Raw genomic sequence first — 56,881 nt, 5'->3', positions numbered from 1 at the left:
CTCGTCCATCCGCAGTCGATCATCCACGGCATGGTGGAATTTTCCGACCGTTCCGTCGTGGCCCAGCTCGGCGCGCCCGACATGCGCACGCCGATCGCGCATTGCCTCGGATGGCCCGACCGGATCGTCGGTCCCGCCGCCAAGCTCGATCTCGCCAAGATCGGGCAGCTGACCTTCGAGGCGCCGGATTTCGACCGGTTCCCGGCGCTTCGGCTGGCTTACGATGCGCTGCGGACGGGGCGGGGCGCGACCACGGTCTACAATGCCGCCAACGAGGTCGCGGTGGCGGCCTTCATCGCCGGCAAGATCAAGTTCGGCGCGATCGCCCGGCTGGTCGAAGCCACCATGAACGACTGGATCCGGTCCGGGAACCTGGCGCCTTTGAGCTCGGCGGACGATGCGATTTCCGTTGACCATAATGCGCGAAATAAAGCTGCCTCCCTCTTGCCTCAAATTGCCTTAAAGGCATCCTAGACGGTTGGGGACAGGGCCTGCGGCCTTGGTTAAGGGGAATTGAATGTCCGAGTTTTTTCTACATAGTTTCAATACGTTGAGCCATGGGCTCATCGGATACATCATTCCCTTCCTGTTCGTGCTGACGATCGTCGTTTTCTTCCATGAGCTTGGCCACTTCCTGGTGGCCCGCTGGGCAGGCGTAAAAGTACTGACGTTCTCGCTCGGTTTCGGGCCGGAACTCGCCGGCTTCAATGATCGCCACGGCACCCGCTGGAAGATCTCGGCGATCCCGCTCGGCGGCTACGTCAAATTCTTCGGCGACGAGAGCGAAGCCTCCACGCCGTCGTCCGAAACGCTCTCCGCCATGACCGCGGAAGAGCGCGCCGGCAGTTTCCACCACAAGAAGGTCGGACCGCGCGCTGCGATCGTGGCGGCCGGGCCGATTGCCAACTTCCTGCTGGCGATCGTGATCTTCACCTGCCTGTTCACGTTCTTCGGCAAGCCGAGCACGACGGCGCGGGTCGACAAGGTGGAAGCGGGCAGTGCCGCCGACAAGGCCGGTTTTCAAGCCGGCGACGTCGTAACCTCGATCGATGGCAAGGCAATCGGAAGCTTCTCCGAGATGCAGCGCATTGTCGGCACCCGTGCCGGCGAGCAGCTGTCGTTCACCATCAAGCGCGGCGATTCCAGCCTGCAGTTGCAGGGCACGCCGCAGCAGCGGGAAGTGAAGGATTCGTTCGGCAACGTTCACCGCCTCGGCGTGCTCGGCATCACGCGGGCAACCAATCCCGGCGACACGGTGACCGAGCGGGTGGATCCCGCCACCGCGCTCGTGCTCGGCGTCAAGGAGACCTGGTTCGTCGTCGAACGCACGATGGCCTATATCGGCGGCATCTTCACCGGGCGCGAGGCGGCCGATCAGGTCGGCGGGCCGATCCGGATCGCGCAGATTTCGGGTCAGGTCGCCACCATCGGGGTTGCCGCCCTGATCCACCTTGCTGCGGTGCTTTCGATCTCGATCGGACTGCTTAACCTGTTCCCGGTACCGTTGCTCGATGGCGGTCACCTTTTGTTCTATGCGGTGGAAGCCGTGCGCGGGCGGCCGTTGTCGGACCGGGCGCAGGAGTTTGGCTTCCGAATCGGACTTGGCCTCGTGCTGATGCTGATGGTGTTTGCGACCTACAACGACATTCTGCATCTGGCGGCATCGTGAGAAGGCTTTTTTGTGACGTGGCCAATAGGCAACGTCTTGGAATGAAAATGAAATTGCACTGCGATAGGACGTTTGCCGCCCCGGAAAATTTGGCTACAAGCAGGGCAACAAATGGGAATCTGTTGGTTCGTAGGGGTGCGGGCCAACCGTGGAATCACAAGGGCGCTTGGCGCATGAATGTTGGAATGCGAGTGCGGGGAGGCTTGTTGGCCACCCTGATCATGTTCGCGATGCCGGTCGCCGTTGCGCTGGCCGCTATGCTTGTGCCGTCTGCGGCCGTTGCCCAGACTTCGTCGATCGTGGTGGAGGGTAACCGGCGCGTCGATGTCGAGACCGTTCGCTCCTATTTCAGGCCGGGGCCCGGCGGGCGCCTTGGTCAGGGCCAAATCGATGACGGCCTGAAAGCGCTGATCGAGACCGGCCTGTTCCAGGACGTGCGAATCAATCAGGCCGGCGGGCGCCTCGTGGTGACCGTGGTGGAAAACCCCGTCATCGGCCGCATTGCCTTCGAAGGTAACAAGAAGATCAAGGACGAGCAGATTTCGACTGAAATCCAGTCGAAGCCGCGCGGTACGCTGTCGCGCCCGATGGTACAGTCCGACGCCCTGCGCATCGCCGAAATCTATCGCCGCTCCGGCCGCTATGACGTGCGGGTGGTTCCTGAAATCATCGAGCAGCCGAACAACCGCGTCGATCTGATCTTCACGGTGACCGAGGGTTCGAAAACCGGCGTCAAGTCGATCGAGTTCGTCGGCAACGTCGCCTACTCGTCGTATCGCCTCAAGGACGTCATCAAGACCCGCGAATCGAACCTGCTGAGCTTTCTCGGCGGCGCCGACGTCTACGATCCGGACCGCGTCGAGGCCGACCGCGACCTGATCCGCCGCTACTATCTGAAGAACGGCTATGCCGACGTTCAGGTGGTCGCCGCGCTCACCGAATACGATCCGGAGAAGAAGGGCTTCCTGGTGACCTTCAAGATCGAAGAGGGCCAGCAGTACCGGATTGCCCAGGTCAATTTCGCCTCCAGCATCGGCACGCTCGACGGCAATGTGCTGCGCAGCTTCTCGCGCGTGCGTGTCGGCTCGCTGTACAATGCCGAGGCGCTGGAGAAGTCCGTCGAGGAGATGCAGATCGAGGCCTCGCGGCGCGGTTATGCCTTTGCGATCGTGCGTCCGCGCGGCGAGCGCAATTTCGAGGCGCATACCGTCTCGATCACCTTTGCCATCGACGAAGGTCCGCGAACCTATATCGAGCGCATCAACGTGCGCGGCAATACCCGCACCCGCGACTACGTCATCCGCCGCGAATTCGACCTGTCGGAAGGCGACGCCTACAACCGCGCGCTGGTCGATCGCGCCGAGCGCCGCCTGAAGAATCTCGATTTCTTCAAGTCGGTGAAGATCACGAGCGAACCCGGATCCTCCAGCGACCGCGTGATTCTCGTGGTCGATCTCGAGGAGAAATCGACCGGCGACTTCTCGGTGTCGGGCGGCTATTCGACGACCGACGGCGCGCTGGCCGAGGTCAGCATCTCCGAGCGCAACTTCCTCGGCCGCGGTCTCTACGCGAAGGCGTCGGTGACCTATGGCCAGTATGCGCGCGGCTACTCGCTGTCGTTCGTGGAGCCCTACCTGCTGGACTATCGCGTCGCGCTCGGGCTCGACCTGTTCCAGCGCGAACAGCTCGCCAATTCCTATATTTCGTACGGCACCAGCACGATCGGCTTCAGCCCGAGGCTCGGATTCAGCCTGCGCGAAGATCTCTCCCTGCAGGTCCGTTATTCGATCTATGAGCAGAAGATTTCGCTGCCGGATTACCTGAGGAACTGTAACAACAACCAGTTCCTGGCCGACGGCGTGACGCCGAATCCGTCGTATAATCCCAGCCCGGCCTTCATGGCCAACGGAAACCCCGCCAGTGGCTCCAACACCTCGGCGCTCGGCTGCTACTTCGACGGTGAAGCTTCGCTGCCGGTCCGCAAGGAACTGCAGAACGGCAAGACGCTGACCTCGTCGATCGGCTATTCGCTGAACTACAACACGCTCGACAACAACAAGAACCCCACCGACGGCCTGCTGGTCGATTTCAAGCAGGACTTCGCCGGCGTTGGTGGCGACGTCAGCTATCTGAAGACCGCGATCGACCTGAAATACTACACGCCGCTGGTCGCCGACATCGTCGGATTGATCCATGGCCAGGCTGGCATTCTCAACAAGATCGGCAACAGCGACCTGCGGATGCTCGATCACTTCCAGATGGGCTCCAACCTGGTTCGCGGCTTTGCGCCCAACGGTATCGGTCCGCGCGACATCAACCCCTATGGCACCAGCGACTCGCTCGGCGGCAGCAAATATTGGGGCATTTCGGCGGAGTTGCAGATGCCGTTCTGGTTCCTGCCGAAGGAAGTCGGTCTCAAGGGGTCGGTCTATGCCGATGCCGGCGGGCTCTACGACTACCAGGGACCGACGTCGTGGGCCTTTACCAACGAAGTCAATGCGCCGGGCTGTGTCAAAGGGACGACCATTCCACTTCCGGCCGGATCCTGTACGGGACTGGTGTATGACAACGGCAACGTCGTCCGCAGCTCGGTGGGTGTCGGTCTGATCTGGGCGTCGCCGTTCGGACCGCTGCGCATCGATTACGCGGTGCCGTTGACCAAGGGTGCGTATGACCGCGTCCAGCAATTCAAGTTTGGCGGCGGGACATCGTTCTAAGGCGTTTTCGAGCGAAGCGGATTTCCGGTTCGCGTGAAGAAGACGCGGCAACACAGAGACAGACCCCGGTTGTGATTGATCAGAACCGGGGCTCTCCTTCGATCACCGGCCGGACCGCGACGGGTGGAATGGCGCAGCCGACATTTTCCAAACAACCGCCGTCGTCGACGCTGGCCGAACTCGCCGCGTTGACGAAAGCTGCTCTGGTCGATCCGTCCCGCGGCGGCCTCGAGATCAGAGGCCTGGCTTCGCTCGAGGAAGCCGGCCCGATGCATCTGGCGTTCTTCGACAACCTGAAATATGCCGACCAGCTCGCTTCCACCAGGGCCGGCGCCTGCCTGGTCAGCGCGCGTTTCGAGGCCAGCGTGCCCGCCCATGTCGCGGTCCTGCGCGCGGCGCAGCCGTTCCGCGAATTCGTGACGATCGCCCGCGAGCTGTATAGCGACGCCCTTCGCCCGCAATCCTGGTTCGGCAATGCCGGCATCGCTCCCTCCGCCGTGATCGATCCGACGGCGCATCTGGAAGACGGCGTGATCGTCGATCCCCTGGCGGTGATCGGCCCGGGCGTCGAAATCGGCGCCGGAACGGTGGTCGGTTCGGCGGCGGTGATCGGCGCCAATGTCCGGATCGGCCGGGACTGCAACGTCGGCGCGCATACGGCGATCCAGTCCGCGCTGATCGGCAACAACGTCCTGATCCATCCCGGCTGCAGCATCGGGCAGGACGGCTACGGGTTCGTTTTCTTTGGCCCGGGGGGCCATGTGAAAGTGCCGCAGACCGGCCGCGTCGTGATCCAGAACGACGTCGAGGTCGGCGCCGGGACCACCATCGACCGCGGCAGCCTGCGCGATACCGTGATCGGCGAGGGCACCAAAATCGACAATCAGGTCCAGATCGGCCACAATGTGACGATCGGCAGGCATTGTCTGCTGGCCGCCCAGATCGGGCTGGCGGGCAGTCTGACGATTGGCGACAATGTGGCGTTGGGCGCCAAGGTGGGGATCAACAACCATCTCAAGATCGGCGACGGCGCCCAGGTTACGGCGATGAGTGCGGTCAAGGATGACATTCCGGCCAACGGGCGCTGGGGCGGCCATTTTGCCAAACCGACGAAGCAGTGGTTCCGGGAAATCGTGGCAGTGGAGCGTCTGGCGCGCGATGGCGCGGCCGATAAGAAGGGCGAGGGGCGGGAATGACGGAGGCGGCAGCAGTCAGGTTTGCGCTGGTCGATATCAATGAGATCCTGAAGACGCTGCCGCATCGTTTTCCGATGTTGCTGATCGACAAGGTGATCAATATCCGCACCGATTATTCGGGCACCGGCATCAAGAACGTCACCTTCAACGAACCGCCGTTCCAGGGGCATTTTCCCGACCGCCCGGTCTATCCGGGGGTGATGATGATCGAAGCCATGGCGCAGACCGCCGGCGTGATCGGCATCAAGTCGGTCGAAGGCACCGAGAAGCCGCGCGCGGTTTATTTTCTCACCATCGACAAGTGCAAATTCCGCAAGCCGGTGATGCCCGGCGATACCATCGAATACCACATGCGCAGCATTGGCCGCCGCAAGGCGATGTGGTGGTTTCACGGCGACGCCATCGTCAACGGCGTCACCGTCGCCGAGGCCGACGTCGGCGCGATGCTGACCGACTGACCGGGCGCGAGGCGTCCCCGGCGCCCGCATGGGTTGATACCGGCGTGCCGAAACACGGCGTAACCATACGTCACTGGACAGGTCGGGGATGTCGCGCTAACGACCGGAAAACCTTGGACATTAACCTCCACCCTTTGGCTTTACCGGACCCCTTGATGAGTACGATCGATCCCACCGCGCGGGTTGAGGATGGCGCTGTGATCGGCGAGGGCACCTCGATCGGACCCTATTGCGTGATCGGGCCCGACGTCGTGATCGGCGCCAACTGCAAGCTGCTCGCGCATGTCTACGTCACCGCGCGGACCACGATCGGTGACGGCTGCACGATCTATCCGTTCGTCTCGCTCGGCACCCCGCCGCAATCGCTGGCCTGGCGCGGCGAATTGACGAAACTCCAGATCGGCCAGGGCTGCACCATCCGGGAGCAGTCGACCATGAGCGCCGGCACCGTGGCCGGCGGCGGCATCACCCGCGTCGGCGATCGCGGTTACTTCATGAATTGCAGCCATGTCGGGCACGACTGCGTGGTCGGCAACGACGTGATCTTCGCGACCTCGGCGACGCTGGGCGGCCATTGCGAGATCGGCGATTTCGTTTTCATGGGCGGCCTGTCGGCGGTGCATCAGTTCGGCCGCGTCGGCTCGCAGGTGATGGTCAGCGCACTCACCGCGGTGCGCGGCGACGTCATCCCGTACGGTCTTGCCAACGGCCAGTTCGCCCACCTTTCAGGTCTCAACATCGTCGGCATGAAACGCCGCAAGTTCAGCCGCGAGCGACTGGCCAGGGTTCGATCGTTTTATCAAGGGCTGTTTCACGGTCCCGGCGTCTTTGCCGAACGCCTGAACGAGGCACGGCAACACGCGGGCGCGGATCCCGCGATTACGGAAATTCTCGATTTCATCGATGCCGGAAAGCATCGCGAGTTGTGCCAGCCGCTGAAGGCCGGCAAGGCGCCCTGATCCTTGACTTTGATCCTTGGGGCGCCGGGGGCATGCCATGACGGATGAGGCTTTGCAGATTTCCTCGCCGGTCGCCGTGATCGCCGGCGGCGGCGTCATGCCGTTCGCGGTGGCGGACTCGCTGGTCGCGCGCGGCCTCAAGCCCGTGCTGTTCGCACTGAAGGGCGCCTGCGATCCGGTTGCCGTGCAGCGTTTTCGCCATCACTGGATTTCGGTCGGCCAGATCGGCCGGGCCATGAAGCTGTTTCGCAGCGAGAACTGCCGCGACCTGGTGTTCATCGGCACGCTGGTGCGGCCGGCGCTGTCGGAGATCCGGCTGGACTGGACCACCATTCGCGTGCTCGGCCGGGTGTGGGCGGCGTTCCGCGGCGGCGACGATCATCTGCTGTCGGGGATCGGCCGCATCCTCGAACAGGACGGATTCCGCATGGTCGGGATCAAGGATGTCGCCCCCGACCTGCTGATGCCCGAGGGCTGCGTCACCCGGACCGCGCCGGACGACAAGGCCGAAGCCGATATCGGGCGCGGGCGTGACGTGCTGGCCGCGCTGAGCCCGTTCGACATCGGCCAGGCCGCCATCGTGATCGACGGCCATGTGGTCGCGGTCGAGGACATCGAGGGCACCGACGGCCTGCTGGCGCGGGTGGCGCGGCTGCGCGGCGAGGGCCGGATCCGCGCCAGGGCGCCGCGCGGCGTGCTGGTGAAGGCGCCGAAGAGCGGTCAGGACCTGCGCTTCGATCTGCCGACCATCGGGCCGCGCACCGTCGAGCGCGCGGTCGAGGCCGGGCTATCGGGCATTGCCATCGTTGCCGGCCATACCATCGTAGTCGAGCCGCAGGCCATGATCGCGGCCGCCGACGCGGCCGGCCTGTTCGTGACGGGTTTGCCCGCGTGATCCCGCCACGAACAACCAGCGGCGTCGCGCGCAAAATATTCCTGATCGCGACGGAGGAATCCGGCGACCGGCTCGGCGCCAGCCTGATGAAGGTGCTGCGCCAGCGGCTCGGCGGCGCGGTGCGTTTCGAGGGCGTCGGCGGTCAGGCGATGGCGCGCGAGGGACTGGTGTCGCTGTTTCCGATCGAGCAATTGTCGATCATGGGCCTCGCGGCCGTGGTGAAACAGCTGCCGATGCTGCTGCGGCGGATCAGCGAGACCGCAACGGCGGTGACGCAGGCATCGCCTGATGTGCTCGTCATCATCGACAGCCCCGATTTCACCCATCGCGTGGCGCGCCGCGTCCGCGCCAGCGATCCCGCGATCCCGATCGTCAACTACGTTTCGCCCTCGGTCTGGGCCTGGCGCCCCGGCCGCGCGCGGGCGATGACCGCCTATGTCGATCACGTGCTGGCGCTGCTGCCGTTCGAGCCAGAGGAATATCGCAAGCTGCGTGGTCCGCCTTGCAGTTATGTCGGTCATCCCCTGATCGAACAGATCGGCACGCTTCGGCCCGGACCTGACGAGCAGAAGCGCCGCGCGGAATCTCCGCCGGTGCTGCTGGTGCTGCCGGGAAGCCGCCGCAGCGAAGTCCGGCATCACACGGCAGTGTTCGGCGCCGCGCTCGGCCGACTGCGCGACGAGGGCGTGGCGTTCGAACTGATCCTGCCGACCATGCCGCATCTGGTGGAAGCGGTGCGCGAAGGCGTGGCGAGCTGGCCGGTGCAGCCCCGGATCGTGATCGGCGAGGCCGAGAAGCGCGCCGCGTTCCGGATCGCGCATGCGGCGCTGGCGAAGTCCGGCACCGTGACGCTGGAGCTGGCGCTGGCGGGCGTGCCGATGGTGACGGCCTATCGCACCGGCGCGATCGAGGCCTGGATCATGCTGCGGATGATCAAGGTCCCCTCGGTGATCCTCGCCAACCTCGTGGTCGGCGACAACGTCGTTCCGGAATTTTTGCAGACCGAATGCACGCCGGAGAAATTGTCGCGCGCGCTGCGCGATGTACTCGAAGAGTCGCCGCTGCGGCGGCGACAGGTCGAGGCCTTCGCGAAGATCGACGCGATCATGTCGACCGGCAACGCGACGCCGAGCACCCGCGCGGCGGATATCGTGCTGGCGACGATGCGCAAGGCGCGGGCCTGAATGGAATCATCGATTTGATTTGAATTTTCACTATTTCAGCTGTGACAAATGCACGCTGTCGTGGAATCGATTGGTTGTACGGAGTGTCTTTAACCGCAGAAGCGCGGGCGGGTGGCTAGCATGTTCGAAACGGAGCGTGCGACATGAAGTGGCTCATGGGTTTGCCTGTCATTCTCTTGCTCGTGCTGGCGCCGGATGGCGCGGCAGCTGCCGAATCATTCTCGGTACGCTGTGAAGGCGGCATCCCAATCCGCCCCTACTTCGCGACCTTCGACATCGATGCAAAGGCAATCGTCCTTGAGTCGCCACCGAGCAGTGTCGAAACAAATTTCGGGATCAATGCATACTCAGGAGAGATTATTTCCACGGAAGACGAAAAGATCAAATTCATCCTGCCCGTCCCATCCGGAAGGATCGACCTGATTTTCGACCGCGCTCGAAAGACAATGACTTGGCCGGGGATGGACAACGATATCTTTCGGCCGACATTAAACCACAAATGCTCCGTCATGCCCCCGCGAAGCATTCTGAGCTTCCGGATTCGCGAGCCAATTCAGCATCCGATCTCCGTTCGCTGTGAACACGCTGGAGGCAATGCGTACTTCACGATGGATGCCGCTTCGAAACAAGCGCTCTATGAGCGTGGCAAGGAGGGAAGAGCGTATCGAGGCGAGGTGACGGATGCCAACCAGGACGAGATAAAACTTCTCATGAATTTCGATGTCCCGCGCCATGTCGTCTGGAACAAGGTTCGTCAGTCCATCACGATCGAAGGCGTTGAAGGCAATGCGTCGTCACCTCGGTCGGTTACGCAATGCGAGGAGATCACGCCGCGAACGATGATCGAACTTCACAGGAAACCGCGGCAGTGAGGACCAACTTTTCTCCCTGGGACAATCGGTTCGAGGCAGCGCGATCCGCTTCTGTCAATCAAGGTAATGGAACAGCGCGTAGGATGGGTTGAGCTCTTGCGAAACCCATCACCCACCCATCCTATGGGCTATGAAATCGTAGGGTGGGTTAGCAAAGCGTAGCCCACCAACTTGTTGGTGTGGCGGTGGGTTACGCTTCGCTAACCCACCCTACGAAGCACGAAAGCCGGATGCGGTGACCGCATCCGGCTTTCAAATCGTCGTAAAGCTCGCGCGCTTATTTGCGCTGGTCGATCGCCACGTAATCCCTGCGGGCGACGCCGGTGTAGAGCTGGCGCGGGCGGCCGATCTTCTGCTGCGGGTCCTCGATCATCTCGCTCCACTGGCTGATCCAGCCGACGGTGCGGGCGACCGCGAACAACACGGTGAACATCGAGGTCGGGAAGCCCATCGCCTTCAGCGTGATGCCCGAATAGAAATCGACGTTCGGATAGAGCTTGCGGTCGATGAAGTAGGGGTCGCTCAGCGCGATCTTTTCCAGTTCCAGCGCGACCTTCAGCATCGGATCGTCGCCATGGCCGGTTTCCGCCAGCACGGCATGACACATCTTCTGCATGATCTTGGCGCGCGGATCGTAGTTCTTGTAGACGCGATGGCCAAAACCCATCAGGCGGACTTCGCTGTTCTTGTCCTTCACCTTGGCGATGAATTCGGGGATCTTGTCGACGGTGCCGATCTCGGCGAGCATCGCCAATGCTGCTTCATTGGCGCCGCCATGCGCCGGGCCCCACAGGCAGGCGATGCCGGCGGCGATGCAGGCGAACGGATTGGCGCCGGAGGAGCCGGCGATACGCACGGTCGAGGTCGAGGCGTTCTGCTCGTGGTCGGCATGCAGGATGAAGATCTTGTCGAGGGCGTCGGCCAGCACCGGGTTGATCTTGTAGTCCTCGCAGGGCACCGCGAAGCACATATGCAGGAAGTTCTCGGCGAAGGAGAGCGAGTTCTTCGGATACATGAAGGGCTGGCCGATGGTGTATTTGAAGGCCATCGCGGCCAGCGTCGGGACTTTCGCGATCATCCGCATCGACGCGATCATGCGCTGCCTGGGATCGTTGATGTCGGTGCTATCGTGATAGAACGCGGCCAGCGCGCCGACCGCCGCCACCATTATCGCCATCGGATGCGCGTCGCGGCGGAAGCCCTGGAAGAAGCGGGCCATCTGCTCGTGGACCATGGTGTGATGGATCACGCGGCTGTCGAAATCGGCCTTTTGCGCCGGGGTCGGCAGTTCGCCGTACAGCAGCAGGTAGCAGGTTTCGAGGAAGTCGCCCTTTTCCGCCAGCTGTTCGATCGGATAGCCGCGGTATTCCAGGATGCCGGCGTCGCCGTCGATATAGGTGATCTTGGACTGGCAGCTGCCGGTCGAGGTGAAGCCGGGGTCATAGGTGAACATGCCGGCCTGGGCGTAGAGCTTGGCGATGTCAATGACATCGGGCCCGACGGTGCCGCTCAAAATCGGGAAATCATAGCTCTTGTTGCCGACGGTCAGCGTTGCGGTTTTTTTGGTGGATGCGTCCATCGTGTAGTCCCCGATGAGATCGTTGCGAAAACCGGCGGCCGGGGGCGCCAAAACGTGATGGCTGGCGCGGAAACCGGGTGTTCTGGAAGTGCCTCGGAAATGGGTATCTTATTGCTGTTTGCACTGCAAGACGGCCGCCGCAGGCCGGCAATACCACCTTATGCGGGGGTCTGGTCGCCGAGCCGGGCCAGGCATTCCTCGCGCCCCAATACCGCCAGGACGTCGAAAATTCCCGGCGACGTGGTGCGGCCGGTCAATGCCACCCGGAGCGGCTGCGCCACCGCGCCGAGCTTGAGGCCGCCGGCATCGGCGAAGGCCCGCATCGCCGCTTCCGTGGTTGCCGCGGTCCACGGCGAAACCGGCTCCAGGGCTGCCTTGAGCTGGCCGATCAGCGCGCGGTTTTCCGGCGTCATCAACGCCGCCGCCTTGGGTTCGAGCTCAAGCGGGCGGTCGGCGAAGATGAAATAGGCGCTGTCGATCAGCTCGATCAGCGTCTTGGCGCGCTCCTTGAGGCTCGGCATCGCCTGCAGCAATTGCGCCCGCGTGGCGTCGTTGAGCTTGGCCTTGAGGCTGGAACGATCCGGCAGATGGTCCAGCACGTCCTCGAACATGGTCACCAGCGCGGAATCCTCGGCGTGGCGGATATAGTGGCCGTTGAGGTTTTCCAGCTTGGCGAAGTCGAACCGCGCCGCCGAGCGGCCGATGCCCGGGAGGTCGAAGGCGTCGATCATTTCCTGGGTGGAGAATATCTCCTGGTCGCCATGGCTCCAGCCGAGCCTGACCAGATAATTGCGCAGCGCCTCGGGCAGATAGCCCATGGCGCGGTAGGCATCGACCCCCAGCGCGCCATGACGCTTGGAAAGCTTCGAGCCGTCGGGGCCATGGATCAAGGGAATATGGGACATGCTCGGTATGTCCCATCCCAGCGCATCGTAGATCTGCTTCTGGCGCGCGGCGTTGATCAGGTGATCGTCGCCCCGGATCACATGGGTGACGCCCATGTCGTGGTCGTCGACCACCACCGCGAGCATGTAGGTCGGATTGCCGTCGCCGCGCAGCAGCACGAGGTCGTCGAGGTTCTCGTTCTGCCAGACCACGCGGCCCTGGACCTGGTCCTCGATCACGGTCTCGCCTGATAGCGGCGCCTTCAACCGGATCGTCGGCTTGATGCCGGCGGGCGCCTGCTTCGGATCGCGGTCGCGCCACAGGCCGTCATAGAGGCGGGTGCGGCCCTCGGCGCGGGCCTTCTCGCGCATCGCGGTCAGTTCCTCCGAGGTCGCGTAGCAGTAATAGGCCTTGCCGCTGGCGAGCAGCTGCTCCGCCACCTCGCGGTGGCGCGCGGCCCTCGTGAACTGGTAGACGACGTCGCCGTCCCAATCGAGCCCGAGCCATTTCAGCCCGTCCAGGATGGCGGCGATCGCGGGCTCGGTCGAGCGCTCCCGGTCGGTGTCCTCGATCCGCAGCAGCATCTTGCCGCCGAGCTTTTTGGCGTACAGCCAGTTGAACAGCGCGGTGCGGGCGCCTCCGATATGGAGAAAGCCGGTCGGCGAGGGGGCAAAGCGGGTGACGACGGAATCGGTCATTACGGCTGCATTTCGGGGACAATAAGGGGTTGCGCAGAGCGCGCTGGTGTATAGCAGGAACCGTGCATAACTAAAGCCTTCCTTGAGAGGGGCGGATTTGGCAGAAGGTCGGCCAGATCCGAACGGGAACCAGCATGACAGCAGAGACAATGGCGGCAGAGACAGGCCGCGATTTCATTCGCGATATCGTCCAGGCCGACCTCGACGCCGGGAAATACCGTCAGATCGTGACGCGCTTCCCGCCGGAGCCGAACGGCTATCTGCACATCGGCCATGCCAAGTCGATTGCCCTCAATTTCGGCATCGCCCAGGAATTTGCCGGCCGCTGCCACCTGCGCTTCGACGACACCAATCCGACCAAGGAAGAGCAGGAATATATCGATTCGATTCAGGCCGACGTGCGCTGGCTCGGCTACGACTGGGGAACCGACCTCTATTACGCCTCGGATTATTTCGAGCGGCTGTATGAATGGGCCGAGGGCCTGATTCGATCAGGCCATGCCTATGTCGACGACCAGTCGCAGGAAGAGATCCGGCTCACACGCGGCACGCTGACCGAGCCCGGCAAGAACAGCCCGTTCCGCGACCGCTCGGTGGATGAAAACCTCGATCTGTTCCGCCGCATGAAATCAGGCGAGTTTCCCAACGGCGCGCGGGTGCTGCGCGCGAAGATCGATATGTCCGCCGGCAATATCAACCTGCGCGATCCCGTGCTGTACCGTATCCTGCACGCCACTCATCCGCGCACCGGCGACAGCTGGTCGATCTACCCGAGCTACGATTACGCCCACGGTCAGTCCGACGCCATCGAGGGCATCACGCACTCGATCTGCACGCTGGAATTCGAGGACCACCGGCCGCTCTATGAGTGGCTGCTGGAGCGGCTGCCGGTGCCGTCGAAACCGCGCCAGTATGAAATGGCGCGGCTCAACCTGACCTACACGCTGTTGTCGAAGCGGGTGCTGACCGAACTGGTGCGTGGCGGTCATGTCGCCGGATGGGACGATCCGCGGATGCCGACCATCGCCGGGCTGAAGCGGCGCGGGGTGCCGCCGGCGGCGATCCGCGAATTCATCAAGCGCATCGGCGTCGCCAAGGCCAACAGCGTGGTCGACGTCGGCATGCTGGAATTCTGCATCCGCGAGGATCTCAACAGGTCGTCGCTGCGCCGCATGGCGGTGCTGCGGCCCCTGAAGGTCGTGATCGAAAATTACCCGGAAGGGCAGAGCGAAGAGCTCGAAGCCGTCAACCATCCGGACGATCCCGCCGCAGGCACCCGAAAGATCGCATTCGGCCGCGAACTCTACATCGAGCGCGACGATTTCATGGAAAATCCGCCGAAGAAGTTCTTCCGGCTCTCGCCCGGCACCGAAGTGCGGCTGCGCTACGCCTATTTCATCAAATGCACCGGGGTGATCAAGGATGCGGCCGGCGAGGTCGTCGAACTGCGCTGTACCTACGATCCCGAGACCCGCGGCGGCAACGCGCCTGACAACCGCAAGGTCAAGGCGACCATGCACTGGCTGTCGGCGGCGCACTCCTTGCCGGCGGAAATCCGCATCTACAATCCGCTGTTCGCCAAGCCCAATCCGGACGCCGGCAATTTTGCCGCCGATCTCAATCCGCAGTCGCTCGAAGTGTTGACCGATGCGCGGATCGAGCCCGCGATATCAGCGACCAATTCGACCGACGTGGTGCAGTTCGAGCGGCAGGGCTATTTCGTGCGCGACGCGGATTCGGTGCCGGATCATCTGGTGTTCACCCGAACGATAGGGCTTCGCGATACCTTTGCGAAGGAAGTCGGCGGCAAGACCTGATCTGAATTGGCTGGAGAATCTAGATGCCAAACGCCGCCGATGAGATCGCGTTCGACATCATGTCGAGATGGGCGGATACCTTCAGCAAGTTCGATCCGGAGGCGCAGGCGTCACTGTATTCGAAGCACGCGCTGTTCTTCGGATCGAACCCGACGCTGTATCAGGGACGTGAGGGCGTGGCGGCCTATTTCGAGGCTCTGCCGAAATGGGATTCACGCGCCGTACGCTTCACGGACGTCAGCACGGCGCAGGTCAACCCGGAGCTGGTCAATTTTGCGGCCATCGCCTCGTTCGATGTCGATGGCGTGCCGAAGCTGTCGGTCAAGATCACCTGGGTGATTGCGCGCGAAGGCGGCGACTGGAAAATCGTCAGCCATCACGTGTCGTCGAAGGCGCCGCTGATCTAGCGGCCGGTTAATTCACCCGATCAGCAATAGCCGTAGAAGCCGCAGACATAGGGCAGCCGCGCGCCGTCGGTGTCATACGGGCCGCCGTAATAGGGCCCGGGATAGTAGAACGACCACGACGAACCGTAATTGTAGGTGCCCCGGTTCCACAGCGGATTGGGAAAGAGATTGTAGGGAATGATCGGCGCTTCGTCGCGGACCGGCTGCACCACCACGACGGCACGGCGGGTCACGACGACGGGATCGGCGAACACAGCGCCGAGCCGGCTCTGGGTCGCGAGATCCGCGGCATCGGCGGACGTCGCGCTTATCGCGAGAACGATAGCGGAAAGTGTAATTCGATGCGGCATGGCCGGGCCCCGATTGGTTCGAGAATCCTAGCCACAACATGGTTAACAAAGATTAAGGATTCTGTGTCCGTTCCGCTTTCGGACGGATGACAGCTTCCGATAGCCTCGCCCTCGATTGGTAATCGTAGGGTGCGTACCCGATGGCAGGGCGGGACAGGGCTCGGACGCAGGGTGTCGCCGGTACCTGGCCGCCGCGCGGGGCGGCGCAGGCCGGTGGCTTCACGCCGTCGGGTTTTGCCGCGTGGCCATCGCTCGTCGACAAATTGCGGGCCTGGATCCGCGCCGAGGCCGGCGCCGGGCGCCTGTTGCCCTGGGTGCCCATCGCCTTCGGTACCGGGATCGCCGGCTACTTCGCCGCCGAACGCGAGCCGGTTTTGCCGGTTGCCGCGGTAACCGCGATCGGTCTCTGCGTGGCGGCGTTCCTGCTGCGGCGGCACAAGGTGTTTCCGATCGCGGTAATGATTGCCGCTGTCGCCGCCGGCTTTGCGATCGCTACCTGGAAGACCGCGCGGGTCGCGCATGGCGTGCTGGCGCGACCGATGTATTCGGTGTCGGTTTCGGGCTTCGTCGAGACCCGCGACATCCGCGCGCGCACCGACCGCTTCGTCCTGCGCGTCACCTCGATGGAGAGCCCGCGCGACCTGACGAAACTGCAGCGGGTTCGGCTGTCGGTGCGCAAGGGCACCGCGCCCGCCGTCGGCAGTTTCGTGGAGTTGAAGGCGCGCTTGCTGCCGCCGATGGCGCCGCTGCGGCCGGGCGCCTACGATTTCGGCCGTGACATGTATTTTGCCGGGATCGGCGCCTCCGGCTTCGTGATGGGCGGTATCAGGACCGCGGCGCCGCCCGACTCCGGCGGCTGGTCGTTGCGCTATGCCGCCTTCATGCAGGGGCTGCGCGATGCGATCGATGCGCGCATCGGCGCCGTGCTGGACGGCGACCGCCGCGCCATCGCGACCGCGCTTTTGACCGGGCGCCGCGACGCCATCACGGCACCGGTCAACGATGCGATGTTCATCTCCGGGCTCGGCCATGTGCTGTCGATTTCGGGCTATCACATGGCGGTGGTCGCCGGCGTGGTGTTCTTCGCGGTGCGCGCGCTGCTGGCGCTGATCCCGGCACTCACCACGGGTTTTCCGATCAAGAAATGGTCGGCGGTCGCAGCATTGTTCGCCGCCGCGTTCTACCTGCTGCTGTCCGGCGCCGAGGTCGCGACGCAACGCTCGTTCTTCATGACCGCGGTGGTGCTGATCGCCATCATGGTCGACCGCCGCGCCGTCACGTTCCGCACGCTGGCGGTGGCGGCGATGATCGTGCTCACGGTGGCGCCGGAAGCGCTGGTGCATCCGAGTTTCCAGATGTCGTTCGCGGCGACGCTCGGCCTCGTGGCGCTGATCCAGATCGGCATGCCCCTTCTGTTCGCGTCTCCGGACAATTCAGCGACGGCGCGGATGGCGCTGTGGGGCGGGCGCGAAATCGCGATGCTGGCGCTGGCCTCGCTGGTGGCGGGGCTCGCGACCATGCCCTATGCCGCCTATCACTTTCACCGGGTGACGCCGTATGGCGTGATCGCCAATCTGGCGGCGATGCCGGTGGTCTCCGCAATGGTGATGCCGGCCGGCCTGCTCGGGCTGGCCGCGATGCCGTTCGGCTTCGACGGCGTGTTCTGGCAGCTGATGGGCTGGGGCATCGACTGGATGGTCGCGGTGGCGCAATGGGTTGCCGCCTTGCCGGGCTCGATCGGCCGCATGGCGGCGTTCGGGACCGGGCCGCTGGTTGCGGCCAGTATCGGCATCATCCTGCTCGGCCTGCTGCGCACGCCGCTGCGCTTCGGCGGAGCCGCGGCGCTGGTTGGCGCGGTGGTCTGGGCGCTGGCGACGCCGCAGCCGGATATCCTGATATCAGCCGACGGCCGCACCGTCGGCGTCCGTGGCCGGGACGGGCGCCTGCACATGATCGGGAGCGGCAAGGGAAATACCAAGGACAGCTTTCTGCTGAGGGAATGGCTGGCGGCCGACGCCGACGGCAGGCCCGCGGCCGCTTCTTCGCTGGCCGAGGGCGTGTCATGCGACGGCGCCGGCTGCGTGGCGCAGCTGGCCGGCGGCGGGCTGGTCGCACTGGCGCTGCGGCCGGACGCGCTGGCGGATGATTGCGAGCGCGCGGCGCTGCTGGTGACGGCACGGCAGGCGCCGGCGGCCTGCGGCGCGCTGGTGGTCGATCAGGACCGCCTGCGCCGGCAGGGCGCGCTGGCGCTGCGCAGAGCCCGCGACGGATTTGCGGTGGAGGCGGTCAGGCCCCGCGGCGTCGACCGGCCCTGGTCGCCGGCGGCGGGCGGTGCGGAGGGCGAAACCAGCCTGACGCGCCCGGCGCCGCCGCGCGCGGTGGACGCGACGCCGTCGGAAGCCGATCAGCATGCGGAGGAGTGAGGGGCTGGGCCCGCGTCACTCGCCGTGCGGGTGATCGTCGCCGGGACCGCCGGGATCGAAGGCGCCGAGATGATATTCATCCTCGACATCCTCGGTCAGCATCTTCACCAGCGCGAATGACGCGTTCGGAAACTGTTTCCAGATCGCGAGATCGTCGGCTGAAATGTTGACCCAGCCGAACGTGAACATGTAGCGGCCGGGTTCGGTGACCCGCCCGACCTTCTGCCATGTGACCTTGCCGACCGACAATGGTGTCCCGCCCGCTGCCCGCACGCTTCCATCAGCGTGGACGTGAGACGCCAGCATTGGCCCGGTTGTGGGCGATTCTGCGGCTGGCGGCGATGTCGCTGTCTGGAAAGAGATGCGGTTCGGAAGGCGGCCGCCGCTACCAAAATTGTCGTCGCCCGCATAGCCGTCCGAAGGACGGCGTCGCTTCCGCTCGCCTATGACCGGGCGATCCAGTACGCCGCGGCTCCTCGGCTCTATCGCTGGCGTCTCTAGAATACTGGGTCGCCCGGTCTTCGCCGGGCGATGACAGCGGTGTTTATCAGGTCGGCTTCGGCGCGCGCCAATCAATACTTCCGGTACAGCCCGATCAGCTTGCCCTGGATCCGGACCCGGTTCGGCGGCAGGATGCGGACTTCGTAGGAGGCGTTGGCAGGCTCCAGCGCGATCGAGGCGCCGCGGCGGCGGAAGCGTTTCAGCGTGGCTTCTTCCTCGTCGATCAGCGCCACCACGATGTCGCCGGTCTCCGCGCTCTCGTTGCGCTGGATCAGCGCCATGTCGCCGTCGAGGATGCCGGCATCCACCATGGAATCGCCGCGCACTTCGAGCGCGTAATGTTCGCCGCTTCCGAGCATGTCGGGCGGCACGCTGATGGTGTGGCTGCGGGTCTGCAATGCCTCGATCGGCGTGCCGGCGGCGATGCGGCCCATCACGGGCACCGAGACCGGACGCTCGCCATCATTGTCGGAACTGGCGCTGCGGACCCTGCCGAGCGTGCCCTCGATGACGCTGGGCGTGAAGCCGCGGCGGCCGTTGCCGGCGCCGCCTCCCGACAGCTCGGGCATCTTGATGACCTCGATGGCGCGGGCGCGATTGGGCAGCCGGCGAATGAAGCCGCGCTCTTCGAGGGCGGTGATGAGGCGATGGATGCCGGACTTCGACCGCAAATCCAGCGCGTCCTTCATCTCGTCGAAGGAGGGCGGAACGCCCGATTCCTTCAGGCGCTCGCTGATGAAACGCAGGAGTTCATATTGTTTGCGCGTGAGCATCTCGACCAGTCCCCAGTTTGATAGCGTCGTTCGATTCCGAGTGGCGGAGTTCTCAGCCGACTCGCGAGAGTCCAAGAGTCCGGAATTCCGCTTTAATGGCACCGATACTCGAAACAAATCATGAACGAACACTATATGTTCCATATGTGTTCCGCAACCACTTAATTTCCCGTGAACAGGTCAGGGTTTGTCGGGACAGCCCTTAACGGCGCAAACCGCTCAGTCGGGCAGCCGCAGGATCGCGCAGGAAGTGCCGGCGAGGGCTGCCGGCGCAAGGGGCGCACGCACGATTAACGCCCGTGCCGCAGCGAGATTTCCGAGCAGCGAGGAGTCCTGATGGTTGACCGGGGTGGCGATCAGGACGCCGTCGGCGCGCCGTTCCAGCCGGGCGCGCAGATAGTCTTCGCGCAGGTCATTGGCGGCGACATCGCGTCCCAGCAGCGCGGTCTCGCTGACATGGTGGACGGCCGATCGGCCCGAAAGGCTGCGAATCAGCGGCGCCAGGAACAGGAAGCCGCAGACATAGGACGACACCGGATTTCCGGGCAGGCCGATCACCCGCATCGCGCCGAGCCTGCCATGCATCATCGGCTTGCCCGGCCGCATCGCGATCCGCCAGAACGTCATGGCGACGCCCTCGGCTTCCAGCGACCGCTTCACCAGATCGTGGTCGCCGACCGAGGCGCCGCCCATGGTGACCAGGATGTCGGCGCCGCTGTCGCGGGCGCGGCGGATGCCATCGGTGGTGGCCGCCATGGTGTCGGCGGCGATGCCGAGATCGATGGTCTCGGCGCCTTCCTGCCGGGCCAGCGCGCGCAGCGCGTAGCCGTTGGAATAGACGATCTGCCCGGGGCCGGGGGTTGCGCCCGGCATCACCAGCTCGTCGCCGGTGGCGAGCATCGCTACAATGGGCCGGCGGCATACCGGAATCTCGGGGTGATTCATGCCGGCGGCCAGCGACAGATCGCGGTCGGTGAGCCGGCTCCCGCGCGCCAGCAGCACATCGCCCTCGCGGAAGTCGATGCCGGCCGGGCGGATATGCCGCCCCGGGCGGGCGGCCTCGGTGATGGTGATGCCGCCATCCTCGGCCACGGTGTCTTCCTGGATGATGACGGCGTCGGCGCCCTCGGGGATCACGCCGCCGGTGAAGATCCGCACCGCTTCGCCGGCGCCGACCTTGAGGTCGCACGGGCGGCCGGCCGCGACCTCGCCGATCACCCTGAGCCTTGTGGCGACATGGTCGGCGTCGGCCGAGCGCACCGCATAGCCGTCCATCGCCGACATCGCCTGCGGCGGCTGGGTCCGCAGCGCCGCGACGTCGCGCGCCAGCACCCGGTGATGCGCGGCATCCAGCGCCACCATTTCCTCCGGCAGCGGCTCGGCGCCGGCAAGAATGGCGGCAAGGGCATCGGCGACGGGCATTAGCGCCACGGGAAAACTCCACTGAAGATGACCACGGATGCGGCCGACCGGCCGCATCCGTCATTGCGAGCGTAGCGAAGCAATCCATCAACGCCAAGAAAGAATGGATTGCTTCGTCGCTCCGGCTTCGCTCTTCGAGCGAAGCCTTACGCTCCTCGCAATGACGGCTGATAGTCCTAAATCCCGAGCTCGGCCAGCGCCTTCGCCACATCATCCGTCGAGGTCACGTGAACCCCGATCAGCCCGCGCGCCCGTGCGCCCGCGATATTGTCGGCGGAGTCGTCGAAAAACACGATGCGCTGCGCCGGCACGCCGATCGCCTTCACCACGTGATCATAGGCCGCCGCATCCGGTTTCCGAAGTCCGATGGTCGAGGACAGGAATATCTCGCGGAAGTGACCCAGCACCTCGGAATAGGTTCTGGAGAAATGCGCGACATGCGGCGGATTGGTGTTGGAGAACGCATAGAGCGGCATCCGCGCCGCGGCGCGCGCCAGCAGCGGCGCGATCCCGGGCATTTCGCCGGTGAAGATCGCGTTCCAGCCTTCCAGGAACTGGGCGTCCGATATGGCGATGCCGAGCGAGCTGCGCAAATTCCGGAAGAAGGCGGCGTCGTCGATCGCGCCGGTCTCGTGATGCCTGAAATGATCGTCGACCACAAACCGCGCAATGACATCGTCAGGCGCGCAGCCGGCATGGCCGGCCCAGATCGACATGACCTTGTTGAAGTCGATATCGAGCACGACGCGGCCGAGATCGAACAGCAGCGCATCGGCAGAGGCGGGGGCGAGCGGAGGCAGGGTCATCCGAATCGTTTACGAAAATTGCAGCCGCCCGGCAACGGCCGACCTGCGAGCCGATCCATCGGCGGCTCGTGCGAACGGCTGCTCATTTCCCCAGCCGGAAAAAGATCCATCTTCAGTCGTCGTCGGCCGCCCAGGGGATGGTGCCGCTCTTCCACTTGCCCTCGACCTTGTCGGTATCTTCGATCAGTTGATCGATCAAGGCGATCGGCTTCTTGCCGGGGTTCTTCTGGCAGAACTCATGGATCATCGGGAGCAGCTTCTTTTCGCCCATCAGGGAGAGATCGACGTACTGACTGTCGCCCTCCAGGAGGGCGATGTTGGCGGCGCTCATGTAGCCCTGGACCCAATAGTACACCGGGCTGTTGGCCATGTTGTTGAAGCCCTCGGCAGGATTCATGTCCCTTGCCAGCTTTTCGCAGGAAGCGACGCCGATTCCGGCGGTCGCCAGCGGTTCCGCAAGAACAGGCGCAGTTGAAAGGAAGAAGCACGCGGCAATGGATGGCAGTCGATATCGATTGCGGTTTGGTGAGCTCATGACAAAATCCCCTTGTTGCAACCCAGCGGATGGTCCCGCTGCCCTCACCGATCCCCCGCGACCGGTGCGGGATCATCGATGGCATTTCGAACTACTTCTGCGAGACGCGACAGCCGGTAAGGCTTTTCGAGCAGCGCGATCCCGGCGTCCGAACTGAGCTGTTCCGAGCTGACATCCGAGTACCCGGTCGTATACATCACCTTGATCCCGGGTCGCATCTGCCTGATGAGTTCGGCCAGTTGCCAGCCGTCCGTCGATCCGGGCATGACGATATCCGTGAACAGGAGGTCGATCGGCAGTCCGTTGCGGACCTCCTTCAATGCTTCCGTCGCGTTACTTGCGGCGATGGTCTTGTATCCCAGCGCCTGTAGTTGCTGCGTGACGAAATCACGAACGATGGCGTCGTCTTCGACACAGAGGATCGTCTCGTGGCCGCGAGGGAGCCGTTTTTGGAAATTTTCGGCAGCCAACGATGGTTCATCCTCGGATACCGGAAGATACAGCCTGAACGTCGTGCCCTTGCCCTCAGCGGTTTCGAAGTCGATGTGTCCGCCGGACTGCTTGACGAATCCGTACACCATGCTGAGACCGAGCCCGGTGCCTTTGCCGACGCCCTTGGTGCTGAAGAAGGGTTCATAGATTTTGCTCTGAATGGCCTTGTCGATCCCGGTTCCCGTATCGGTGACGCTGATGGCAACATAGCTGCCCGCGGGAAGGTCGCGGACGGCAGCTTCGTCCTGATCGATGGCAACCGTATCGGCATCGATCGTCAGTCGGCCTCCGTTTGGCATGGCGTCGCGCGCGTTGATCCCCAGATTGACCAGCGCGGACGAAAGCTGATCCGGATCGACGAACACTGTCCCGATGTAGCCTCGCCTGGCAAAATCGATTTCGATCTGGCGGCCGAGCACCGACGTCAGCAGGTCGCAGGTCGTCGCAATCAGCGCCTCGACGTCCGTGCTCCGGGGCCGCAGCGGCTGTTTTCGTGCGAACGCCAGCAAACTCGAGGTCAGCCTGGCGCCGCGGTCGGCGGCCGATCCGATCATTTGAACGATCGCCGCCAGCTGCGGGCGGTCGGCAACGCCGTCCGCCAGCGTGTCGATCGTTCCCGTAATGACCGTCAGCAGGTTGTTGAAGTCATGAGCGACTCCGCCGGTGAGTTCGCCGATCGATCGAATTTTCTGCGCATGCGCCAGCTTGATCTGCGCGGCTTCCCTGGCCGCGACTTCCTGCTCGACACGCTGCTCCAGCGTCCGGGTCAATTCGCGCAGATCATCTTCGAGCTTCCGGCGCTCGGTGATGTCCATGTTGATTCCGATCAGGCGCGTCGGCTTTCCCGCTCCACCAACGATCTGTCCGCGACTGTAAATCCAGCGCACGCCGTTCGGGCCCCGAATGCGATGCTCGAGCTCCCCGGAACCGCCGGTTTCGATGATGTCGGCCAGCCTCTGTTCGAGCATCGGCAGATCGTCGGGATGCATCAGGTTGCGCCATTCATCGACCGAAATCGACCGCGCGCCCGATGGTTCGATGCCGTGCAGGCGGCATTGCTCGTCGGACCACAAATTGGGGCCGCCCCCGATATCCCAGTCGTAGCTCCCGATATGGCCCGCTTCCTGACTGAGGCGCAGCAGTGATTCACTGGCGGCAAGTCTCTCCGCTGCCTCGTTGGGAGCCGTGACGGTCTCCATGGTCAGCAATGCGCCGCCGACGCTCTGATCGGGCAGGCGCCATGGCTGCATTTGCCAGCGCATCCAGATCACCGTTCCATCGGAGCGTCGAAGGCAAAAATCGTCCTTGGTGAGTGTTTCGCCTGACAGCACGCGGTGATTGGTTTCCCGGGCCTTGTCGGTCACGGGACGAAAATCGAAGACCGAGCGACCGACGATCGACTGCTGCGTTTCTCCCTTGATCTCATTGTCGACGAGGAATCGGGGGCTGACGGCGAGATAGCGCATGCCGGTATCGAACATCGCCATGCAGGACGGCGTGGTCTCGATGAAATTTTTCAGAGACCAGGAAGATAAGTCCGAACTCGCCGCATCAGACGGAGGGTCAGTCGGTTGCAGCCCCGCGGCAAACGTCGTCATGTTCCCTGGCCCATCGAAAAACAGCGGCTCGAAATTTCCGTCAATAGCGATCGCGTCATCAAACGGGCACAGCGTAATCCCCGGTGGCGCAGGTGTCATGTGGTATTATGGTTCGGTCTGCTCTGCCGTATCGCGCCGCCAGCGACAACGTGAAGCTGCGAAGCAAGCGTCATATTTCCTCCGGCGGCAGGGTATGCCGGAACATCCGCAGCAGCGCCAGATCGTAGCCGATCTTCAGACATCCGCACACCACCAGCGGCAATCCCGAAAACGGTCCGGCCAGCATGAAGCCGGCGATGGCGGGGCTTATCGAGGAGGCGAGGCTGCGCGGCACCGCGGTGACGCTGGCGGCGGCGGTGCGCTCGGCCGGCGTCACCACGGCCATCACGTAGGATGACCGCGTCGGCACGTCCATCTGCGACAGCGCAGAGCGCACCAGCAGCAGCGTCAGCACCACGGTGAGGTCGCTTGAGAACGCCGCCGCGATCAGGCAGAGGCTGGAGGGAATGTGCGTGTACACCATGGTGTTGATCAGGCCGATCCGCCCGGCGAGCCACGCGGCGACCGGGAACGAGAACGCGCCAAGCAGGCTGGAGGCGAAGAAATAGACGCTGGCGGCTTCCAGCGACAGGTCGAAGCGCTGGAACAGCCACAGCGCCAGCAGCGACTGGACGACGAAACCGCCGGCAAAAGCGTCCATGCTGAACAGCGCCGCCAGCCGGTAGACGATGCCTTTCGATGGCCCGAGTGCGCTCTTGGGCGCGTTGGCGATGTGGCTGTGGTCGCGCGGCAGGCGCCGGTACAGCAGCGCCGCGAGCAGTCCCAGCACGGCATACAGATAGAACATCAGCTTGATGGCGGATAACCGCGACCATCCGAGCGAAGCGATCTGCTCCGGCAAGGCCGCCGCCAGCGATCCGACCGCCGCGGTCAGCGCGCCGATCAGGCTGTAGCGGGCAAAGATGGCGGTGCGGTCGCGGGCCGCGGTCTCCCGCGTCAGCAGCGCGTGTTCGAGCGGCACCAGCATGCCGGAATCGCCGCCGGACGGATTGATGCTGCCAATGAAGGCAATCAGCAGCACAAAGGCGAACGTCTCGGCGGCCGGAAATACCAGGCCGGTGAAAACGATCAGCGCCGCACCGGCGAGAAACAGGCTGCGCAGTTCGAACCGCGGCGCGATGAAGCCGGTCAGCAAGGTGAGGGCGGCAGTCCCGAGCAGCGAGGCGCTGGCGACGATGCCGATCTGTTGCGGGCTGAAGCCCATGGCCGAGAGGTAGACCGGCAAGATGATAATGGCAAAGCCGTCGCCGAAGCCGCGCAGCGCGCGGGCGAAGTACAGGCGGAGAATATCGGGAGGAGTCTTGATCGAGCTGCCCACCATGTCTCATCTCCGAAAAATGGAGCGAGACAACGCTTGGCTGCGCGCAGCTGACCGGGCGGTTGCCGATGACCCGGGATCGATCAAGATAATCACGCAAGGGTGGGCTGTTCAAGGGGAACAAATGTCAGGATCCTTGCTTTGCCGCAACACCACGCGGACCTCATGCTGAGGAGCTTGCCAGCGGATCCGTGCGCAGCGCGGTCCGATGACAAGCGTCTCGAAGCATGGCGGCGGGCGATGTGCCAGATGGTTCGAGACGCGCGCCGGACAGCGCGAGCGCGCTGCCGGACGCGCTCCTCACCATGAGGAAGCGGGGTGGGTCGCCCATGGTTCTCGCTCTCACCGCATTGACGCCTGCAAGCTCACGCCGTAGCGTTGCGGATGCTCATCATCTCGATCATTCTGGAATTCGCGGTCATGATCGTCGCGGTTCTCGCGGCGCGCCAGGGCCGCCCTTACATGTACGGTCTGGCATTCACCTTCGGCGCCTACGTGTTCTACGATCTCGCCCGCTACCTGCATTGGGGGGTCGAGGGACCGCTGCTGTCCGGCCTGTTCCTGATCGCAAGCGCCAGCGCGCTGGTCGCGGTGTTGGGCTTGTACAAGGACCGACCGCGGTAGCGTCAGGGATCGGCGGCGATCCGCAATTGAGGAGAACTCCGTTGCGCCCAAATCCATTGAAACCGCGGCTGGCGGCCGGCGGTTGTGCGTTCGGCACCATGACATTCGAGTTTTTTACGCCCGGCTACCCCGCGATCTGCCGCGCGGCCGGCGCCGAATTCATTCTCTATGACATGGAGCATTCGGGCGTCGGCTTCGAGACGATGAAGGCCCAGTTCGCATTCTGCCGCGGGCTCGATCTGGTGCCCCTGGTGCGCGTTCCCTCCGGCGACTATCACCACGTCGCGCGCGCGCTCGATATCGGCGCGATGGGCATCATGGTGCCGATGGTCGAAACGGCGGAGCAGGCGCAGGCGATCGTCGACTGCACGCGATATCCGCCGGCAGGGCGTCGCGGCGCCGCATTCGGTGTCGCCGGTCACGACGACTACGCGGACGGCGCCGTGACCGACAAGATCGCGCAGGCCAACGCGCGCACCATGGTGATCGCGCTGGTCGAGACCGCCCGAGGTGTCGAGAACGTCGATGCGATCGCGGCCGTCGACGGCGTCGACGTGGTCTGGCTCGGCCACTTCGATCTGACCAATTTCCTGGGCATCCCGGCGCAGTTCGACCATCCGATATTCCATGCGGCCGTCGATCGTCTGGTCGAAGCCTGCGCGGCACACGGCAAGACGCCGGGCTTTCTCGCCGGCGACGAGAAATGGGCGCGCGACTTCCGCGCCAAAGGCTTTCGCATGATCGCCTATGGCGTCGACACGCTGCTGATGCAAAGCGCGCTCGCGGAGGGCATCCGGCTGCTGCGGGGGACGGTGGAGGAATAGGGCAGGGGCGGCCTACATCTTGCGCCACGCTGTGTGACGTTGTGTGACTACCCGACGGGCAAATCACTTCTGATTTACAGAAAGAGAGTCAAGCCCCATAAGAAAAAACATTTCTGTTTTACAGAAATAAAAACCGGGGTATGAGAGTAGCCATCCCGTCCCATTCAGAGGGGCATTGCGCAAGGTCACCGATGCGGGACGGGGTTGCGATGGACGCGGATGGCGCTCTTGACCAGGACGCCTGAAGTGGATGGCGAAATCGTGTGGTTCCGACACCCCAATGGCAGGTGTCAAGCCTGTGGTCAGTTCCGCAGGCGACGGTGGCAAAAGTGCAGGGCTCACCGAGGAGATCACGTATAAGCCGTAAACCATTGCGCGGGGAGTGCCGGGCGATTCCGGTGTGACCTGACTAACGCGTGTGCCTTCTACCCGCTACCCATTGCACACGTGGCAGCGGGCGCATCGGGCGCCCGGCATTCCCCGCGCCCTCTGATTGGAGGGCAAGGAAATTTGATAGCAAACCTCGGGTGGATCGAACCGCGAGATCGCGAAAGTGTGTTTGCTGTTTGAAAGTATTCTCTCGCGTCGTCCCTGCGAACGCAGGGACCCATAACCCCGGTCGTCTGATGCAATGGCGCAGCGATTCAACAAGCCCTTTAACGCCACCGACAACATCGATGGCACGGCGTATGGGTCCCTGCGTTCGCAGGGACGACGTTGAGAGTTGAGATACACTCGACTGTCATCGGGCGCGCGTTCGCGCGACCCGTTAGCTCGCAAATGACGGTTTTGGCAGTATCGCGAACGATGAAGTCTTTGCCGCCGGCTGCAGGCGCGTATATCGTTCGCACCCAAGCGTGACCGCCCGGCGCAGCCGGGAAACGATGTCAGGTGTGACCGAGGAAAGTTCCCATGTCCGAACCGCTGCTGTTTTCACCGCTGACCATCCGCGGCGTCGAATTGAAGAACCGCATCGTGGTGCCGCCGATGCACCAGTATTCCGCGATCAAGGGGTTTCCGACCGACTGGCATCTGATGAATGCCGGCAAATTCGCCGCCGGCGGCGCCGGCCTCGTCGTCGTCGAATCGACCAAGGTGGAGCGGCGCGGCTGCGGCACCGTCGGCGATCTCGGGATCTGGGACGACAAATTCATCGAGCCGCTCGGGCGCCTCGTCAAATTCATCAAGCAGCAGAACGCCGCAGTCGGCATCCAGCTCGGCCACTCCGGCCGCAAGGCGCGCGCCACCCGTCCGTGGGAAGGCGACCGGCCGCTGCAGCGAACAGCAGAGGTCGACGCCGTGATCGACGACTGGGACGAATGGACGCCGGTGGCGCCGAGCGCGATCGCCCATAGCGAGAAATGGCCGGTGCCCCGCGCGCTGGAGCGCCACGAGGTGAAGGACCTGGTGCAGGCCTGGGGCGAGGCGGCGCGGCGCGCCGATGCGGCCGGCTTCGACGTGCTGGAGCTGCACGGCGCCCACGGCTATCTCGTGCACGAGTTCCTGTCGGAAAAATCCAACCAGCGTTCGGACGAATATGGCGGCTCCGAATTGAACCGGATGCGATTCATCACCGAGGTGACCGAAGCGGTGCGGATGCACTGGCCGCAGCACAAGCCGCTGTTCGTGCGGCTGTCGGTGGAGGACAATGCGGGGTGGGGCCCGGAACAGAGCGCGCGGCTGGCGACCATTCTCAAACCGAAGGGCGTCGACGTCATCGACTGCTCGTCCGGCGGCATCACCGACGTGGCGCCGATCCTCGGCAAGGAGATAAAATACAGCTATCAGGTGCCGCTGTCCGAATATGTGAGGCGGCATGCCGACATCATGACCATGGCGGTCGGCCTCATCATCCACGGCGACCAGGCCGAGCAGATCCTGCGCGATGGGCAGGCCGACCTGATCGCGGTCGGACGCGAGATTCTCAACAATCCGAACTGGCCGATGGACGCCGCGCTGAAACTGGGCGTCGAAGGTCCGTTCCGCAACGTCCCGCCGCAGTTCGGCTACTGGCTCGGCACCCGCGACAAGCGCGGGTTCGGCACCCAGCCCTCGACCTTCCAGAACGGCCTGCGCGATCCGGGCAAGGTGTCCTGAAGCTAGTACTGACCACGGAAGATCGGTGAGTTGCTTGCGGTCCATGCTTCGAGACGCCCGCGTTGCTAGCTCCTCAGCATGAGGTCGTGATGTTGCAACAAGTTGACCTCATCCTGAGGAGGCCACGACGTGGCCGTCTCGAAGGATGGGCAGCTATGATTAGAGCCCGCGGCTCAGGCCACGGCGGCGAATTTCTTGCGGTGCGCGAAGAACAGCTGCCGGATGTCGGCGGCGGTCCTGGCCGGACTGAACAGCCAGCCCTGCATTTCGCAGCAGCCGAGCGCGCGCAGCATTTCGCGTTGCTGCTCGGTCTCGACGCCTTCGGCGATCGTGATCATGTTGCGGGCCGCGGCGATATCCACCACCGCCTTCACGATGCTGGAAGTTCCGCTGGCGTCGGCGATGTCGTTGATGAAGCAACGGTCGATCTTGATCTTGTCGAATGGGAACTTGTGCAGGTAGCTCAGCGAGGAATACCCGGTGCCGAAATCGTCGAGCGCGATGCGCACGCCGATGGCGCGAAGCTGATGCAGGATGGCGAGCGCGGCCTCGTCGTCGCGAATGAGGACGGCTTCGGTGATCTCCAGTTCGAGCCGGCTCGCCGGCAGGCCGGAGGCGGCAAGTGCCGCCAGCACCTTCAACGCGAAGGTGCCGCTCCTGAACTGGACCGGCGAGACGTTGACCGCGATGCTGATTTCGTCGGGCCAGGTCGCGGCCTCCACGCAGGCCGTGGTCAGCACCCATTCGCCGAGATGATTGATCAGGCCGGTGTCTTCCGCGATCGGAATGAACTCGGCGGGCGAAATCACGCCGCGTTCGGGGTGGCGCCAGCGCACCAGCGCCTCGCAGCCGGAGATCCTGTTGTCACGAAGGTTGACGCAGGGCTGATACTGAACCTCGAACCCGCCGTCGGAGATGGCCTGACGCAGGTCCATTTCCAGGCTGCGCCGCGCCTTGACCCTGGCGTCCATCTCCGGCTCGAAGAAGCGATGGGTACGGCGCCCGGCGGCCTTGGCGGCATACATCGCCAGATCCGCGTTCTTCAGGATCTGGTCGAAATCGGCGCCGTGTTGCGGCGCCAGCGCAATGCCGATGCTGGCGTCGGTGGTGACCTGGTGACCGAGGCATTCGTAGGGCTGCCGGATCGCATCGAACACCCGCGCCACCAGTTCGGTGACGTCGGCAACGGAGTTGACCGCGGTCTGAATGATCGCAAATTCGTCGCCGCCCAGGCGCGCGACGAAATTGCTCGATCCGGTGCATCTCCGCAGGGTGACGGCCACCGACTTCAGCAGTTCGTCGCCGATCTGATGTCCGAGCGAATCATTGACGCTCTTGAATTCGTCGATGTCGAGGTAGAGCACCGCGAACTGTTCGCCGGCGGCGAGGGTCGCGAATTCGCCCTTCAGCCGGTCATGGAACAAGGTGCGGTTCGGCAGATCGGTCAGCGCGTCATAATGCGCCAGATGGGTGATGCGCGCCTCGGCGCGCCGTCGCTCGGTGATGTCCTCGTGGGTCGCCACCCATCCGCCGTCGGCGAGCGGCTCGTTGGTGATCTCGATCGAACGTCCGTCGGGCCTCTCGATGACCATGGCCTGTCGCTGCGCGATGTCGCGCAGGACGCGGGTGCAATAGGCATCGACGTCGCCGACGAACGATCCGGTGGCCCTTCGATGGGCGACCACCGCGCGGAAACTGCAGCCGGGTTTTATCACCTCCCGCGACAGGCCGTACATGTCGATGTAGCGCTGGTTGCAGATCACGAGCCGCTGCGACGAATCGAACAGCAGCAGGCCCTGCATCATGTTGTTGACGGCCGTATCCAGCCGTTGCTTTTCCAGTCGGAGCCGCTGCTGCGACGCCAGATGCTGCCGTGACAGCTTGCGCACCACCAGAAACAGCAGGACGGCGATCACGAGGACGAAAAGTCCGGCCACGATGACCAGAAAGACCATCTGCTGCTGCCAGTCGGCCAGCGCCGTCGCGACCGTCGTCGACGCGATGATCACGATGGGAAAGTTGGCAAGGGTGCGGGACGCAATCAACCGGTCGCGGCCGTCCATCGGACTGGCCAGCCGGGTGGAGCCGTGCTCCTTGTCGAACAACGCCTGCTGATGCGCCGGACCGGTCCTGAAATTGCGGCCGACCATCTCCTCGACATGAGGATGACGGGCCAGCAGCGTGCCGTCGCGATGGTGCATCGCTATCGTCGCATCCTGCCCCAGCGCCACCGACTGGAAGAACTTCGCGAAGCTGGCGGGCTCGATGCCTCTGCCGATCATGCCCAGCAATTCGCCGTTGGGCCCGGTCAGCTTGCGCGCAAGCACGGTGGTCCAGGCGCCGGTGACGCGGCTGTAGACCGGTTCGACCAGCAGCGGAGGAGATTTGGGGTCCGACTTGAAGGTCTTGAAAAAAGACCGGTCGGCGATGTTGACGGGCCGCGCCGGCCAGCCGGTGGAGGAGTTGATCATCACGCCGTCCGCATCGAACAGATTGATGCTGCCGACATAGGAAAATGCGTCGATCTTGGCCTTGAGCATCTGGTGAATGTCCGCGCTCGACATCCGTCGCTTGTAGTGTTCGCGGGTTTCGATGCCGGCGGTCTGCACGAAGGTGGCGACGTCCTGCTGGATCGCGCCGAAATCCTGCAGTTGCTGGTCGAAATGACGGGCCAGCAACAGCACGGTGTTTTCGAGTTCGCGGGCGCTGCTGTTCAGCGCGCGTTCGCGAAAATGGCCGGCCATGACGGTGGCGCCGACGGCGATGGCGGCGATCAGGAATCCGCCGCCGACGATGAGCCAGCGGATCGGGTTGCCGCTGACCTGGCGGGGGAAGTTCAGCAGGGCGGTCGGTTGTTCCGTCATCGCTCGTGATCGCTGCCATGGCTCGACGCCAGTGGCATTTTCTCATGCCCCGGCTCCGGACATGATTATTACGTTGCCGTTATGGAAACGGTGTTAGGAAGTTGAGTTAACGGGGGATTACCACCGGTGAGTAACGGGCGGGGAAATGCCGCGAAGGGATTCTTCGATGTACTACCGACGCGGTGAGGAAACCGGATCGGGCGGCCGGAGTTCCGCCGGCATCATTTGCCGGCAAGCAAGGGATGAGATGGGAAATTGATTCCGGCACGCGATCGATCAACCGAATCTTAACCATCTAACGCATTGAGGACATTCGGCGCCGCTCTGGCACGCAACTTGCGAAGCTTGATGAAGTTACCAACCCAGGCCAACGCAGGAAGCCATCACCATGAAAACCATGCTGAAGAAGTTTATCGCCGACGAATCCGGCGCGACCGCGATCGAGTACGGTCTCATCGCAGCCGGCATCTCTCTCGCGATCATCGCCGTCATCAACGGCCTTGGCACCAAGCTCAATACCAAGTTCACGGCGATCAACAGCTCGCTGAAGTAAGCGCACGCGCGATCGGGAAGCGGCGGCCCGGTTGGCCGCCTTTTTCCTGGCCTGCGAAAGCTTCAGCCTTGTCGCTACTGCATGCGCGTCGCGGGCGAGTTGGAACGGTGGGTTCGCGATTTCTTTCCGGCCACGCCGACGGTTTCGCCGCCCGACCACGACCGGTCATTTTGAATGGCGCCGCGCTGGTAGTTGGGATCGGTGTAGGGATTGCCCGGCCCGTTGTTCTGGCAATTCGCGTTGGGATAGAAAAAGGCGCAATAGCCGGGTTCGTAGATCACCGGCTGGGCCGGTACAGGCGTAACGATCGCGGTCGACAAGATGGCCACCGCGCCGAGAAGTTTGCAGGTCGACATTGCGTTTCTCCGGAGTTGGTCGCTGGTCTGGGCACCCGAAAGAATAACCCCGAATCCGGCCCGCCCATCCGTTCTCGCCGATCACTCCACCGTGAAGCAGGAACGAGGCAGGCGCCAATTGTCAGGCATGATAGTGCCCGGACTTGCCGCCCTTTTTTTCTACGAGATGAATGCCCTCGATACGGACGCCGCGCTCGACCGCCTTGATCATGTCGTAGATCGTCAGACACGCGACCGACACCGCGGTCAACGCCTCCATCTCGACGCCGGTCGGCCCGGTGACCTTGACGGTGGCGCGGACGATGCAGCCGGGCAGCTTTGGGTCCGTGGCTATATCCAGCGTGACTTTCGACAGCGCCAGCGGATGGCACAGCGGGATCAGATCCGAGGTACGCTTCGCCGCCATGATGCCGGCGATGCGCGCGGTGCCCAGCACGTCGCCTTTTTTGGCATTGCCCGAAACGATCAGCGCGAGCGTCGCCTCGCTCATCACGACGCGGCCTTCCGCCACCGCGACGCGTTCGGTCGCGGGTTTTTCCGAGACATCGACCATCCGCGCCTCACCCCTGGCGTCGATATGGGTGAGGGCAGAACCGGGCTTGGAGGATTCGGGGGATCTGGAGGATTTGCGCGCCATGCGTCAGCGCGTCCCGGTGGCGCGCGGGGCATCGCCACGCGCCAGCAGCGCGCGCGTTGCGGCGGCGACGTCGGCCTGCCGCATCAGGCTTTCGCCGACCAGGAAGGTTTGCATGCCGACCCGCGCCAGTCGCGCGAGATCGGCTGATACGAAGATGCCGCTCTCGCCGACCATCAGGCGGTCTTTCGGGATCAGCGGCGCCAGCGCCTCGCTGGTCGCCAGCGTGGTCTCGAAGGTTCGCAGGTTGCGGTTGTTGACCCCGATCATCGGCGAACGAAGTTTCAGGGCACGATCGAGTTCACTGCGTTCATGGATCTCGATCAGCACATCCATGCCGAGCGCCAATGCTGCATCCTCGATATCGCGGGCGGCGCCGTCATCGAGCGCCGCCATGATGATCAGGATGCAGTCGGCGCCGTAGGCGCGGGCCTCGACCACCTGATAGGTGTCGTAGATGAAGTCCTTGCGCAGTACCGGCAATTGGGTGGCGGCGCGGGCGGCCACCATGAAATCGAGATGGCCCTGAAACGACGGCGCGTCGGTCAGCACCGAAAGACAGGCGGCGCCGCCGGCCTCATAGGCCCTGGCCAGCGCGGGCGGATCGAAGTCCGCGCGAATGAGCCCCTTGGAGGGCGAGGCCTTCTTGACCTCGGCAATCAGCGCGTAGTCGCCCTGGGCGAGCTTGCGGCGAATCGCGCTGACAAAACCGCGCGGCGGGGAGGCTGCCTTCGCCAGCGCCTCGAGGGCGCCAAGCGGATGCGCGCGCTTGGCGGCCGCGATCTCCTCGCGCTTGTAAGCCTCGATCTTGGTCAGGATGTCGGACATCGATGAGCCCCCTGGGATCAGCCGTTGGAGACCATGATCAATTGCTTCAGCCGCTTCAGTGCCGCGCCGCTGTCGATCGACTGGGTACCGAGCGCCACGCCTTCCTTCAGGCTCCTGGCGCGGCCGGCCACCACCAGCGCCGCCGCGGCGTTCAGCAGCGCCACATCCCGGTAGGGACTGGGCATGCCGTCGAGCACGCTTTGCAGCGCGATCGCGTTGGCATCGGCATCGCCGCCCTTCAGGGCGTCGCCGCCGACGCGGGTGAGACCGGCTTCCTCCGGCGTCACCTCGAAGGTGCGGATATTGCCGTTCTCGAGCGCTGCGACGAAGGTCGGGCCGGACAGGGTGATTTCATCGAGGCCGTCGGAGCCGTGCACCACCCAGACGGATTCGGAGCCGAGATTCTTCAGCACCTGCGCCAGCGGCTGCACCCATTGCCGCGAAAATACCCCGACCATCTGCCGCTTCACGCCGGCCGGATTGGACAGCGGACCCAGCAGGTTGAAGATGGTGCGGGTCGCCAGTTCGACGCGGGTCGGGCCGACGTTCTTCATCGCGGGATGGTGCGACGGCGCGAACATGAAGCCGATGCCGGCCTCCGCCACGCAGCGGCCGACCCGCTCCGGCGTGATGTCGATCCTGACCCCGAGCGCGGACAGCACGTCGGCAGCCCCGGAACGCGACGACAGTGCGCGATTGCCATGTTTGGCCACCGGCACGCCGCAGCCCGCGACGATGAACGACGCGCAGGTCGACACGTTGACCGAGCCGGAGCCGTCGCCGCCGGTGCCGACGACGTCGATCGCATCGGCGGGAGCCGTGACGCGCAGCATCTTGCTGCGCATCGCCGACACCGCGCCGGTGATCTCGTCGACGGTTTCGCCGCGGACGCGAAGCGCCATCAGCAATCCGCCCATTTGCGAGGGCGTCGCCTCGCCGGACATCATGCTGTCGAAGGCGGATGCCGCCTCGTCGCGCGACAGCGTCGCGCCGGTCGCGACTTTTCCGATGATAGATTTGAGGTCGTCCATCGCGTGCTTTCGGGAGTGTTAGTTATTCGCGCCCGTCACCTGTGCGAAGGCGGCCTTGTTGATGGTGGTGCCGATCGTCTGTTCGATCTTGCTGACGTATTGCGCGACCTGTTCGTCGGTCAGCCCGCGCTGAAGCGTGTCCTTCAGTTTCTTGATGTCGTCCGAGGCGAGGTCGACCGGGGGCACGCTGATGTCGGTCACGCGGAACACGATCCATTCATTGGCACCGGCGCCGGCGCTTTGTCCCACGGCATCCTTGGGAGTCCGGAATGCCGCCGTGACGGCGCTGATGGGCAGCCCGGGCAGGGTGGCATCGCGCCGCACGTCCTTGGCGGTTTCGACTTTCGATCCGGCCGCCACCGCCTCGTCGGCGAGCTTGCCGCCCTGGTCGAGCTTTTGCACCATCTCGGTCGCCTTGGCTCGCAGCCGGGTCGTGATCTGGTCGTCGCGCCATTTCGCCTCGACCTGGTCCTTGACCTCATCGAGGGTGCGTTCGCGCGAAGGGATGACGTCCAGCACGTCGTACCAGACGTAACCGCCGTTGAACTGGATCGGATCGTTGTCGACGCCGACATTGCTGTTGAAGGCCTGTGACACGACGTCGAGGCCGCGGGGAATGCCGGTCACCGGCTGGCCGTTGAGAAGGCGGCCGGAGCGATCGACCGCGTCGATGGTCACGGGGGCAAGTCCCAGCTTCTGCGCGGCTTCGATGACGCCGGCGCCGCCGCCGCGCTCGTCTTCCATCTTGTTGTGGAGATCCGAGACCTTGGCGCGCGCGCGCTCGGTGGCAATGTCCTTTTTCAGGTTTGCGGCGACGCTTTCAAAGCTGGGTTGGACTGCCGGCTCGATCTTGCCGATCTTGACCACGGCAACGCCGAACCGGCCCGGCACGGGCTGGCTTATCTCGCCTGACGGCAGCGAGAACGCCGCGTCCGCGACCGCGCTGTCGAGGATTCCCGACTTGGCGGTCATGCCGAGGTCGACGTCGGACGGGTTCAGCCCGCGCTCCTTGGCGAGGTCCTCGAATGACATTCCGCCCGCGAGGCGGCCACGGGCCGCCGCGGCTTCCTCCGCGTTCGGGAATATCATCTGCGACACCTGACGCTTCTCCGGCGTGCCGAGCTTGCCGCGGTTCTGCTCGAAGATTTTCCTGGCGTCTTCGTCGGAGACCTCGGACCACTTGCCGACTTCTTCCGGCGTCACCGCCACAAAGGAAATCTTGCGGTATTCGGGAGCGCGGAACTGGGTCTTGCGATCCTCGAAATAGCTCGCCAGCGTTTCCGGCGACGGCGGTTCGATGGTTCCGGCCTGGGCGGCGTCGAGTTTGACGTAGTCGATGGTGCGCTGTTCGTTCTGGAAGCGGCTCAGCGCTTCGATCAGCACTTTCGACGGTTCGAGGCCGGCGGAGACCGTGCCGGCGATCTGACGCCGCAGCGATACCCGCCGCTGTTCGGCGATGTATTTCTGTTCGGTGAAACCGAACTGCCGGATCGTGGCCTGGAAACGGGCCGGATCGAAATTGCCGGCCACTCCCTTGAAATTCGGATCGCTGTAGATCATGCGCATGATCTCGGCGTCGGACTGACCGAGCCCCATCCGCCGCGCTTCTTCGTCCAGCGCCGCCTCGGCGATGGTTTGCTGCAGGACCTGGCGATCGAGGCCGAAGGCCCTCGCCTGATCCATCGTCAGCGGGCGGCCGAACTGGCGGCCGAGCTGCTGCAGCTTCTCGGTGTAGAGCTGGCGGAACTGTTCGGTCGAAATCTCGGTCCGGCCGATCTTGGCCAGCGTCGATTGCCCGAATCCCTTGAAGATGTCGGCGATACCCCACACCGCAAAGCTGAGGATCAGCACCCCCATGACGATACTCATGATGGTCTTGCCGAGCCAGTTTGATGAGGCTTTGCGTATTCCTCGAAGCATGGGTCCAACTTGTTTGCAGGAGGGAACCGGGTTGCGCCCACAGGGATTCGGTCGAATTCCGTAAAAGGGCGTCACCGAGTTGATAAAGCATCATAAAGTGGCAGCCGCGCCGTCGCAACCTTGGCGCGGAGGGCCAATTGAAGCGGCAGGTGGCTTGCCGGCCACATAACCGCTATCTGGAACCGGGCGCCGTGCTCTGCTAGCTCATCCCGGCATTAATATTTGGCAGGAAACCCTGAAATGACCGACGCCATCCGGCCGCTGATTGCCGGCAACTGGAAAATGAATGGCCTTACGGCTTCCACGGCCGAATTCGAGGCCATGCTGGCGGGGGCGGCCGGTGTCGCCGCCAAGGCTGATCTCTTGGTCTGCCCGCCGGCGACGCTGATCGCGGCTTTCGCCGCGCAAGCGCGCGGCTCAAAAAACCTCGCCATCGGGGCGCAGGATTGCCATCCCAAGGCCTCGGGAGCCCATACCGGCGACATTTCAGCCGAAATGCTGGCGGATGCCGGCGCCAGCGCCATCATTGTCGGTCATTCGGAACGGCGCGCCGACCACGGCGAGGGCGATGGGCTGGTGCGACAAAAGGCCGAAGCGGCCTGGCGCGCCGGCCTCACCGCCATCGTTTGTATCGGCGAGACCCAAGCTCAGCGCGATGCCGGCCAAACCCTCGATATCTGCCGCGGCCAGCTCACGGGCTCGCTGCCGGACACGGCCACGTCGGGTAATCTGGTGGTGGCCTATGAACCGGTCTGGGCGATCGGCACCGGGCTCACCCCGACATCAGGAGATGTCGAGCAAATTCATAAGTTTATCAGGGAACTCCTGATCGACCGATTTAAAGGGGAGGGGATGAAAATGCGAATCCTCTACGGCGGATCGGTGAAACCCTCCAACGCCCGGGAATTGATGGCGGTCGCCAACGTCAATGGCGCGCTGATTGGCGGCGCCAGCCTGAAAGCGGCGGACTTTCTTGCGATTGCGGGCAGTTATGCCTAACTAACCGCAGGGCGGCGCGTGGGATGAAAATCCCTGCGGGGGTGACAATGCCCCTTGCAATCGTGTAACACCCGCGCGACTTCAAACACCGCAAAGCCCTGATAGCAGCCGGATGCCGGCGCTCCCGGTTTGGTTTGCGACGGAAGGTAGAGATGCAGACTGTCGTTATCGTCATTCACCTCATGATCGTCGCGACGTTGATCGGCGCGGTGCTGCTGCAGAAATCCGAAGGCGGTGGCCTCGGCGTCGGCGGCGGTGCCGGCTTCATGTCGAGCCGCGGCACCGCCAATTTGCTGACGCGCACGACGGGGTTTCTCGCGGTCGGCTTCTTCATCACCAGCCTGTTGTTGTCCTGGCTCGCCAGCTACGACCGCAAGCCGAGTTCGATCATCGATGCCAATCCGGCCTCGCAGACGCAGCCGGCAGGCCCGGCGACGCCGATTTCGCCGCCGACCTCAGGCGGCATCCTGGATTCGCTGAAGAAGGCCGATGAGCAGCAGAAGCAGTCGGCGCCGTCCGGCCCGCAGGCGCCACGGTCGCAATAAAGCAGGGTGGCCATGCAGGACGGCAGCTACCGTCCTGCATCCAAAACCGCCATCAACACACTGACATTTCTCTAGATTTCAAGTCACCCACAGCCAAAGCGAAACTTCGCCTGGAGCTGCGATTCGTTTTGGCGAATCGGGTGGGTAGCCTTAAAGGTTGGGTCCCATGGCGCGGTATATTTTCATCACCGGCGGCGTGGTTTCTTCGCTCGGAAAAGGTCTGGCTTCAGCGGCACTCGGTGCCCTGTTGCAGGCGCGCGGCTACAAGGTCCGCTTGCGAAAACTCGACCCCTATCTCAATCTCGATCCGGGAACGATGTCGCCCTACCAGCACGGCGAAGTGTTCGTGACCGACGACGGCGCCGAGACCGATCTCGATCTCGGCCATTACGAGCGCTTCACCGGCCGTCCCGCCACCAAGGCGGACAACATCACTACAGGGCGCATCTATCAGGACATCCTCACCAAGGAGCGGCGCGGCGACTATCTCGGTGCCACCATCCAGGTGATTCCGCACGTCACCAACGCGATCAAGGATTTCATCCTCGACAGCAATGACGCGTATGATTTCGTGCTGTGCGAGATCGGCGGCACCGTCGGCGACATCGAGGGCCTGCCGTTCTTCGAGGCGATCCGTCAGATCAAGAACGACCTGCCGCGCGACCACGCCATCTACATCCACCTGACGCTGCTGCCGTTCATTCCCAGCGCCGGCGAACTCAAGACCAAACCGACCCAGCATTCGGTCAAGGAACTGCGCTCGATCGGCATCCAGCCGGATATCCTGCTGTGCCGCACCGACCGCGAGATTCCGAAGGAAGAGCGGCGCAAGCTCGGCCTGTTCTGCAACGTCCGCGAAACCGCCGTGATCGAGGCGCGCGACGTCGACAACATCTATGCCGTGCCGGAGGCTTATCATGCCGCCGGCCTCGACGACGAAGTGCTGGCGGCGTTCGGCATCGAGCCGCAGATGGCCCCGGCGCTGCAAAGCTGGCACGTCATCAACGAGCGGGTGCGCAATCCCGAAGGTGACGTCACCATCGCCATCGTCGGCAAGTACACCGGCATGAAGGACGCCTACAAATCGCTGACAGAGGCGCTGTCGCATGGCGGCATCGCCAACAAGGTGAAGGTCAATCTCGACTGGATCGAGAGCGAGGTATTCGAGAACGAGGATCCCGCGCCGTTCCTCGAGCACGTCAACGGCATCCTGGTGCCGGGCGGTTTCGGGCAGCGCGGCGCCGAGGGCAAGATCCGCGCGGCGCAGTTCGCCAGGGAGCGCGATGTACCGTATTTCGGCATCTGCTTCGGGATGCAGATGGCCGTAATCGAGGCCGCTCGCAATCTGTGCGGCATCGAGGCGGCGAACTCCACCGAGTTCGGTCCGACATCCGAACCCCTGGTCGGCCTGATGACCGAGTGGCTGCGCGGCAATGAGCTGGAAAAACGATCGAGGGCCGGCGATCTCGGCGGCACCATGCGTCTTGGCGCATACCCCGCGGCGCTCAAGCGCGGCAGCCGGGTGTCCGAGGTCTATGGCGGCGCCACCGAGATTTCGGAACGCCATCGCCACCGCTACGAGGTCAACACCGCCTACAAGGACCGGCTCGAGCAGCACGGATTGAAATTTTCCGGGCTTTCGCCCGATGGCGTGCTGCCGGAGATCGTCGAATACGAGGACCATCCCTGGTTCATCGGGGTGCAATTCCACCCCGAGTTGAAATCGCGCCCGTTCGACCCGCATCCCCTGTTCGCGTCGTTCATTCAAGCGGCGATGGTGCAGTCGCGGCTGGTCTGACGCTGCGGCACGACCGGGTCGTCACCCAGCAACGGTGCTTCCGTCTGCGCGGCAAATGCATTCAGCCGCAGCGGTGCGCGCCGCGTCAAGCGATAGACCGCCGCTGGCGGGACATTGCGCAGCAGGCGATCGACGCGTCGGGCGCGCAGGCCCAGCCGCTCCAGGATCGCACGTGGCACCGGGCAGGTTGGGCCGTAGGTGAACTGATAGAAGGCGCCGCCAGGGCGCAACCTGGCGAATGCTCCGGTCAGGATCGCGATCACCTTGCGCGGAGGCATATTGAGCAGCGGCAGGCCGCTGACGACAGCGCCGAACGACGTGTCGGCGAGGATATCGTCACTGCCGATCCGGGCCGCGTCCATCCAGAGCACGCGGGCGCCGGGAAAGCGCATTTGCAACAGACCGATGAAATCGGAGCCAGATTCGACCAGTGTGAGGTCTTGCTGGCGCAGGCCGCGCTTGAGCAACTCGTGGGTGAAGACACCGGTGCCGGGGCCGAGTTCGAGCACCGGCGCGCTCTTCGTCGAGATCTCGCGCGTGATCAGCTCGCCGAGTGCTGCGCTGGAAGGCGCAATGGCGCCAACGCGGCGCGGCGCCGACATCCAGGCGAGGAAGAAGGACAGCAGGTCGTGCGCTATGGGGACTCTCCTTGTTCTGGTCTGACGCCAGCATTGCGGAGGGGGGCGCACAAATCGATGGCACGTTCGTGCCATGAGCCCGTGATTGGAGGTACGCCTCGCCCATGGTGATCGTTCGGCCGGAACAGGCCGCCTGCCGTCCTTTTGACGGCCGCGCGATTTATTGCGACAACGCCTCCCGTGAACCGCAAGAACAATAAATCGAGGGATTGAAGCCGATGATCATGGAAATGCGCGTCTATCGCTGTCTGCCGGGCCGCCTGCCGGCGCTGCTGAAGCGTTTCGAAAACACCACGCTGAAATTGTGGGACAAGCACGGTATCAAGCAGACCGGCTTCTTCACCACGCTGATCGGCACGTCCAATCAGGAACTGACCTATTTCGTCGCCTGGGACTCGCTGGCGGATCGCGAAAAGAAGTGGAACGCATTTCAGACCGATCCCGACTGGATCGCCGGCCGCGCCAAGAGCGAGGAGGACGGCCAGATCATCGACAACATCGTCAGCCAGCTGCTGGTGCCGACGGCGTTCTCGGCGGTAAAATAGTCGCCGATGCAACCCTGATATTCGGGGGCTGAACGGGGTTGATCCTGATGGCGTGGACCGGCATGGTCCACGCGGAAACGAAGGAAAACCCGTGAGCGCGAACAACTCTGCAGCACCGGTCGTGACGGCTGGCCCGGTCAGATTCGGCAATGATCTGCCGATTTCGATCATTGCCGGCCCGTGCCAGCTCGAGAGCCGCGCGCATGCGCTGGAGGTCGCCTCGGCGCTGAAGGAAATCGCGGCGCGCCTGCGAATCGGCATCGTCTACAAGACCTCGTTCGACAAGGCCAACCGCAGCAGCGGATCGGCCCCGCGCGGCATCGGCCTTGCTCAGGCGCTGCCGATTTTTGCCGAGATCCGCTCGTCGCTCGGCATGGCTGTGCTCACCGATGTCCACGAGGCCTCGCAATGTGCCGAGGTCGCACAGGCCGTCGACGTGTTGCAGATTCCGGCGTTCCTGTGCCGGCAGACCGATCTGTTGCTGGCGGCGGCGGCGACCGGCAAGGTCGTCAACGTCAAGAAGGGCCAGTTCCTGGCGCCCTGGGACATGGCGAACGTGGTCGCCAAGATCACCGGCGCCGGCAACGCCAATGTGCTGGTCACCGAGCGCGGCGCCTCGTTCGGCTACAATACGCTGGTGTCGGACATGCGGGCGCTGCCGATCCTGGCGCGCACCGGCGCGCCAGTGATTTTCGACGCCACCCAGTCGGTGCAGCAGCCGGGCGGCAAGGGCACCTCGTCGGGCGGCGAGCGCGAATTCGTGCCGGTGCTGGCGCGCGCTGCGGTCGCGGTCGGCGTCGCCGGCGTCTTCATCGAAACCCATCCCGATCCCGACCGCGCGCCGTCGGACGGTCCCAACATGGTGCCGCTGCGCGAGTTCGAAGGCCTGGTGCGGACGCTGATGGCGTTCGACGCGCTGGCCAAGAGCGCGCCGCGCTGATGCCGTCAGGGCAGGGAACAGCGCCGCAGCAAATTCCCTCGGTCATCTACGTCATTGCGCTGGCGACCTTTTCCGCCGCGCTGTCGGCGCGCGCGCTCGATCCCGTGCTGCCGCATGTTGCCGAGGATTTCGGGATCACCATCGCCACCGCGGCAGGATTCTCGGCGGCGTTCGCTTTCACCTTCGCCATCATCCAGCCGGTATTGGGCGCTGCCGCTGATTTGTTCGGCAAGGCGCGGCTGATGGTGATCTGCCTGGTGCTGCTGGGACTGGCCAACATTCTCGGCGCGTTCTCGACGTCGTTTCCGATGCTGTTCGCCTCGCGTATTCTCGCAGGCATCGGCTCCGGCGGCGTTTTTCCGGTCGCGCTCAGCCTGACCAGCGACCTCGTGGGTCCGGAAAAACGCCAGGTCGCGATCGGGCGAACGCTGGCCGGCGCCATGACCGGCAACCTCCTGGGCGCGTCCCTGTCGGGCCTGATCGGCGACTTCCTCGGCTGGCGCGGCGTGCTGGCGGTACTTGGCGTGCTGGTGATCCTGGCCCCGATCGCGGTGGCGCTCGGTTTTCGCGGCGCGGCGCTGGCGCGGCCACCGAAGACCAGCCTGGCAATGCTCAGGCAGGGCTATCGCACCATCTTCAGCAACCCCAACGCGCGCATCGTCTACGCCGCCGTCTTCATCGAGGGCTGCTGCGTGCTCGGATTGTTTCCGTTCGTGGCGGCATTCCTGTTCGAACTCGGCGAAACCCGGCTGTCGATCGCGGGGATCGTGATCGCATTTTTTGCCGTGGGTGGTTTGTTCTACACCATGAGCGTTTCGCGCTTCCTGCCATGGCTCGGCGTCAAGGGCATGATGATCGCGGGCGCCGCCCTGGTCGGGCTGCAGCTCGCGGTGGTGGCATTCGGCCCGGGCTGGCAGATTCAGGCCCTCAGCCTGCTGTTCATGGGCTGGGGCTTCTACATGATTCACGGCTCGCTGCAGGTGGTTGCCAGCGAGCTTTCGGTGCAAGCCCGCGCCACCGCGCTATCGCTGCACGCGTTCTTCTTTTTCATGGGGCAGACGGTCGGTCCGATCGCCTATGGATTCGGCATCGAGAATCTCGGCAAGGTTCCGACCTTGCTGGTATTCGCGTTTGTGATGGTGGCCGTCGGCCTTGCCTGCGCGCGGTTGCTGCGACAAACGAAGCCGGCGGATGCAGCTGCGACATAGCGGCTGCCTGACAATGGCGGCGGGGGACTTCAATGATTGAAACCCATGTTCTGTTGATCGTTTTGCTCGCCGCGGCACTTCACGCCACCTGGAACGCGCTGGTGAAGGGGGCGTCGGACAAGCTGGTCAGCATGACCGCCGTGGTTATCGGCCACGTGCCGTTTGCGCTGCTGGCGCTGCCGTTCGTGCCGCTGCCGGATGCGGCGTCGGTCCCTTACATCATCGGCGGCGCCGTGCTTCACGTCGGCTACCAGCTGTTTCTGTTCTGGGCCTATCGACAAGCCGATCTGACGCAAGTCTATCCGATTGCCCGCGGCACTGCGCCGCTGATCGTGGCGGCCTGTTCGGTGCTGATCTTCCGCGAGACGCTGACAACGCTGCAGCTGGTCGCCATCACCACGATTGGCTGCGGCATCATGAGCCTGGTGCTGGTTCGTGGCAGCCAGGGTTTGCACAATCCGCATGGTGCAATGCTGGCGCTGATCACGGGATGTTTCGTGGCGGGATATTCGATGGTGGACGGCTACGGCGCGCGCGCCGCCGGAACCCCGGTCGGGTTCTACGCCTGGGAAACCATTCTGAACGCCATCGCGTTTTCCATGATTGTCGCGACGGCATCTCCCGGCACCTTGCGCAAGACGGTCCGCAACCACAAGAAAATCATGGCGATCGGCGGCGGCGCGTCGTTTGTGGCCTATGCGCTGGTGGTGTGGGCGTTTACCCAGGCGCCGATCGCCGTGGTCACGGCGTTGCGGGAGACCAGCATCGTGTTCGCGCTGCTGATCGGAGTCTTTTTCCTCAGGGAGCGCCTCAACCTGGTAAAACTGGTGTCGGCGATGCTGACGATGCTGGGAGCCCTGATGCTGCGTTTCTCGAAATGACCATGGTTGCCGCCGTCCCAGCCGGAAGGTTCGAATGAAGATCCTTGCCTTCAGCGATCTGCATCGGGATGCCGCAAAGGCCGAGGCGATCGTCAATGAAAGCCGCGGCGCGGATGTGGTGGTCGGTGCCGGCGATTTCGCCTCCTGTGGTATGGGCCACGGGGATACGCTCAACGTGCTCCGGCGAATGGCGGTCCCCTTCGTCCTGGTCCCGGGAAACCACGACGACCTCGGCGAGTTGTTCGCCGCCTGCGCCGACTGGCCGCTGGCTCATCTGCTTCACGGCCAGTCGGTTGTGATCGACGGGGTGGCGTTCTTCGGCATTGGACTCGGCAGCGGCGTGGTCGATCCGGAACCGTGGAACATGGTGCTGGACGAAGCGGAGGCCGCGCAACTGCTCACGCTATGTCCCGCGCGGGCGGTGCTGGTTTCGCATTCGCCGCCGTACGGCATTGCCGATCAGCAAAAGGACGGGCGACACGCCGGCAGTGCGGCGCTTCGCGACGCCATTGCTCAACACCAGCCCCGCATCACGATCTGCGGCCACGTCCACAATGGCTGGGGACAAAGCGGAACGATCGGACAGACGCCGGTGCACAACATCGGTCCCAAGCCGAGATGGTTCGTGGTGTGAGGGCGAGCCAGGTTCCCGCATCGTGAACCGCGCTATTTTCCGATCGCCGCCGCCAGCAGCGCTTCGGCTTGCCTGATAGTCTCGACAAACGACGGCTGCTGCGGCGCGCGCTCGGTGAAGCAGCGCTTGTAGGCGTCTTCGCCCTGTTGGCGGAGGTCGCCGAGTTTGTCGTAGGCCTTCCTGTCGATCCGGCTGGACTGGAGGTCGTCGGAAGCCTTCCCGGCCTTCTTGTCGTAGCCTGCCTTGATCGCAAGGCAGGCCGGGACCTGCACCCTGGGCCTGATCGAACCGTAGGCGAGATAGACCTTGCCGTTCGCCAGCGCCGAAACGAACACTTCGTCCGCGGCATCAGGGACGGCGTCCTGGGTTCGCGCGGCCAGCATCGCGTGGGCTGACGTGATGGACGCCGGCCTGGCAATCGGCAATTCGCCAAAATTCACGACCGCCGCATCGGTCGAGATCGCCTGGGTATAAAAACTCTCGTCCTTGAAAGCTGCGCGCATTTGTTGCGGCACGTTCTTGACCTTCTTGCCCCACCAATCCCTGTGCGCGCGCAGCCAGCGTTCGAACAGCGTCTGCGTCGTGACGATGATATGGGCCTTTGGGTAGACATATTTGCCGCCGGCGTCGTTGGCGCCGGCTTTCTCGCCGTTTTCGCCGACCAGCGCGTCGAAGCGCAGGCCGTCGAGCAGGCCAAAGCCCTGATCGCCTTCGGAGAAGGCGTCGAGGTTGAGCCTGGCCGGTCCAAACCCCTTGCGATCGGGTTCGGCCACGATCGCCTTCATTTGCGTCAGCAGATCGGCGCTAACGGTCTTCTCGGCCTTCGCGGCGTCATCGGCCTTTCCGTTGTCATACAGTTTCGAGATTTTCCCGATCGCCGCATCGCGCGTGGCGACGTAACGATCCTCCGGTGACGGCGGGGCGGCGTTGGCGCTCGCAAGCGCCCCGAGCAGGCACGAAGCGGCGGCAGCTCTGATGATGGCGGAGAGGGCCTTGTGCATAGGCGGTGGTCGATATGTCCGGCCGTTCGGTTCAACCCCGGCCGCGATAGGGCGCCACGCCCTGATCCGGAATCCACATTCCCTTCGGCAATTTGCCGGACTGCCAGAACACGTCGATCGGGATGCCGCCGCGCGGATACCAGTAGCCGCCGATGCGCAGGAATTTCGGCTTGATCTCGGCGACGATGCGCTTGCCGATCATGACCGTGCAGTCCTCGTGGAACGCGCCGTGGTTGCGAAAACTTGCGACGTATAGCTTTAGCGATTTTGATTCCAGCAGCCACGGGCCCGGCACAAAATCGATCACCAGATGGGCGAAATCCGGCTGCCCCGTGACCGGGCACAGCGAGGTGAATTCGGGTGCCGTGAACCGCACCACGTAATCGGTGTCCTTCTGCGGATTGGGCACGCGGTCGAGTTTTGCCTTTTCCGGGCTGTCGGGCCATTGCACGGCGCGGCCGAGCTGCAGGGATTTTTTCGCCATCATGTCGTCCTCTTGGAAGCGCTGACATGGACGCAATGGGGCTTTGCCGTCAACCGTCAGCGCGAAGCGGGATTGGCAAGAAACCGCACCAGCGCCTGACGCTCGGTCGCGTCCTCGACGCCGCGCATCGACATCCACAAGCCCGGAAACATCGCGGCGGGATCGGCGAGGAAGCTGTCGAGGCGGCTCACGTCCCAGCGCAGGCCGTCGTCGCGCGCCTTGCGCAGCACCGGCGAGTAATCGAACGCCGGATCGCCGCCGATGCTGCGTCCGATCAGGCCATTGAGATGGGGGCCGGGCAGGCCCCGCTCTGCCGGGTCGAGGCTGTGGCAGGCGCGACAGGGCGCGAAGTGACGCGCGCCGGCGTCCTCGGCCGCCGCGGGGGCGGAAGCCAGGGCAGGGAGCAGCAGAAAGGCGACGAAAAATCTCGCGCCAGGAAGTCTCACGCCAGGAAATCTCACACCAAGACGGTCTGGATCACGACGAGACGGTTGGTGCCGGATTCGCCGCCCCATGCTTCGCCCGCCCGGCCGGCCATTTGCCGGACATTGGCGCCTGATTTGTCGCTGGGGAAGGCGTTGAATTTCTCCGTTACCGGGTCGAAACGCACGATCGCGTTGGCCGAAAAATCGGTCAGCCAGACCTTGTCCTTGTCATCGACAAAGACCGAATAGGTGCGGGGACTATCGCCCGGCAGCTTCCAGGCTTTCCAGGAACCGTCGGCGGGATCGTGCACCGACACATTTCCGCTGTTCCATTCGCTGACCCAGATCCGGCCCTTCGAATCCGACCACACCCGCCGCGCGCCCTGATTGGGCGTCGGCGGCTCGACCACGGTGGCATTGCCGGTCGCCAGATCGATCCTGGCGATATGGCTGCCGGCGAGCGAGGCGTACCAGACGTCACCCTTCGGCGTGATGGTGATGCCATAGGTTCCACGGCCCCGGGGCGACTTGAAAACCGTCATGTCACCCGATTTGGGGTCGAGCCGGCCATAGATGCCGGACTGGCCGGTGAACCAGAACATGCCGCGCTGGTCGAACACGCCGGTGTTGAGATTGGCGTAGGCCTCCTTTTCAGGCAGGCGGAACAGGGTGACCTTGTGATCTGCAGGATCGACCCGGACGATGGCATTCTGCCCGCCCTCGGTCACCCACAGCGCGCCGTCGGGGCCGATGACGACCCCGTGGGGGGCCGCCCCCTTGCCGAGATCGACCAGCTTGAATGAGCCGTCGCGCGGATCGAGCCGCCCCAGCGTGCCGTTGCGCTGGCCGCAGAACCAGACCGTGCCATCGGGAGCGGGCGCGACATCGCGCGAGCCCATGCCGGCGGCGACTGGATAGTATCTGGTTCGGAACGGGCCTTCCCGGGCGCCGGCACTGCGCAGCAGCGCGGGTGCGGCCAGGATTCCGGCTGTGGCGCAGCTGAGAAACTCCCGGCGATTCATTGCGTTACCTTGGGCTTGTGAGAAGGAAGGTTCAGACGCGAAGATCAACCTTTAAGCAGCATAGCCCGGCCATATCACCCCGTCAGGCCGGGATGCGGGGCAGCCGTTCACATTTGCTTGCGCGCCGTGTAAGACGCGCCCAACCCAGCCAGCACGATCAAGGGAAGCGCAACATCATGACAGCCATCGTCGACATCATCGCCCGCGAAATCCTCGATAGCCGCGGCAATCCCACGGTCGAAGTCGACGTCGTGCTGGAGGACGGCTCGATCGGCCGCGCGGCGGTACCGTCGGGCGCTTCCACCGGCGCCCATGAGGCGGTCGAGCTGCGCGATGGCGACAAGGCCCGCTATCTCGGCAAGGGCGTGCAGAAGGCGGTCGTCGCCGTCAACGGCGAGATCTTCGAGGCCCTGAGCGAGATGGCCGTCGAGGAGCAGGTCCAGATCGACCAGATCATGATCGATCTCGACGGCACGGCGAACAAGAGCCGGCTGGGGGCCAACGCCATTCTGGGCGTCTCGCTCGCCTGCGCCAAGGCGGCGGCGGAATCCTTCGACATGCCGCTCTACCGCTATGTCGGCGGCACCTCGGCGCGGACGCTGCCGGTGCCGATGATGAACATCATCAACGGCGGCGCGCATGCCGACAACCCGATCGATTTTCAGGAATTCATGATCATGCCGGTGGGGGCGCCGACCTTCGCCGAAGCGCTGCGTTGCGGCTCGGAGATTTTCCACACCTTGCGCGGTGAACTGAAGAAGGCCGGCCACAACACCAATGTCGGCGACGAGGGCGGTTTTGCTCCGAACCTGCCCTCGGCGGACGCGGCGCTCGAGTTCGTGATGGCCGCGATCGGCAAGGCCGGCTACAAGGCCGGCGGTGACGTGATGCTGGCGCTGGACTGCGCCGCCACCGAGTTCTTCAAGGATGGCGCTTACGTCTATGGCGGCGAGAACAAGACCCGCTCGATTTCCGAACAGGCCAAGTATCTCGCCGACCTCGCATCGCGCTATCCGATCGTCTCGATCGAGGACGGCATGTCGGAAGACGACATGGCCGGCTGGGAGGAATTGACGCGACTGATCGGCAACAAGTGCCAGCTGGTCGGCGACGATCTGTTCGTCACCAATGTGACGCGGCTGGCCGATGGCATCAGATGCGGCCGCGCCAACTCCATCCTGGTCAAGGTCAACCAGATCGGCACGCTGACGGAAACGCTCAGCGCGGTCGAGATGGCCTACAAGGCCGGCTACACCGCCGTGATGTCGCACCGCTCCGGCGAGACCGAGGATTCCACCATCGCCGACCTCGCGGTCGCGACCAATTGCGGCCAGATCAAAACCGGCTCACTGGCGCGCTCCGACCGTACCGCCAAGTACAATCAGCTGCTGCGCATCGAGCAGGAACTTGGGGCGCAGGCGAAGTACGCAGGGAAAGCGGCGCTGAAGGCGTTGGCGTAAAGGAGGGGTTTGCGTTGCGTCTGCTTCGCAGGGCGGGCCGGGACAAAATTTCGAAAACAACCCCATGCAAAGATAGCAGGTCGTTGCATTTCAACAGGTTAGCTCATCCCGGTGGCAACGAGGTGGGCTCTCTTAAAGGTTCTTGAATACCGCTTGCAATTCTGAATACTAGCGCGCTTCCGCGAGCCGCTCGGATGGTTTGCTGCTCGACGATCTCGCGGCAACCTGGCGCTTCGCGGCGGCAGGCCTGGCCTGCGCGACCTGCTTCTGGCGCTTCTTCACATCCGCAACCGTCGTCTTCGCGCCGCCGCGACGGGAGACGTATTCCGGACCGTCGATCGGGCCGACATGCGGTGGATCGAATTTGAGATACGGCCGGCCGATGCCGTACTGCTTGCCGTTGGCATCGACCCACTTCCAGAGGATTTCGGTCGAAGTCCAGCGTTGCGCCCGATTGGCGCCGTTGACGCTGACGATGTCGGCCGCCAGCCCTCGGCCATAGCCGCCGCGAAGACTGCCGCCGTGGTACGACCTGTTGCTCGCCGCCTTCAGGCCGCTGGCGATGCCTTGACGGTAGTCGTCGCGAAACGCGCTGGTGATGCCGGGCTGCAGTCCGGCGGCCTCGGCGGCGTAAAGCGTGTGAAACAGCTTCAGCTTGAAGCTGCGATCCATGCCGCCGATCACGTAATCCATCATCGGCATGCCGATGCGTTCCGCGGCGTGCGGATCCTTCCAGGTGAAATCGTTTTCGACCAGTTTGGTGAAGCTTCGGGTGACGGTCACCATCTTGCCCTTGCGCTTGACCTGCACCTTGCGCTGCTCTCGCTCCTTGATGGTGTCTTCCTTCGGCGTCCGCTGGTAGAGCGTCCAGAGGAACTGGTCGATGCAGGCCTCCGCCACGATGCACTCGCCAACCAGCTCGACGCGGCTCCTGGCCGTCGGCACGATGTCCAGCGGCGGCGAGTCGGCCGTCATCGCCGACGGCATGGTTGGTGTCTCGGCGGGCGCAATTCCCCCGGGCAGGACTTCCGCCGGATCGCCCAGCGTGGCCAGCACGAACGAGCGCGGCGGCGGTTCGGCGGACGCCGCTGCATCGGGGGAGGGCCCGGTGTCGGCCGAGGGCATCGCCACCAGTTCGGCGGCGGCTGCGACCTCAGGCGTATTGGGAATGGCAATGCTGGTTTCGGGACGGGCAATGGTCGCTGCGATGGCTTGCGGCAGGTCGATCTTCGGCGCAACCGTCTGGCTGGCCCGCGGCGCCGTGGCGATTTCGATACTGGCGGTGAGGACCGGTGCAAGACGGTCCACTGCCTGCGCCGCCGCGGCGGTTTCGACGCGGTGCGAGCCCGTGCCACCCAGGCTGACCACTGCCCAGGCTGCAATCACGACGGCGGGATAGATCGCCGCTGCTGTTGTCGCTGATCCCCGTGGGGTCATGATCCCTGCCTCCAACGGCCCGATCGAGCCCGGTTGCACAGAAAAGTATCCGACGCCCCCGATGTGTCGGGTCACAATGTGAGTCACAAGGGCGAACTCGCCGATTATGACCGTTTTCGGGAACTGTTGCCAGCTTACAACGGATTGCCACACACCGTAAATTGCGCGGGAGGGTGCCTAACCCGCGTCTCGGCTCAGCTGCCCGCGAATGAATTGGCCGGCTTCCGCCAGCGCGCGCCGGCCCGGCTCCAGATGCGCGTTCCACATCGGAAAGGCGTGGATCATGTCGGGCCAGACCTGAAGCGTGAGCGCGACATTGGCGGCGCCCGCGGCTGCCGCAAAACGCGTGGAATCCTCGAGCAGGGTTTCGCAGGCGCCGACCTGGATCAGTGTCGGCGGAAGACCCGACAGATCTGCAAACAGCGGGGAGACACGCGGGTCGCGCCGGTCGACAGCCGCCGGCAGATAGGCATCGGCGAGTTCGGCCAGATACGATTTGTGAATGATCGGGTCGATCGTATCCCTGGTGGCGAGCGTAGCGCCGGATAGCGTCAGGTCGGTCCATGGCGAGATCAGCCATGCGCAGCCTGGCACTTGTTCGCCGGCGTCGCGCAGCCGGTTGATCAGGGCGACGGTGAGCCCGCCGCCCGCACTGTCACCGCCAACAGCGATATGTCCGGCGGCGATGCCGTTGCTTCGCAGAAAACGCCAGGCCGAAAACGCGTCATCGAGTGCTGCCGGAAACGGGTGTTCGGGCGCCAGCCGGTACGCGATCGCGAGCGTTCGGATTTTTGCCGCCCGGCCGGCTTCGGTAACCAGCCGGCGATGGCTCAGGATCGAGCCCGAACAGTATCCTCCGCCGTGAAAGTACAACAGCACGCGGGAGGCGTCGCTGCCGGGAGCTGTCGACCATTCTCCGGGCATTCCGTCAATGTCGACGCCCTCGAGCGCGATATCTCCGGCGACCGGCCAGACGGAGCCGACTTCCTCGATGCGCTGCCGTCGTTGCTGCCAGCCGACCGGGCGCGGCTTCGAACTCAGCAAGGCTCTGATAGCGTCGATCTCGCTTTGGCCCATGGGTGCTTCTCCCTGCAATGCGGGCAGGCTAGCGCAAAGGCGACGACGTTCGAAGGCCGAGCTGCGATCAAAAAGCAACGAGATTGTGAGAAGCGGGGAGGCTTGCGTTTCCCGGCCAACGTGAGAACACTCCCGGCCGAAATTCGGCGGAGCCGAAGATTTGGGGAGATTTCTGATGAGTGCCACGACCGGACTTGAACTACGTTCGCTGATCAAGAAGAGCGGCGAACTCGAAATCTCTCTCGTCAGCGTGCCGGTGCCGGAGCCTGGCCCGGATGAAGTCGTGGTCCGCGTCGAAGCCTCGCCGATCAATCCCTCCGACCTCGGCCTTCTGGTCGGCGCCGCCGATATGACGACGGCGAAAGCGTCGGGCACCAAAGACGCGCCGGTGATCACGGCAAAAGTGCCCGACGCGGCCATGAGGGCGATGGCGGGCCGCCTCGATGAATCGATGCCGGTCGGCAATGAAGGCGCCGGGGTCGTGATCAAGACCGGATCGTCCGATGCGGCCAGGGCGCTGATGGGCAAGACCGTGGCGATGATCGGCGGCGCGATGTATGCGCAGTACCGCACCATGCGCGCCAAGGAGGTGTTGCCGCTGCCTGACGGCACCACGCCGGCGGACGGCGCGTCCTGCTTCGTCAACCCGCTGACGTCGCTCGGCATGGTAGAGACCATGCGGCGCGAGGGCCACACCGCCCTGGTGCACACCGCGGCGGCCTCCAACCTCGGTCAGATGCTCAACAAGATCTGCATCAAGGACGGCGTCAGCCTCGTCAATATCGTCCGCAGTAAGGAGCAGGCGGACATCCTGCGCAAGATCGGCGCGAAACATATCGTCGATTCCAGCGCCGCGACCTTCATGGACGACCTGACAAACGCGCTGGTGGAAACCGGCGCGACCATTGCGTTCGACGCCATCGGCGGCGGCAAGCTCGCCGGTCAGATCCTCACCTGCATGGAGATCGCAATCAACAAGACGGCAAAGGTCTACAGCCGCTACGGGTCGAGCGTGCACAAGCAGGTCTATATCTATGGCGGCCTCGATTTGCGCCCGACCGAGCTGAACCGTTCGTTCGGCATGGCCTGGGGGATCGGCGGCTGGCTGTTGTTTCCATTCCTGCAGAAGATCGGGCCGGCCGACGGCGCCAAGCTGCGCGCGCGGGTCGTGTCCGAACTCAAGACGACGTTTGCCAGCCATTACACGCAGGTGGTGTCGCTGCAGGAGACGCTGCAACTCAACCATATTGCCGTCTACAACAAGCGCGCCACCGGCGAAAAGTACCTGATCAATCCGAACAAGGGCGGGTGAGCCTTATAATTCGTAATTCGGTAGGTCCGACGAATGGTGGGCGGGGCCGGTAGTCAAGAATTCTACGACTTGGCCTCGGCCGGGGAGGCGCTGGCGGTAGCATTCCATCTACCTTTCCCTCGGTCGGTCAGGTCGAGAAGGACGGTTCGAAATATAGCCTTGGTTCTGATGACGGGGCAGGGCGGCGACCGTACCTGCTTGCGCGTTACAAATTGGCTCTCCAACGAAATCATACAACCTGTTTTCGCAATCCCCCTCGACTCTCAAATACGTAACGTGCTGATCTTAGGTAACACAACCGGAGGCATGTATGTGACGGGCGTCAAATTATCGGAAGCTGTGCAAGCCGTAGAAACAACGTATTACCCGGAGCTCGTCCTATGCCTCTGCGCCGCGGTTGGCACGGACACAACAGTGGTATCAGAGGCCCTAGCATCCGAATTGCTCGCGGTTGGATACACTCCGATTCCGGTCCGACTGAGCGCATTGATGGCTCAAATTCCGGGCTTGGAGTATCTTTCCGAAATCAAGGGGGAAGATGACCGTATTCGCGAGAGCATGAGCGCCGGGAATGATATCCGAAAGATTATCGGATACGCCGACGCGGTGGCGAGATTGGCACTGGCTGAAATTCATAGTCACCGTGCCAACTTAAACGAAAGCGAAGACGCAACCGTTCCGGCTGAGCGGCACTGCTTTATTGTCTCTTCTTTAAAGCGGGACGAAGAGTTGCAAATGTTTCGAAAGTTGTTCGGGCAACGCGCACTCTTAGTGTCGATTTACGAACCTCGAGAACAGCGTGTCGAAAATCTCTGCCGTAAGATTGCAAGTAGTAAGAACTCGTCGGACCCCGACGCCCATAGAGAGATCGCTGAAGATCTGATCGACACGGATCAGAAAGAGAGATCGGATTCGCTTGGGCAAAGGCTTGAAGATGTCTTTCAACGAGCGGATGTCTTTTTAAAAGTGGGGACGTCCTTCCGCGAAGATGCCCGTCGCTTTATCCAGCTTTTGTTTCAGGCCCCTTACATTACCCCAACCGTTGACGAATTGTTGATGTTCCAGGCGCGTGCAACGGCACAGCGGTCCGCAGATTTGTCCAGACAAGTCGGCGCAGTAATTGCGACAAAGACAGGAGAGATTCTGGCGACGGGCTGCAACGAAGTGCCACGCGCGGGCGGCGGTGTAATATGGGACGCTGTGGCGGGAACCGAGCGTGATTATCGGGACTATAAAATTGGCCAAGATGCCGCTGCGGGTACCCGGAAGGAGATAGTTGCCGAGTTGCTCGAGGCGCTTGCTGAAGCTGGATGGCTTAAAGAGGAGAAATCCGCTCGGGCGGTAGAAGACCGCGCTCAAGATGCATTGTACATTGATCCGAAGCCCTTGGCGGGCACAACGGTAGCTAGTCTCTTAGAATTTGGGCGAATCGTACATGCGGAAATGGCCGCGATTTGCGACGCCGCAATGCGAGGAGTTCCAATCCGCGAAGGTACCCTCTACTGCACGACATTTCCATGTCACATGTGCGCGCGGCACATTATTGCTGCTGGTATTTCCCGCGTCGTATACATAGAGCCCTACCCAAAAAGCCGAGCAAAGAAACTTTACAAGCGTGCAATTCAAGTCGATCATGATCGAGAAGCTGACGATGATGCGGTAAGATTCGAGGCCTTTGTCGGTATCGCCCCAACCCGTTTCCTCGATTTGTTTGATATGGTTAGCCGGAAAGATGACCAAGGGTACGCATTGAAGGCAACGGCTCCTGGCGACGGTCCAAAAGGCGTAACTTATGGTTCCTTGGTAGCTGAAGTAGAATCATCGTATCTAGGTCCAATCGCGAATGCCGATTGGACGAAGCTCTCGGGTCAACGCAATAAAGGTGGCTCTGATGAAGCATCATGACCAAAAGTCTTCCGTCATGAAGTCTGCAAGCAGTGCAGTTAATCGGACCGACAGCTGGTCTTCGGCAAAGCAAGATTTTGCGCGGCGCGTAACCACGTCCGGCTCTGGTACGAGTAAAACAACGAGTTCAACAGGAAAAAATGTCGGCTCATCGGCCTTGGCTAATCGAAAAAAATAAAGCGGCTTTTGCCGTACTCCTGTGGTGATGCCTCATCTAACACAACCCAGTGCGACCCCCGCCGTATTCTGGCCGCGGTATCTGGGCTTAGGGTAAGCTGATCCGCGCAAACAGCAGTGCATGTTAGTGACCGACTATCCCCGGCTTGGACGAGCGTCCATGAGAGATTCGACCCCTTTCACCTACACCATCCAGTTGGCATTCTACTGATCCCAAGAAAGTTCTTGTCCGCATTTGCTGACCTGAAGCCTGCTGCAATCGCAAAATCGCTGTCAGCGCCAATTCATGCACTTGCATCTTTTTCCGGGACGGCTAGGGTGCCGCGGAGCCGCTCCCACACCCCGCCTCAAAAGGAAATTCCATGGCCACCCAGAATATCGTCGTCATCGTCGGCAGCCTCCGCAAGGAGAGCTTTACGCTCAAGATTGCCAACGCGCTGGCCAAGCTGGCGCCCGCGTCTCTGAAGCTCGATATCGTCACCCTGCACGACATTTCGTTCTTCAATCAGGACCTCGAAGCCGCCCCGCCGGCCGACTGGCTGGCGTTCCGCGAAAAACTGCAGAAGTCGAACGGCGTGCTGATCGTGACGCCGGAATATAACCGCTCGATCCCCGGCGTGCTGAAGAACGCCATCGATGTCGGCTCGCGCCCCTATGGCAAGAGCTCGTTCCTCGGCAAGCCGATCGGTCTGGTCGGCAATTCGCCGGGCGCGCTCGGCGGTGTGGCCGCCGTCAAACACCTGCAGAACATCATGCCGGGCATTTCGGGCCCGATCATGGGACAGCCGGAAATCTATCTGAACGGCGTCGGCGACGCCTTCGACGACAAGGGCCAACTCACCAAGGAACCGGTGCAGAAGGTGCTGCAGCAGTACATCGACGCCTTTGCGGCCTTCGTCGAAAAACAGAACAAATAGGCCGGCGACGCGCTGGACGGCCCGGGTCTTAGGATGCTGTTAACCGGGCCGTCGCATCGTCGGGGCATGGTCTCGCGCTCCCGACTCAAATCCCTGCTCACCGGGCTTGCCCTCTATACGATGGCGGCGGC

51 protein-coding genes (1 of these 51 cut by a window edge) are annotated in these 56,881 nt (G+C 63.6%); 28 read left to right on the top strand and 23 right to left on the bottom strand.

Features of this window, described 5'->3' with window-relative positions:
- From dxr to Q7U29_RS09670, 9 genes are all read left to right on the top strand, one after another.
- Nucleotides 1-474, top strand: partial view of a 1-deoxy-D-xylulose-5-phosphate reductoisomerase gene (gene dxr / locus Q7U29_RS09710; protein ID WP_304740799.1) — the end only. It extends 750 nt beyond the left edge of the window; 474 of the gene's 1,224 nt are visible here — the last part of the coding sequence; its start codon lies off the left edge, out of view; the stop codon is at nt 472-474.
- Nucleotides 475-517: 43 nt separating this feature from the next.
- Entirely contained in the window at nt 518-1,669 is a 1,152-nt protein-coding gene (gene rseP / locus Q7U29_RS09705) for an RIP metalloprotease RseP (RefSeq protein WP_304740798.1), read from the top strand.
- Between the two features lie 173 nt (nt 1,670-1,842).
- Nucleotides 1,843-4,386, top strand: a complete 2,544-nt coding sequence (gene bamA, locus Q7U29_RS09700; protein ID WP_304740797.1) for an outer membrane protein assembly factor BamA — start codon at nt 1,843-1,845, stop codon at nt 4,384-4,386.
- A gap of 128 nt (nt 4,387-4,514) precedes the next feature.
- Entirely contained in the window at nt 4,515-5,582 is a 1,068-nt protein-coding gene (gene lpxD / locus Q7U29_RS09695; protein ID WP_304740796.1) for a UDP-3-O-(3-hydroxymyristoyl)glucosamine N-acyltransferase, read from the top strand.
- On the top strand, nt 5,579-6,040 hold the full coding sequence (gene fabZ / locus Q7U29_RS09690) for a 3-hydroxyacyl-ACP dehydratase FabZ (RefSeq protein WP_304740795.1): 462 nt from the start codon (nt 5,579-5,581) through the stop codon (nt 6,038-6,040). Before lpxD ends, fabZ begins: the two co-directional genes overlap by 4 nt.
- A 155-nt stretch (nt 6,041-6,195) precedes the next feature.
- Nucleotides 6,196-6,999 (top strand): acyl-ACP--UDP-N-acetylglucosamine O-acyltransferase, encoded by an 804-nt coding sequence (gene lpxA / locus Q7U29_RS09685; RefSeq protein ID WP_304740794.1) that lies wholly within the window; start codon nt 6,196-6,198, stop codon nt 6,997-6,999.
- A 37-nt stretch (nt 7,000-7,036) separates the two neighbouring features.
- A complete protein-coding gene (locus Q7U29_RS09680) occupies nt 7,037-7,894 on the top strand; it encodes an LpxI family protein (RefSeq protein WP_304740793.1) in 858 nt (285 codons plus the stop codon).
- Nucleotides 7,891-9,078 carry a lipid-A-disaccharide synthase gene (lpxB, locus tag Q7U29_RS09675; RefSeq protein WP_370691725.1) on the top strand — a complete coding sequence of 396 codons (1,188 nt, stop codon included), beginning with the start codon at nt 7,891-7,893 and terminating at the stop codon, nt 9,076-9,078. Before Q7U29_RS09680 ends, lpxB begins: the two co-directional genes overlap by 4 nt.
- 143 nt (nt 9,079-9,221) lie before the next feature.
- On the top strand, nt 9,222-9,950 hold the full coding sequence (locus Q7U29_RS09670; RefSeq protein ID WP_304740792.1) for a hypothetical protein: 729 nt from the start codon (nt 9,222-9,224) through the stop codon (nt 9,948-9,950).
- Between the two features lie 277 nt (nt 9,951-10,227).
- Here the strand turns inward: Q7U29_RS09670 and gltA are convergent, their stop codons facing one another.
- Nucleotides 10,228-11,529, bottom strand: coding sequence for a citrate synthase (gene gltA / locus Q7U29_RS09665; protein ID WP_304740791.1), 1,302 nt, complete (start codon nt 11,527-11,529; stop codon nt 10,228-10,230).
- A 158-nt stretch (nt 11,530-11,687) separates the two neighbouring features.
- Nucleotides 11,688-13,112 (bottom strand): glutamate--tRNA ligase, encoded by a 1,425-nt coding sequence (gene gltX / locus Q7U29_RS09660; RefSeq protein ID WP_304740789.1) that lies wholly within the window; start codon nt 13,110-13,112, stop codon nt 11,688-11,690.
- Nucleotides 13,113-13,246: 134 nt separating this feature from the next.
- On the opposite strand from gltX, the gene Q7U29_RS09655 reads away from it, so the two are divergent.
- Together Q7U29_RS09655 and Q7U29_RS09650 are read left to right on the top strand one after the other, a co-directional pair.
- Nucleotides 13,247-14,929, top strand: a complete 1,683-nt coding sequence (locus tag Q7U29_RS09655; protein WP_304740787.1) for a glutamine--tRNA ligase/YqeY domain fusion protein — start codon at nt 13,247-13,249, stop codon at nt 14,927-14,929.
- Between the two features lie 23 nt (nt 14,930-14,952).
- The gene (locus Q7U29_RS09650) at nt 14,953-15,336 is read left to right on the top strand and encodes a nuclear transport factor 2 family protein (RefSeq protein ID WP_304740786.1); all 384 of its coding nucleotides are present in this window, start codon (nt 14,953-14,955) and stop codon (nt 15,334-15,336) included.
- Nucleotides 15,337-15,356: 20 nt separating this feature from the next.
- On the opposite strand, the gene Q7U29_RS09645 is transcribed toward Q7U29_RS09650, so the two are convergent.
- Nucleotides 15,357-15,686, bottom strand: a complete 330-nt coding sequence (locus Q7U29_RS09645) for a hypothetical protein (protein WP_304740785.1) — start codon at nt 15,684-15,686, stop codon at nt 15,357-15,359.
- 140 nt (nt 15,687-15,826) lie between these two features.
- Between Q7U29_RS09645 and Q7U29_RS09640 the strand changes: the two genes are divergently transcribed.
- On the top strand, nt 15,827-18,109 hold the full coding sequence (locus Q7U29_RS09640; protein WP_304740784.1) for a ComEC/Rec2 family competence protein: 2,283 nt from the start codon (nt 15,827-15,829) through the stop codon (nt 18,107-18,109).
- Nucleotides 18,110-18,124: 15 nt separating this feature from the next.
- On the opposite strand, the gene Q7U29_RS09635 is transcribed toward Q7U29_RS09640, so the two are convergent.
- The 7 genes from Q7U29_RS09635 to Q7U29_RS09605 all read right to left on the bottom strand — a co-directional run bounded on the left by Q7U29_RS09635 (nt 18,125) and on the right by Q7U29_RS09605 (nt 25,617).
- Nucleotides 18,125-18,382 carry a hypothetical protein gene (locus Q7U29_RS09635; protein WP_304740848.1) on the bottom strand — a complete coding sequence of 86 codons (258 nt, stop codon included), beginning with the start codon at nt 18,380-18,382 and terminating at the stop codon, nt 18,125-18,127.
- A gap of 299 nt (nt 18,383-18,681) precedes the next feature.
- A complete protein-coding gene (lexA, locus tag Q7U29_RS09630; protein WP_304740782.1) occupies nt 18,682-19,383 on the bottom strand; it encodes a transcriptional repressor LexA in 702 nt (233 codons plus the stop codon).
- 219 nt (nt 19,384-19,602) lie between these two features.
- On the bottom strand, nt 19,603-20,814 hold the full coding sequence (glp, locus tag Q7U29_RS09625) for a gephyrin-like molybdotransferase Glp (protein WP_304740780.1): 1,212 nt from the start codon (nt 20,812-20,814) through the stop codon (nt 19,603-19,605).
- A gap of 167 nt (nt 20,815-20,981) precedes the next feature.
- Nucleotides 20,982-21,611, bottom strand: coding sequence for an HAD family phosphatase (locus tag Q7U29_RS09620; RefSeq protein WP_304740778.1), 630 nt, complete (start codon nt 21,609-21,611; stop codon nt 20,982-20,984).
- A gap of 112 nt (nt 21,612-21,723) precedes the next feature.
- Nucleotides 21,724-22,008, bottom strand: a complete 285-nt coding sequence (locus Q7U29_RS09615) for a hypothetical protein (RefSeq protein WP_304740777.1) — start codon at nt 22,006-22,008, stop codon at nt 21,724-21,726.
- A 182-nt stretch (nt 22,009-22,190) separates the two neighbouring features.
- Nucleotides 22,191-24,335 (bottom strand): PAS domain-containing sensor histidine kinase, encoded by a 2,145-nt coding sequence (locus Q7U29_RS09610; protein WP_304740776.1) that lies wholly within the window; start codon nt 24,333-24,335, stop codon nt 22,191-22,193.
- Nucleotides 24,336-24,405: 70 nt separating this feature from the next.
- Entirely contained in the window at nt 24,406-25,617 is a 1,212-nt protein-coding gene (locus tag Q7U29_RS09605; protein ID WP_304740774.1) for an MFS transporter, read from the bottom strand.
- Between the two features lie 381 nt (nt 25,618-25,998).
- Here Q7U29_RS09605 and Q7U29_RS09600 point away from each other — a divergent pair, with 381 nt between their 5' ends.
- The 3 genes from Q7U29_RS09600 to Q7U29_RS09590 all read left to right on the top strand — a co-directional run bounded on the left by Q7U29_RS09600 (nt 25,999) and on the right by Q7U29_RS09590 (nt 29,159).
- On the top strand, nt 25,999-26,238 hold the full coding sequence (locus tag Q7U29_RS09600) for a hypothetical protein (protein WP_304740772.1): 240 nt from the start codon (nt 25,999-26,001) through the stop codon (nt 26,236-26,238).
- A gap of 41 nt (nt 26,239-26,279) precedes the next feature.
- Nucleotides 26,280-27,062 carry an HpcH/HpaI aldolase/citrate lyase family protein gene (locus tag Q7U29_RS09595; RefSeq protein ID WP_304740770.1) on the top strand — a complete coding sequence of 261 codons (783 nt, stop codon included), beginning with the start codon at nt 26,280-26,282 and terminating at the stop codon, nt 27,060-27,062.
- A gap of 912 nt (nt 27,063-27,974) precedes the next feature.
- Nucleotides 27,975-29,159 carry an NADH:flavin oxidoreductase/NADH oxidase gene (locus Q7U29_RS09590; protein ID WP_304740769.1) on the top strand — a complete coding sequence of 395 codons (1,185 nt, stop codon included), beginning with the start codon at nt 27,975-27,977 and terminating at the stop codon, nt 29,157-29,159.
- Nucleotides 29,160-29,332: 173 nt separating this feature from the next.
- Here Q7U29_RS09590 and Q7U29_RS09585 read toward each other — a convergent pair whose 3' ends face one another.
- Nucleotides 29,333-32,023 (bottom strand): EAL domain-containing protein, encoded by a 2,691-nt coding sequence (locus tag Q7U29_RS09585; RefSeq protein WP_304740767.1) that lies wholly within the window; start codon nt 32,021-32,023, stop codon nt 29,333-29,335.
- 388 nt (nt 32,024-32,411) lie between these two features.
- On the opposite strand from Q7U29_RS09585, the gene Q7U29_RS09580 reads away from it, so the two are divergent.
- Complete coding sequence (locus Q7U29_RS09580; protein ID WP_304740765.1) at nt 32,412-32,576, top strand: Flp family type IVb pilin; 165 nt, start codon at nt 32,412-32,414, stop codon at nt 32,574-32,576.
- A gap of 74 nt (nt 32,577-32,650) precedes the next feature.
- On the opposite strand, the gene Q7U29_RS09575 is transcribed toward Q7U29_RS09580, so the two are convergent.
- From Q7U29_RS09575 to Q7U29_RS09555, 5 genes are all read right to left on the bottom strand, one after another.
- A complete protein-coding gene (locus Q7U29_RS09575; RefSeq protein WP_304740763.1) occupies nt 32,651-32,932 on the bottom strand; it encodes a hypothetical protein in 282 nt (93 codons plus the stop codon).
- 121 nt (nt 32,933-33,053) lie between these two features.
- Nucleotides 33,054-33,569 (bottom strand): cyclic pyranopterin monophosphate synthase MoaC, encoded by a 516-nt coding sequence (gene moaC, locus Q7U29_RS09570; protein WP_304740761.1) that lies wholly within the window; start codon nt 33,567-33,569, stop codon nt 33,054-33,056.
- Between the two features lie 3 nt (nt 33,570-33,572).
- Nucleotides 33,573-34,394 carry an indole-3-glycerol phosphate synthase TrpC gene (trpC, locus tag Q7U29_RS09565; protein WP_304740759.1) on the bottom strand — a complete coding sequence of 274 codons (822 nt, stop codon included), beginning with the start codon at nt 34,392-34,394 and terminating at the stop codon, nt 33,573-33,575.
- 17 nt (nt 34,395-34,411) lie between these two features.
- The gene (trpD, locus tag Q7U29_RS09560) at nt 34,412-35,425 is read right to left on the bottom strand and encodes an anthranilate phosphoribosyltransferase (RefSeq protein ID WP_304740758.1); all 1,014 of its coding nucleotides are present in this window, start codon (nt 35,423-35,425) and stop codon (nt 34,412-34,414) included.
- Nucleotides 35,426-35,443: 18 nt separating this feature from the next.
- Entirely contained in the window at nt 35,444-37,345 is a 1,902-nt protein-coding gene (locus tag Q7U29_RS09555; protein ID WP_304740757.1) for a peptidylprolyl isomerase, read from the bottom strand.
- Between the two features lie 240 nt (nt 37,346-37,585).
- Between Q7U29_RS09555 and tpiA the strand changes: the two genes are divergently transcribed.
- From tpiA to Q7U29_RS09540, 3 genes are all read left to right on the top strand, one after another.
- Nucleotides 37,586-38,344 carry a triose-phosphate isomerase gene (gene tpiA / locus Q7U29_RS09550; RefSeq protein ID WP_304740754.1) on the top strand — a complete coding sequence of 253 codons (759 nt, stop codon included), beginning with the start codon at nt 37,586-37,588 and terminating at the stop codon, nt 38,342-38,344.
- Nucleotides 38,345-38,496: 152 nt separating this feature from the next.
- Entirely contained in the window at nt 38,497-38,889 is a 393-nt protein-coding gene (secG, locus tag Q7U29_RS09545) for a preprotein translocase subunit SecG (RefSeq protein WP_304740752.1), read from the top strand.
- A gap of 166 nt (nt 38,890-39,055) precedes the next feature.
- Nucleotides 39,056-40,687 carry a CTP synthase gene (locus Q7U29_RS09540; protein ID WP_304740750.1) on the top strand — a complete coding sequence of 544 codons (1,632 nt, stop codon included), beginning with the start codon at nt 39,056-39,058 and terminating at the stop codon, nt 40,685-40,687.
- On the opposite strand, the gene Q7U29_RS09535 is transcribed toward Q7U29_RS09540, so the two are convergent.
- A complete protein-coding gene (locus Q7U29_RS09535) occupies nt 40,654-41,289 on the bottom strand; it encodes a class I SAM-dependent methyltransferase (protein WP_370691723.1) in 636 nt (211 codons plus the stop codon). The genes Q7U29_RS09540 and Q7U29_RS09535 overlap by 34 nt on opposite strands.
- 254 nt (nt 41,290-41,543) lie before the next feature.
- Between Q7U29_RS09535 and Q7U29_RS09530 the strand changes: the two genes are divergently transcribed.
- The 5 genes from Q7U29_RS09530 to Q7U29_RS09510 all read left to right on the top strand — a co-directional run bounded on the left by Q7U29_RS09530 (nt 41,544) and on the right by Q7U29_RS09510 (nt 45,533).
- Nucleotides 41,544-41,870 (top strand): NIPSNAP family protein, encoded by a 327-nt coding sequence (locus Q7U29_RS09530; protein WP_304740748.1) that lies wholly within the window; start codon nt 41,544-41,546, stop codon nt 41,868-41,870.
- A 91-nt stretch (nt 41,871-41,961) separates the two neighbouring features.
- Complete coding sequence (gene kdsA, locus Q7U29_RS09525) at nt 41,962-42,810, top strand: 3-deoxy-8-phosphooctulonate synthase (RefSeq protein WP_304740746.1); 849 nt, start codon at nt 41,962-41,964, stop codon at nt 42,808-42,810.
- A complete protein-coding gene (locus Q7U29_RS09520) occupies nt 42,810-44,018 on the top strand; it encodes an MFS transporter (protein WP_304740744.1) in 1,209 nt (402 codons plus the stop codon). The genes kdsA and Q7U29_RS09520 overlap by 1 nt, the downstream gene beginning before the upstream one ends.
- Before the next feature lie 32 nt (nt 44,019-44,050).
- Nucleotides 44,051-44,899 carry a DMT family transporter gene (locus tag Q7U29_RS09515; RefSeq protein WP_304740742.1) on the top strand — a complete coding sequence of 283 codons (849 nt, stop codon included), beginning with the start codon at nt 44,051-44,053 and terminating at the stop codon, nt 44,897-44,899.
- A 34-nt stretch (nt 44,900-44,933) separates the two neighbouring features.
- Complete coding sequence (locus tag Q7U29_RS09510) at nt 44,934-45,533, top strand: metallophosphoesterase (protein WP_304740740.1); 600 nt, start codon at nt 44,934-44,936, stop codon at nt 45,531-45,533.
- A gap of 32 nt (nt 45,534-45,565) precedes the next feature.
- Here the strand turns inward: Q7U29_RS09510 and Q7U29_RS09505 are convergent, their stop codons facing one another.
- Genes Q7U29_RS09505 through Q7U29_RS09490 form a run of 4 tightly spaced genes read right to left on the bottom strand, consistent with a single transcriptional unit; the run spans nt 45,566 to nt 48,465 of the window.
- Complete coding sequence (locus tag Q7U29_RS09505; protein ID WP_304740738.1) at nt 45,566-46,534, bottom strand: hypothetical protein; 969 nt, start codon at nt 46,532-46,534, stop codon at nt 45,566-45,568.
- Between the two features lie 31 nt (nt 46,535-46,565).
- Nucleotides 46,566-47,018 carry a preQ(1) synthase gene (gene queF, locus Q7U29_RS09500; protein WP_304740736.1) on the bottom strand — a complete coding sequence of 151 codons (453 nt, stop codon included), beginning with the start codon at nt 47,016-47,018 and terminating at the stop codon, nt 46,566-46,568.
- A gap of 56 nt (nt 47,019-47,074) precedes the next feature.
- Nucleotides 47,075-47,464, bottom strand: a complete 390-nt coding sequence (locus Q7U29_RS09495) for a cytochrome c family protein (protein ID WP_304740734.1) — start codon at nt 47,462-47,464, stop codon at nt 47,075-47,077.
- 11 nt (nt 47,465-47,475) lie between these two features.
- On the bottom strand, nt 47,476-48,465 hold the full coding sequence (locus Q7U29_RS09490; protein ID WP_304740733.1) for a lyase: 990 nt from the start codon (nt 48,463-48,465) through the stop codon (nt 47,476-47,478).
- Nucleotides 48,466-48,641: 176 nt separating this feature from the next.
- Between Q7U29_RS09490 and eno the strand changes: the two genes are divergently transcribed.
- Complete coding sequence (gene eno, locus Q7U29_RS09485) at nt 48,642-49,925, top strand: phosphopyruvate hydratase (RefSeq protein ID WP_304740732.1); 1,284 nt, start codon at nt 48,642-48,644, stop codon at nt 49,923-49,925.
- A gap of 168 nt (nt 49,926-50,093) precedes the next feature.
- On the opposite strand, the gene Q7U29_RS09480 is transcribed toward eno, so the two are convergent.
- Together Q7U29_RS09480 and Q7U29_RS09475 are read right to left on the bottom strand one after the other, a co-directional pair.
- Nucleotides 50,094-51,362: a hypothetical protein gene (locus Q7U29_RS09480; protein ID WP_304740731.1), complete on the bottom strand. Its 1,269-nt coding sequence runs from the start codon at nt 51,360-51,362 to the stop codon at nt 50,094-50,096.
- Between the two features lie 177 nt (nt 51,363-51,539).
- Nucleotides 51,540-52,439, bottom strand: coding sequence for an alpha/beta hydrolase (locus tag Q7U29_RS09475; protein ID WP_304740729.1), 900 nt, complete (start codon nt 52,437-52,439; stop codon nt 51,540-51,542).
- 175 nt (nt 52,440-52,614) lie between these two features.
- Between Q7U29_RS09475 and Q7U29_RS09470 the strand changes: the two genes are divergently transcribed.
- From Q7U29_RS09470 to Q7U29_RS09460, 3 genes are all read left to right on the top strand, one after another.
- A complete protein-coding gene (locus tag Q7U29_RS09470) occupies nt 52,615-53,751 on the top strand; it encodes a zinc-binding dehydrogenase (protein ID WP_304740727.1) in 1,137 nt (378 codons plus the stop codon).
- A gap of 33 nt (nt 53,752-53,784) precedes the next feature.
- Complete coding sequence (locus Q7U29_RS09465; protein ID WP_370691722.1) at nt 53,785-55,656, top strand: anti-phage dCTP deaminase; 1,872 nt, start codon at nt 53,785-53,787, stop codon at nt 55,654-55,656.
- Between the two features lie 539 nt (nt 55,657-56,195).
- Complete coding sequence (locus tag Q7U29_RS09460) at nt 56,196-56,750, top strand: NADPH-dependent FMN reductase (protein WP_304740725.1); 555 nt, start codon at nt 56,196-56,198, stop codon at nt 56,748-56,750.
- Nucleotides 56,751-56,881 lie beyond the last annotated feature (131 nt).

It is taken from the genome of Bradyrhizobium sp. (assembly GCF_030654605.1).
Taxonomy (GTDB): Bacteria; Pseudomonadota; Alphaproteobacteria; order Rhizobiales; family Xanthobacteraceae; genus Bradyrhizobium.
Note: the sequence above shows the minus strand (reverse complement) of the source record. Positions and strands in the feature narration are given on the sequence as shown.

Bases quoted from the DNA above. Each gene is read 5' to 3' on its own strand.
- Q7U29_RS09460 (WP_304740725.1), top strand. From the start codon at position 56,196: ATGGCCACCCAGAATATCGTCGTCATCGTCGGCAGCCTCCGCAAGGAG.
- Q7U29_RS09505 (WP_304740738.1), bottom strand. From the start codon at position 46,534: ATGCACAAGGCCCTCTCCGCCATCATCAGAGCTGCCGCCGCTTCGTGC.
- Q7U29_RS09530 (WP_304740748.1), top strand. From the start codon at position 41,544: ATGATCATGGAAATGCGCGTCTATCGCTGTCTGCCGGGCCGCCTGCCG.
- Q7U29_RS09585 (WP_304740767.1), bottom strand. From the start codon at position 32,023: ATGACGGAACAACCGACCGCCCTGCTGAACTTCCCCCGCCAGGTCAGC.
- trpD (WP_304740758.1), bottom strand. From the start codon at position 35,425: ATGGACGACCTCAAATCTATCATCGGAAAAGTCGCGACCGGCGCGACG.
- queF (WP_304740736.1), bottom strand. From the start codon at position 47,018: ATGGCGAAAAAATCCCTGCAGCTCGGCCGCGCCGTGCAATGGCCCGAC.
- tpiA (WP_304740754.1), top strand. From the start codon at position 37,586: ATGACCGACGCCATCCGGCCGCTGATTGCCGGCAACTGGAAAATGAAT.
- Q7U29_RS09615 (WP_304740777.1), bottom strand. From the start codon at position 22,008: ATGAATCCTGCCGAGGGCTTCAACAACATGGCCAACAGCCCGGTGTAC.
- eno (WP_304740732.1), top strand. From the start codon at position 48,642: ATGACAGCCATCGTCGACATCATCGCCCGCGAAATCCTCGATAGCCGC.
- Q7U29_RS09575 (WP_304740763.1), bottom strand. From the start codon at position 32,932: ATGTCGACCTGCAAACTTCTCGGCGCGGTGGCCATCTTGTCGACCGCG.
- Q7U29_RS09590 (WP_304740769.1), top strand. From the start codon at position 27,975: ATGTCCGAACCGCTGCTGTTTTCACCGCTGACCATCCGCGGCGTCGAA.
- Q7U29_RS09470 (WP_304740727.1), top strand. From the start codon at position 52,615: ATGAGTGCCACGACCGGACTTGAACTACGTTCGCTGATCAAGAAGAGC.
- Q7U29_RS09655 (WP_304740787.1), top strand. From the start codon at position 13,247: ATGACAGCAGAGACAATGGCGGCAGAGACAGGCCGCGATTTCATTCGC.
- lexA (WP_304740782.1), bottom strand. From the start codon at position 19,383: ATGCTCACGCGCAAACAATATGAACTCCTGCGTTTCATCAGCGAGCGC.
- gltA (WP_304740791.1), bottom strand. From the start codon at position 11,529: ATGGACGCATCCACCAAAAAAACCGCAACGCTGACCGTCGGCAACAAG.
- fabZ (WP_304740795.1), top strand. From the start codon at position 5,579: ATGACGGAGGCGGCAGCAGTCAGGTTTGCGCTGGTCGATATCAATGAG.
- lpxD (WP_304740796.1), top strand. From the start codon at position 4,515: ATGGCGCAGCCGACATTTTCCAAACAACCGCCGTCGTCGACGCTGGCC.
- Q7U29_RS09610 (WP_304740776.1), bottom strand. From the start codon at position 24,335: ATGACACCTGCGCCACCGGGGATTACGCTGTGCCCGTTTGATGACGCG.
- Q7U29_RS09670 (WP_304740792.1), top strand. From the start codon at position 9,222: ATGAAGTGGCTCATGGGTTTGCCTGTCATTCTCTTGCTCGTGCTGGCG.
- trpC (WP_304740759.1), bottom strand. From the start codon at position 34,394: ATGTCCGACATCCTGACCAAGATCGAGGCTTACAAGCGCGAGGAGATC.
- Q7U29_RS09605 (WP_304740774.1), bottom strand. From the start codon at position 25,617: ATGGTGGGCAGCTCGATCAAGACTCCTCCCGATATTCTCCGCCTGTAC.
- Q7U29_RS09490 (WP_304740733.1), bottom strand. From the start codon at position 48,465: ATGAATCGCCGGGAGTTTCTCAGCTGCGCCACAGCCGGAATCCTGGCC.
- Q7U29_RS09475 (WP_304740729.1), bottom strand. From the start codon at position 52,439: ATGGGCCAAAGCGAGATCGACGCTATCAGAGCCTTGCTGAGTTCGAAG.
- Q7U29_RS09680 (WP_304740793.1), top strand. From the start codon at position 7,037: ATGACGGATGAGGCTTTGCAGATTTCCTCGCCGGTCGCCGTGATCGCC.
- Q7U29_RS09645 (WP_304740785.1), bottom strand. From the start codon at position 15,686: ATGCCGCATCGAATTACACTTTCCGCTATCGTTCTCGCGATAAGCGCG.
- Q7U29_RS09580 (WP_304740765.1), top strand. From the start codon at position 32,412: ATGAAAACCATGCTGAAGAAGTTTATCGCCGACGAATCCGGCGCGACC.
- bamA (WP_304740797.1), top strand. From the start codon at position 1,843: ATGAATGTTGGAATGCGAGTGCGGGGAGGCTTGTTGGCCACCCTGATC.
- Q7U29_RS09535 (WP_370691723.1), bottom strand. From the start codon at position 41,289: ATGTCGGCGCCGCGCCGCGTTGGCGCCATTGCGCCTTCCAGCGCAGCA.
- moaC (WP_304740761.1), bottom strand. From the start codon at position 33,569: ATGGCGCGCAAATCCTCCAGATCCCCCGAATCCTCCAAGCCCGGTTCT.
- Q7U29_RS09650 (WP_304740786.1), top strand. From the start codon at position 14,953: ATGCCAAACGCCGCCGATGAGATCGCGTTCGACATCATGTCGAGATGG.
- Q7U29_RS09620 (WP_304740778.1), bottom strand. From the start codon at position 21,611: ATGACCCTGCCTCCGCTCGCCCCCGCCTCTGCCGATGCGCTGCTGTTC.
- Q7U29_RS09540 (WP_304740750.1), top strand. From the start codon at position 39,056: ATGGCGCGGTATATTTTCATCACCGGCGGCGTGGTTTCTTCGCTCGGA.
- rseP (WP_304740798.1), top strand. From the start codon at position 518: ATGTCCGAGTTTTTTCTACATAGTTTCAATACGTTGAGCCATGGGCTC.
- Q7U29_RS09510 (WP_304740740.1), top strand. From the start codon at position 44,934: ATGAAGATCCTTGCCTTCAGCGATCTGCATCGGGATGCCGCAAAGGCC.
- Q7U29_RS09555 (WP_304740757.1), bottom strand. From the start codon at position 37,345: ATGCTTCGAGGAATACGCAAAGCCTCATCAAACTGGCTCGGCAAGACC.
- Q7U29_RS09515 (WP_304740742.1), top strand. From the start codon at position 44,051: ATGATTGAAACCCATGTTCTGTTGATCGTTTTGCTCGCCGCGGCACTT.
- gltX (WP_304740789.1), bottom strand. From the start codon at position 13,112: ATGACCGATTCCGTCGTCACCCGCTTTGCCCCCTCGCCGACCGGCTTT.
- Q7U29_RS09520 (WP_304740744.1), top strand. From the start codon at position 42,810: ATGCCGTCAGGGCAGGGAACAGCGCCGCAGCAAATTCCCTCGGTCATC.
- Q7U29_RS09640 (WP_304740784.1), top strand. From the start codon at position 15,827: ATGGCAGGGCGGGACAGGGCTCGGACGCAGGGTGTCGCCGGTACCTGG.
- Q7U29_RS09600 (WP_304740772.1), top strand. From the start codon at position 25,999: ATGCTCATCATCTCGATCATTCTGGAATTCGCGGTCATGATCGTCGCG.
- secG (WP_304740752.1), top strand. From the start codon at position 38,497: ATGCAGACTGTCGTTATCGTCATTCACCTCATGATCGTCGCGACGTTG.
- lpxA (WP_304740794.1), top strand. From the start codon at position 6,196: ATGAGTACGATCGATCCCACCGCGCGGGTTGAGGATGGCGCTGTGATC.
- Q7U29_RS09480 (WP_304740731.1), bottom strand. From the start codon at position 51,362: ATGACCCCACGGGGATCAGCGACAACAGCAGCGGCGATCTATCCCGCC.
- Q7U29_RS09465 (WP_370691722.1), top strand. From the start codon at position 53,785: ATGGTGGGCGGGGCCGGTAGTCAAGAATTCTACGACTTGGCCTCGGCC.